Consider the following 54381-nt stretch of genomic DNA (forward strand, 5'->3'; position numbering starts at 1 on the left):
GTACATCGACGAGGCAGCGCTTGATGTGGAGCTGGACAAAGGGGAGTATGCGTGTACCGTGAATTTTGACACGTACCGTATCCGTGATAATTCTTACATAGGAAGGGCCGCGGCGCAGATTACGCTGTATGTGCTGGAGTAGAGGTGCGTGTTATGACAGGAGAAAAACGAAAGAGAGAGCCCTGGAGCGGACGCCGCCGCGTGGCAGGATTTCTGATACTGGCCCTGTGCTGCATGTCAGGGGCCGCGGGAGGCGTTTATATCAGCCACAGAAAGGCCCCGGACAAAACGGAGGGGCTGGCCTACGAGGCCAATATCGTCATGGGAGACATCCCTGGAAAGACGCCGGAAGAGCGGCAGAGGGAGCTGGACTCCGTGGTGGAGGAAGGCATGATAGCCATGTCCATCAACGGAACCCCCTCAGGAAAAGCGGCCGGTGCGGACCGCGGCATCAACTGGCTGATTGAAAATCCCTCGAACCAGGGAAAATTAATCCGCGTGGAGGTCACCCGGGACGACACCGGCAGGAAAATCTATGAGACAGGGGCCATCCCTCCGGGAAGCTACGTGGAGGAAGCGCCGCCGGATGTGGTGCTGGAAGCGGGAGTGTATGACTGCACGGCGGTATTTTACGCCTACCGCCAGGAAAATGAAGAGTACATCGGACAGGCGGCGGTGAAACTGAAGCTGACGCTGCTGGAATGAGAGGAGGGTGGAGCCATTGGGGAAAAGAGAAGTCCTGCTGTTTGGCGGACTGCTGGCGCTGTGCCTGCTCCGGACGGATGCAGACCCGGTGTACGCAGAGGAACAGGCGGAGACGAAGGAATTTGAATTTGTGATGGAGAGCTCCTCCACGGAGGTGGTGTCGGAGCTGAAAGGGACAATCAAGGTGGAGCTGATTTCCGTGGAGCTGCCGGCGGGAGGATTTGACTTTAACATCGACCCGGAAGCCGCCTTCAGCCCCCAAAGCCCTGGAGGGCAGATACAGAGCCCGCTGATTCGTGTGGCGAACCATTCCGTGGTGCCGGTGAAGCTGGAGATATCGCAGGTGCCGGAGATCAAAAAGGAGGATGTGGTGTACGCGCCAAAATTCGGAGCCGGCCCGGAGCAGAGTTTCCGCCTCTCCGGAAAAGTATCGGAAACGACGGCGCCTGGAACCGCCATCCTGGTGCTTGGCACCGCAGGAACGACATACCGCAGTGAGGCGGATTTTGAGCAGTACGCGATTCTGCCCGGCAGAACCAACATCCCGGTAACGGAACTGGAAGCCCACGGAAGCCGGGACTTAAAGCTGTACGGAAAAGCATCTGCGGACTTTTATGGGGCCTACCAGTTCACGGTAAGCCCGACACTGAAAATCAGTACAGTCAATGCGGCTGATTGATAGAGAGAAACAAAGAAAAAGAAGAGGATTCAGGAGGAAAAAACGATGAATAAGCGGTTGAAGAAAGTAACGGCAGTAGTAATGGCAATGGGCATGGCAGCCACCGGGAGCATGGCGTCCTACGCGTCAGCGCTGCCACCGGCGGCAGGTGTGACTGAAGAGTCAGAGATGAACATCAAGGGTACGGCAGGCACCCAGACATCCGAATTGACAGGTTACATTGCTATTACAAACATCAAGGTAAAGGTGCCGGTAAAAGCCGGTTTTGACATCAACCCCAACGGAACAGTGGCGGTAGCGGCGGATAAATTCGGACTGATAGAGACACAGGCCAGTACGTATCAGATAGAGAATCTCTCCACCACAGAGCTGACCGTCAAAATCTCAAACGTCGCAGTAAGCGGCGGCGTCAATCTGGTGACATCGGAGCCAACGGATGCGCCGGCTGACGCCAAAAAACTCATGTTTGCCATCAAAAAAGCAGGCGTTGTCCCAGCGCTCGCCACAGCCGGCGACTGGATGACAGCCGGTGCAAACGACTATTACCTGGATGCCAGCGGAGCCCCCCTGGCCCTGAAAGCCAAGGGCGACGCCGACGGTGGAGACAAAGTAAACATGAAACTATACGGAATCACCAAGAGCGGCTGGACAAACGGAGCCACCTTCTCCGTAACACCCACCTTCACCATCGCAGTAAAATAACGAAACATAAGTACAATAACGAAACATAAGTACAATAACGAAACATAAGTACAATAACCAGGAAAACGAAAGGAGAAAACCACCATGGCAACCAGAATCCCATGCACCCCATTCGGAAAGAAAATGAAAATCGCAATGGTAGAACAGGACATCCCCCAGCAGGAGCTGGCCAGACGCCTCGGCATCGCCAACTCCACGGTCAGCGACATCATCTACGGCCGCAACCAATGCGAGCGCACCAAAGAGCGCATCGCCGAGACCCTTGGCATCAAAGGATAATAAAACCAACTTTTACAAACGAGTTACCGCGGCATCCATTTCCCGGTAACTCGTTTGTCTTTTCCAGATATTCGATTGCAATCGGACCGGTAAGATTATATAATAAAGAAAATTATAATCTTACGGAGGAGGATTTTTTTTAATATGGAAGAACGCAAAAATATGGAAATAACAGATGAAATGCTGGCGGGCTACCGGGAGTATCTGCGGGATGAGGAACGGAGCCAGGCGACGGTGGAGAAATATCTGCGGGATGTGAAAGCATTTGTGAACTATCTTGGAACCGGGCGGGAGGTGGACCGGGAGAGGGTAAGGGATTACAAGGAGGCGCTTCGGGAACGGTACAAGATTACCAGCGCCAATTCCATGCTGGCGGCGTTGAACAGTTTCTTCGTGTTTGCAAAGTGGGAGGAACTGAAGGTTAAGCTGTACAGGGTTCAGCGGGCGATGTACAGCCGGAAAGAACTGGAAATGACGGAGAAAGACTATGAGAAGCTCATCCGGGCAGCCAGGAAAGACGGGGATGAGAAGATGAGTATGCTGATTCAAACCATCGGAAGCACCGGAATCCGGATCAGCGAGCTGAAATTCATAACCGTGGAAACGCTGGAGACAGGGCGGGCGGAGATATACAATAAGGGGAAGTCCAGGGTAGTGCTGCTGCCAGTGGAATTGACCAGGCTGTTAAAAAAGTATTGTAAATCAGCGGGAATCCGGACCGGAAGCATTTTCATCACCCGTCAGGGAAATCCGGTGGACAGAAGCAACGTGAGCAAGAAAATGAAGCAGCTGGGACGAGAGGCCGGCGTGGACACGGCGAAAATATTTCCCCATAACCTGCGCCATCTGTTTGCGAGAACCTTTTACAGCATAGAAAAAGATGTCATCCGGCTGATGGATCTGCTGGGACATTCCAACATCAGCACGACCAGGATTTATACGGCGGCGACGGAGGAGCAGCCAAGGCGGCAGCTGTCGCGGATGAATCTGGTGTTAGGTTAGCCGGATAACGATTCGAGAAAATAAAAAATACCCCATAATATGGATTATGCGGTATCATAAATCATTTCTGAAGGATATTTCCTTCGTGATATAGTCTATTATACCCACTTTCGTAAAAATTGCAAGATTGGAAAAGGAAAAAATTGCAAAAAACGGGAAGAGATTCGCAGAAATGTGGATAAATAGGCAGGAAAACCGGTGATTGGGCTTTTGGGAGCAAAATCGCCTGCTTGGTGTGCCGGAATTTTGGAATGCCAGGTTTCCATTTTTAGAAAAATCATTTCAGACGATCAAAAAATCATGTGAAACAGTCTCAGATTCATTTTTAATTCTCAAAAATCTTAGAAACAATCAAAACCGCATTCCGGCTGGCACCCTATAATCCATATTAAAGGGTAGAACCCGGAGAGAGGTGGACGCCTTGAATATGGCCGGAGGCAGGGGGAGTTCCCGGAAGAAAGAAAAAAAGGGCCAATTGAATAAGAATAAAAAGCTCCCGCATTTTCGGACGGTGTGCTTCGGGGGATTTGAGGAGACGCAGATTATCTGCTATTTGTGGAATATTATTAAATCCATGTCGGAGGAGCAGGAGGACCGGAGGACGGGAGGGACTGGCGCCGGGGACGGAGCATCGGAACTGGAGAGACAGCTGCGCAGGCAGGTGCGCGTGGAGATGAGGCGGTATTTTGTGAGACGGAGACGCAGAAATGTGAGACTGGCGATGACCGTAGGAGCGGCATTGCTGTGCGTTACCGGGGTGTTTGGATGTCTGATTGGAGTGGACCGGGTGTCGGGGAATTCCATGTATCCGTATTTAAATAACGGGGATTGGATTGTGTACAGCCGGATTGGAAGCAGATATGTGCGGGATGAGGTTGTGGTGTTTGAGAAGGATGGAGAGAACCTGGTGAAGCGGGTAGCGGGCCTGCCGGGGGACCGGGTGGAAATCAGCACATCGGGCAGCCGGGTGGTTATCAACGGTGTGCAGATAAGAGAGGATTATGTAACACTGGCGGATACTGATGGAGAGAAGGACGATATGGGGCCGCCGCTGACGGTGATGGATGGGCAGTACCTGGTGCTTGGAGATAACCGGAGCGTATCCATCGACAGCCGTGACAGTGGAATGGGGACTGTTCCGGCAGAGCATATCATGGGCCGGGTGGTGCTGGTAGTCCGGGCCAGAGGATAGATAAGCAGCCAGACGTTTAGAGCCAGAAGGCCGGAGCCTGTGGATAAAGGGCAGGGATAGAATTTGAGACAGGGAACAGTGGGAAGAGAAGGAATAAGTTGTTGGAGGTACGGAAATGAGCCATTTTGTACTATATAAAAGAACGAAACGGGAGATGCACCTGCGGTATCTGGCGTTGGGAGCGGTTTGTATCCTGGCGGCGGGACTTGTGGGAATGGGACTGCACAGTATCGGGATGGCCCGGGCAAAAAGCCGGGAAGCCATACCGATTTATACGGAGGAAGAGTTGTCCCGCTATCTGCTGGATAAGGAGAGCGAAGATTATAACCGAAATGGAAGGTACCGGCTGGAGGAGGATTTGGAACTGGGCTGGCTGGAGGAATCCATCGGAACGAATATAGAGCCATTTACCGGAAAATTTGATGGAAACGGTCATGTGATAAGTGGTTTGACGAGACCATTGTTTGGAGTGTTGGAACATGCGGAGGTGGAGCGGCTGTTTTTGAGCGATGCATCGATAGAGAATCCATTTACGTATTATGACGGAGAACGGTATGTGGACGGGTATGGAGCGCTGGCGGCTTATGCGGTTGACTCGTCGATTCGAAACTGTGGGATGGGCGGAGAAATTCACACGGCCAGTCCGGTGGAAGCGGAATACCAGATCGAGAAAGGCAGATTATCTGACGTAGATATGTGGAAGGGCCCTGGTGTACAGGAGACGGTAGAGTTGGAAGAGACAGATAGAAATATGGAAGAGGCCGGACCTGGAGTCAGCTATGAAGAGAACGATGAATCGGAATCATCCATCAGTGTTCCATCAAATGATAATGATCCGGAGGAAGGGCAGCCAGAGATTGCAGGACCGGAAATGGAACAGACAGAGAGCAGTGTGTCCGAGACGGAAGCCGGTCCGCCAGAAATCGAGTTGCCGGAAACATCAGCAGGAGATGGAGTGGAGACATCAAAATCAGAATCGGAGAATACTGAGACGGAAACGTCAGAGATAGAAAATGGAACTGTTGAAACAGATGAGCCGGAACATGAAAGTACAGAGGTTGGTGCATCGGAAGGGGATGCGGAAGAATCAAAAGCAGAGATAATAGAATCAGAAGCAGAATCAGAAACAAAACCAGAATCAGAAGTAAAACCAGAAGAGGGAAGTCTCGTCACAAATGGGCAGGATACCCTCAGTATGTCAGAGACGGTTGGCTATCAGAAGCATGACAGACAATATCTGACATTGAAAGTATCTGCCGTCGTGGATTTCGATGAGGAGACAAGTCCTCTGGCAAGTCCATCCGATGCGGATATACCGGATGCCACTCCATCCAATGCCGAGGATGTTTCAGACGCAACTTCAGATGCACAAAGTTACGATGAAAAAAGTGCAGGAAATGATGCTGGAGAAGGAGAGACGGAGTACATAGGAAATCCAAATGGAGATATTTATATTCTGGTGACGGCGGAGCGGGTCATGGCAGGTGGGCTGATAGCGCAGACGGCAGGGGATACCCTGATATCAGACAGCTTCGTTCTGGTGACCATAGAGTCCCAGTTGAACACCATAGATACCTACGTGGGAGGGCTGGCAGGAATTCTTGGGGATGAGACCAGAACGGAGAACAGTTATGCTGCCGGTCTGACGGATGGTGATGATGTGACCGGAGGACTGGCGGCAGTTAATGAAGGGCAAATTGAAAATTGTTATTCAACGGTGACAATCGGAGCGGCAGGGCGGAGCAGAGGACCATTTACCGCGGTCAACGAAGGCAGTCTGAGTGGCTGTGTTTATGACTGGCAGCTGGCGTGTATTGGAGCGGAGGAAGAAGCAGCTCCCGGTGTGATGGGACTGAATACCAGTCAGATGACTGGAATGGAACATATGTTAACAGGAAACTGGTATGTGGCAGAGCGTGCGTATCCCCAGCTGGAAGTATTTGCCCAAAGTGAGAATGAAACGGTCAGGTCTTATTCCAGGGCTTCCGTCATAGCACTGGATTTACCGGAAGGAACAATGCTGCTTGATGTTTTTGGGGAAGACGATATTGTGCTTCCGTCCGAAGTGGATGGGGAAGCGATTCAGTGGGATGCAGCTGGGGATGCGGATATTGATGAGAATAACCAGGTACGAATCAACACCGGAGCCAGAATATTCAGTCATGATGTCCCTCGGGTGGAGACTTCCCTGGAACATGCCGATACGGAGTCAGAGGTGTCTGAGGAGGCTGGGACGGAGGAAACGGCTTCGGTGAATGGGGAAGATGCAAGAGCCATCCAGTTGAAAGGAACTGTTGGAAGTGCAACTCGAAATTTTGCTATAACGGCTCAAGCGGCAGTTCCGGCAGCTGCTTCGTATCAAAGCTGGGATGGGGTGGGAGCCGAACTGTATCAAGCGGGTTCCACCTTGCCCGGCAGCGGAACATCTGCGGATCCCTATTTGATTGGAACGGCGGAAGAGTTAGCTTTATATGCATATTTGGTAAATTATGTCGATCGAGGAGTTTGTGGAAAACTGACGGGAAATATCGATTTATTTGGAGCCAGTTATGTCAATGTGAATCCCGAAGATGCCACAATTGATAATATTGACCGTGCCCTTTGCTGGAGGCCGATTGGCTGGTCATCGAAAATGTTTCAGGGAATATTTGATGGAGATGGGCATACAGTATCCAATTTAAAGGTAGTAATGTTAACTGGTCCTGGTTGGAACCTTCCAGAGGGCTTTGGATTATTTGGATGGTGCGACGGAGGAGCGATAAAAAATGTAGGTGTCTCTTCTGGACGAATAACGGTACCAATGCGTGCTGCTGGAGTCGTAGGAAGAATTGCTGGAAATGTGACAATCACAAATTGCTGGAATAACGCAACGATAGAAGGTTCCACAACAGTAGACGATTCGAGTGTTTTTGGTGGAATTGTTGGTTACATCCTAACTGGAAGCGTAAAAATAGAACATTGCTACAATACTGGAACAATTACAGCGGCGGCGAACTATGCCGGAGGAATTCTTGGTCACAAATATGGGGAGCAGAAAGCTTCTGTTACAATAATCGATTGTTATAATCTTGGGAGTGTTTCGGGAAAGCAAGGTGTTGGCGGAATCTTTGGGATGCAGGAAGGGACGGGAAGTGTTGTTCAGAATTGTTTTAATGTAGGCAATATTACAGGAGACGGGAATGTAGGAAGTATTATCGGATATAACAGCGTTGGCCCTGATAGCATACAAAATTGCTACTACGACAAAGAAACATCCCTTGTATCAGACGCCACTGCAAAAGCATTAAGTACCACTCAGATGCAATCCTGGGGTGCAGCCTATGCACTAAATGGAGGAAAAATGGACGGCTCGTGGGAATTTATAGCCGGGGATTATCCACGTTTCGGCACCCTCCAACCGGCAAACTGGGAGCTGGTTGGGGAGGCGCTGGAATATGACTTGCTGGGTTCCAGTTACGCCAAACCGTCAGGAATCGGTACGGCGGATGACCCGTTCCAGATAGGAAATGCGGTGCAGTTTGGGTGGTACGCCTATAAAATAAACAGTGATTCAGCCAATTGGGGCCTGTGTGCAGATCTGACGAATGATATCCGTGATTTCGTAGGAACGGAATGGGGAGGGACGCCGGATCAACCAATTGTGTGGACGCCGATTCGGATTTTTGAAGGTACCTTTGGAGCAGGACATACCCGGCCTTACGAACTGGAAGGGATGCGGATTGTTGGAGTAAGGAATATCGGAGTGTTTGGATACGTGTCTGGAAATGCAAGTGTGTCACGGTTAGGGGTGGTATCTTCTTATTTGGAAGGAGGTGCTAGGAATCCAGGGAATGAGGACTGTATGGGTGCGATATGCGGTGCTATGTACAATGATGCAATTGTGAACCAGTGTTTTGGCAAAGATAATAAATTTAATTTAGTAGGAGAGGCGTTGAAAACGGCAACTATTGGGGGAATCGTAGGTAAGTTAGACCTGGCGGCTATTATCCAAGATTGCTACAATCAATTTCATGCTGCCTCCGATATCACCATAAGTGGGACTTACACAAAGCTTAATGTGGCGGGGATTTGTGCAAATATGGAGGGGGCTTCAAATGGGGCGTTTCCAGTGAGAAACTGTTATAGTGTTTGTAAAAATGGTGGTTTATTCCAAGCACCAAATGGTATATACCTGACGATTGGTGATGTAGGTGCCAATACACCAAGAGGTGGTATGTTGAGAAACAGTTGCAGCGATGGTGTTTTCAGTGGAAAGAGACAAGTATCTGATGTGCGGTTTGTAGATATGAAGTCTCATAAACCACTTGCTTACCTCAACAACATGGAAGCAGGCAATTATTCTGAAATTATGCGGACAGGCGCAGACCGCGTGTGGTACTCCAGTCTGGATGCGGAGGGGACTGAAGGATATCCTACTTTAATTGCACCAGAGACGGTCAGCGTCACATTCAGCCCGGAGACGCCAGATGGAGGGACGACGGTAAATCTGCCAGGGAATCTCTCTGTGCCGAGTATGAAACTCCGTGCGTTTGAAGTCACGGATAGCCTGTTTACACCGGGGGCAACCGGAGAAAGTCTTACTTTGGTTTCCAGCACAGCTATCAGCGGCGCAGGCAGTGGATATTACCAGTACGGAACCACAAACGCCAATCAGAAACTGGGCTTTAAGGCAGGCAGTACGGATTTGTATGGCAAGGCGGCCTCTCTGAATAATCCGGCTGTAGATTTGGGGACCGTAAATAGTATTACCCTGTATGCGGCGGCGGCCTATATCAAACCGGAGAACCGGTATATTCTGCTGGAAGCATCATCCGGGACCACCCGTTATGAGGTGCAGATAACCGTGGAGGGAAGCAAGGGAAAGACACTGTCGGCGAAACTTCCGGTGAAAGTGGGAATTGTGCTGGAACCGGCGGTGGAACAGGAATCATACAGTGCGGATTTGGAACTGGAAAACAAGAATCATTATCCTATCAATGCATCTATCACCACCGTAGTGAAGCAGGCGGATAAAGGACTTCAGCTGTCGCTGGTTTCCTCCGATGTCGATGTGGGGATGGGGAGCGCCCGTCTAGGCATCACATCGCCGGCGTCCGGAAGCGATACGGGGAATCTCGGCGGGAAACACTACTACAAGCCGGCGGCCGGGAGCACTCCGGAGAGCTGGTTCTCCTGTAAAATCGGCGCCGGTACAGCCTTCCGTTACCGTTATTTCATGGAGCACGCCGTTCTGTACTATGACACGGCCCAGAACTTCGGATATGACGTCACCTACCAATTGAAGGTGTCGGATAAGGATGCAGGCAGTGAAGTGGTGGTCAGCTAATCGCTAATCAGGTGGATGAGAAAATGTATGAGAAAGGTAGAAGCAGAGATGGGAAAGGAAGCCGGGAACAGCCGGAGAGATAACAGGATGCGGAAACCAACGGCTTCTGCCCGCCACATTACTATGGCGGTGGGAATCACGACTGTGGCCGTATGCGCAGTGATAATCGCGGCCGCCGCTTTTGCCATCTATGGTGTGCCTGTCTCCACTTGGATACCGTCAGACCTGGAACCGGACAGGAATGCCATGGACGGAACTCTGCACATGGTGGACAGTGAGGATGTGGACGAAGGAGAGTTCTGGGTTCTTTTAAACCAGCTTCCCACCATAGAGGAAGGAAGCCGGGAGTGCAATCTGGAATTCGAGAATCCGGAGGAGAACCATTACGGAGCCAGAATCAGTCTGCATTTAAAATCCTCCGGAAAGAAAATTGGCGGAACGGACCGCGTGGACCCGGGAACATATGTGGAGACGGTCAAACTGAGCCGGAGCCTGATGGCGGGGGAATATCCGCTGGAGGCCAGAATTGAGTTGTTTTCCGGGGAGGAGCCGGCCGGCGGTATGTCGCTTGACGTGACGTTAAGGGTAATCAAGAAGCAGGGGGATGGGACATCGTGAGAAGAGCGGAGAGAGAAAAACGGGAGAGACGGATAAACAGCCAGTGCGGGAAAAACCGAGCCAATGCGGTCGTCATTGTACTGGCGGCGGTGTTCTGCCTGATTGTGGCTGGAGGGGCCGGGTATTTTGTCCATGCCGCCAACAGCCAGCCACAACTCCAGTTCCCCCAGCTGGAGCCGGAGGGAAATGTCCAGAGCGGCACCCTCAGCGACCCGGCCGGGCGGCAGGCGGAACTGGATGCTATTGTCCAGGAGGGAATGCTGACATTCTCCATCAATGCCACCCCGGCGATGAGGGACGGAAAGGGAAATGCCAACCTGATGATAGAGAATCCGCCGGGAAATGGGAATCGTTTCACCGTGACCATCAGACGGGAGGACACCGGGGAAGAGATATATAAATCCGGCTATCTGGACCCGGAGCAGTACATCGGGGATGCCCCGCTGGATGTGGAACTGCCGGCGGGAGAGTACCCGTGCCTGGCTTATTTTGACGCGTACCGCATCAGCGACAACGCCTATATCGGAAGGGCGGCGGCGAAAATCACGGTGTTTGTGCAGAACTGATGGACAAGGAATATATTTGGAATTTATGACGGTTCATGGTGAATGAACAGCAGTAACCTGATTTAAGTATCAAGACAGAAGATAGGAAGAGGAAAAAGCTCATGGAAGGACAGGAAAATCGGAAAGGGAGCAGGCGGGGTAGGGACAGACCGGAAGGTAACCGTCCGGGAGGAATCAGGCCGCTCCTGGCATTCCTCGCGGGAATTGCACTTCTGGCAGCGGCAGCCTTCTTTCTGGCCGGTAGACAAAAACCGGCAGAGGGGGAAGGTCTGGTATACGAGGCCAACATCGTTTCCGGCGACATTCCCGGCAAGACCAGGGAGGAGCGTCAGCGGGAGCTGGATGCCATCGTGGAGGAGGGCATGCTGGCCATGTCCATCAACGCCACGCCGGTGGGAAAGACCACCGGTACCGACAGAAACATCAACTGGCTGGTGGAAAATCCTTCCAACCAGGGGAAACTGATTCGTGTGGAGGTCTGGCTGGACAGCCAGGAGGAGCTTATCTACGAGACAGGGGCCATCCCGCCGGGCAACTATGTGGAATCCGCCCCGCTTCGTACGGAACTGCCGCCGGGCGAGTATAACTGCACGGCCAGGTTCTATGCCTACCAGGAGGACACGGAAACCTACATCGGCCAGGCGGCAGCACAAATCCGGCTGACGCTGTATGAATGAAAGGGGAGTCAATGGCAGTGAAGAAAAAAATTATAAGGGCACCAGCGCTCCTGACAGCCGCCATCCTGTCCATGACCATACCGTCTCCGGCTGTCTATGGGGCGGCGGAGCACGCAGGAGCGGCCGAGGAGACGGAGGTGGTCTTCAACCGGCTGATGGGGGACCAGAAAGTGGATACGGAGCTGGTGGGAAGAATCAAAGTAAATCTGATATCGGTGGCCATGCCGTCCGATGGGTTCGATTTTCAGGTATACCCGGAGCGGGAATTTGACGCGGTGAACTGCCCGGATGGTCAGATAGTGGGGCCGGACCGGCTGGAGGTGACCAATCATTCCGTGGTTCCGGTACGCCTGGAGATATCCAGGGTGGAGGATATCCGGGCTGACGATGTGGTCTTTGCGGAGAAATTTCCGGGAGGGCCGGAGCAGTCGTTCCGGCTGCTGGACAGTCTTTCCGGGGTGGGACCGCCGGGAACCGCCCTGCTGGTGCTTGGAATAAGCGATAAACATTACACCAGCCGGGAAGAGTTCGAGCAGTACGCCATCTGTCCGGGAAAGACCAACATCCCGGTGGCGGATTTGGAGGCGGAGGAGACCGTGAGCTTAAAGCTCTATGGAAAAGTGGCCCCAGACTTTTACGGAGCCTACCGTTTCACTGTCCGCCCGACGCTGAAAATCAGCGCGCTGAAAGCAGAATAAGTCAAAAATAAAAGGATATAAGGAGGAAACAAAGATGAGAAAGAGCAGAAAGAGAGCAGCAGCCATGGTACTGGCCGTGGGAATGGCGGCCACCGGGAGCATGACCGGATATGCGGCGCCGGAGGCGGCAGTGGGAGAAGTGGTAGAGAGCGTGGATTCGGACAACAACAAAGCGGATACCAAGACTGAATTGGTGGGCAGCATCAAGGCCACCCAGTTGAAGGTGACTCTGCCATTAAAGGCCGCCTTTGACATTGACCCCGGCAAGATAGGGGAGGTGTCCGCCATCGGAACCAAGGCCGTCAACGTAGCCATGGGGCTTCAGTCAGCCAATTATAAAATCACAAACGAGTCCGCCGTCCCTGTCTGGGTCTACATTTCCGGAATCAGCGCCGGTTCCAGCATCACCGGGGGACTTGGGGCATCGGCCAAAACACCGGGCCTTATCAATGACACCGGCGCACTGGAGAGTGCGGACCGCAACCTGATGATAGCCATCAAGGATAAGGCAAAATTCACCGACGCCAGCAAGGTGCCGACGACAAGCACCGTCAACACAAAAGACGGCTTCTGGCTGACCACGGCCTCTGTCACCGGCAAGAATTATTACCTGGATGATGACGGAACCGGTTCCACAGCCAAGAAAGGAAAACTGGATGCGGCAGGCACAACAGGAGGAACCTCCTCAATAGACCTGGAGGTTTTCGCCCTGACGAAAAAAGGCTGGACAGCCGAGGACAAGTTTGCCATCACCCCAACCTTTACCGTATCGGTAGTGGAGCCGTCGTAATCAAGGAGAATAAAACAAGAGAGGAGAATTCACCATGGCAACCAGAATCCCATGCACCCCATTCGGAAAGAAAATGAAAATCGCAATGGTAGAGCAGGACATCCCCCAGCAGGAGCTGGCCAGACGCCTAGGCATTGCCAACTCCACCGTCAGCGATATCATCTACGGCAGAAACCAGTGTGAGCGCACCAAAGAACGCATCGCCGAGACCCTTGGCATCAAAGGCTAAATAAAAAATCTAAAAAACACTTTGACTTTTAAACCCATAAAGTGCTAAAATAAATAAGACCGAGTGGCGAAGTGCGTAAATCCAGGGTTTTGGATTTACGCACTTTTTTTGTACGCTTACTCATCAAATTTTAACACAGAACATGGAGGGATTATTGTTGAACGATAACAAAGCAAACTCATTTTTAGAAACCGAGCGCCTCAGCGTGCTGATGCGGGGATATGCAGTTCCCTGTATCATCTCCCTGCTGGTAGCCGCGCTCTACAACATTGTCGACCAGATTTTCATCGCCAACGCCAGTTACCTGGGCAGTTACGGAAATGCGGCTAACACAGTCGTGTTTCCGCTCACCGTGGTAGCCCTGGCGCTGGCCGTCATGATCGGTGACGGCTGCTGTGCCTTTGTCAGCCTAAGTCTCGGCTCCGGACAGAAGGAGAACGCCCACCGCAGCGTGGGCAACTCCGTAGTGCTGTGCATCGTCATCAGCCTCATTCTGACCGCCATTTACTTCCTATTCCAGGAACCGATTATCACCATGTTTGGCGGCCGGGTCAATGAGGAGACCTTCGTCCAGTCGAAGGAATACTTCACATGGATATCCATCGGCATCCCGCTCTATATGTTTGGGCAGGCGTTAAACCCCATCATCCGCTCCGACGGAAATCCCAAGTTCGCCATGATTTCCACACTTGCCGGTGCGGTGGTCAATATCATCCTGGACCCCATCTTCATCTTTGGATTTCACTGGGGAATGATGGGCGCCGCGCTGGCTACCGTGCTGGGGCAGGCCCTCACCGCGGGATTGGCCGTCTGGTACCTCTGTCACATGAAAGCAATGCGCCTGGAGCGCCGCAGCTTTCATCTCAGCGCCTATTTGATAAAACGTTTCGTGCCGCTGGGACTTTGCAGCTTCCTGTCCCAGATTTCCCTGGTGGCCGCCATGGCAGCTATCAACAACATGATTCAAAAATACGGCGCCCTCGACATCATATTCGGCCAGCCGGAATACGGCCAGATTCCCATGGCCGTGGTGGGAATCGTGATGAAATTTTTCCAGATAGTCATCTCCATTGTGGTGGGCATGGCGGCCGGCTGCATTCCTATCGTGGGCTACAACATGGGCGCCAACCGAAAGGACAGGGCGGCAAGCCTTTTCAAAATGCTGCTGGCCGCGGAAGCCGTCGTGGGCGCCATCGCCTTCCTCATCGTGGAATGTTTCCCAAGACAGCTCATCGCCATCTTCGGGGCAGCCAACGAGAGCGTTTACTACACGGATTTTGCAGTCAAGGCATTCCGGATCTATCTCTGCATGATCATTCTGGCCTGCGTCAACAAAGCGACCTTTATCTACCTCCAGTCCCTGGGCAAAGCCCTGGCTTCCACATTGTTGTCCATGGTGCGTGAGGTGGTATTCGGAGTGGGCTTTGCCCTGCTCTTGCCGGTCTGGTTCGGTCTGGACGGTGTTCTCTATTCCATGCCAGTATCGGACGTGTTGACCTTTGCGATGTCCATCGCAGTCATCATTTACACGTTGAAAACTCTGAAAACAGCGCCGTCATCCGGCACAAGCGGCAGTTTCGCCCCAGCTTATGAACCGGTAGATTGATAATGCCTCATCCCCAGCCGCCACAGCATCAGGCTGGGAATCAGAAAGAGAAAAGCGGCAAATGGAAGATAGGCATACCACCAGTTGTGGGAGATACCCACCAGGTACAAAAACGGATAGTACTGAAACAGGGCAAAGGGAATCAGGTAGGTGCAGACAGTCAGAACCGTCTTTCCGTAAATGCCAATGGGATATTTCCCATATTCCCTGGCCCCGTCCGTAAACACATTCATAAACTCCAGACCCTCCAGCGTAAAAAAGCAGAGGGATGCATAGATGATGAAGATGCCCGCAAACACAGCCGTCCCCCCGGCAATCATCGTCACCAGTATCATGACCCGCCTCCCCGTCCAGTCCACCTGGCTCCGGGGAATGGCGTAAGCCAGCATGACGATGGCCTGCAGCAGCCGTCCGACGCGTGTCAGCTCAAACTTGCTGCAAAGCACCTGGTAAATCGGCCCCATAGGACGAAGAAGCACCCGGTCAAACTCCCCATTTCCAATCATGCCGGAAAACATATCAAACCCGCGGAAAAATGCCTCCGCCAGCGTAAACGAGCTAAGCGTAATGGCAAAACACAGCAGCACCTGCGGGTAGGTAAATCCGTTCACCTGGTGGAACCGCTCCATCATAAAGAAAACCCCTAAAAACACATTAAACGAAACAAGAAACTGTCCAATCGTCGTCAGGAGAAAGGACATCTTATGCTGCATCATACTTTCCACATGAATTTCCAGAAAATGCAGATACAATCGAATTTGTCTCATCAAATCTCCCCCTCTCTCAGCCACCCTGAATCACAACCCGTCTAAGCGCCCGCGCTTCCAGGAGCCGTCCCGCTAAGACCATCACAGCCAGCCAGAATATCTGAAGCCCCACACTCCTCATCATATCATTCCCTGCCAGCGTCCCCCCATAAATCAGAAACGGCACGTTCTGCATGGAGGCAAAGGGCAGCAATTCCACCACACTCCGGATTCCGTCCGGCAGAAACGGCAGCGGAATCACCGCCCCGCTTAAGAATTCCGACAGCGAGGTCACCATCATTTTGAGCCCCTGGGCGGAAATGGTGAAGAAGGCGCACAGATACACAAGCATCCCAAACGCCACCACATTGAGCCAGGCCAGAACCATGGACAGCAGAAACCACACCGCCGTGCCGCCATCCCCCGGCAGTGTCATCCGGAAAGGAGCCGGCATCAGGGAAGCCAGCAGCAGCACCGGCAGACACCGCAGCACCGCCTTGGATAGCCGCACTGCCAGCCCCCGGACGAACCACATCCCATAGAGACTGACCGGCCGGCACAGTTCGTAGGCCACATTCCCGCTGGTGATGGAGTCAAACAACTCCCCCTCCCAGAACCAGGTCATAAACAGGGCCAGAAACGCCTGCTGAAGCCAGGTATAATTCACCAGCGCCTGAAAGCTCATGGGAAATGCGCCCGCCCCGGCCGCGTAGAACGCCCGAAACAGAAGAATCTCCATAAATCCCCAGGCAAACTGGGTGATAATACCGGAAAATGCCGCCGCCCGGTACTGTAATCCATGAATAAAACGCATACGGAAAAATGACAGATATGTTCTCATGTCCGTCACCTCCCTATATCTGATAGTCCCGGTACAGGGCAGCCGCCATCTCATCCAGGGTGGAGTCCGGTGACGGCCGGTGGGATTTCAAATCCTCCAGCGTCCCGTCCAACAGCAGCTGTCCCCGTCCGATTAACAACACCCGCTTGGCCAGGGCCTCAATATCCTGCATATCGTGGGTGGTGATGAGGACGGTGGTCTTGTGCCTGGCATTTAAGGTGACAATGAAATCCCGAACCGCCAGCTTGGACACGGCGTCCAGACCGATGGTGGGCTCGTCCAGAAACAGAAGACTGGGGCTGTGAAGAAGGGAAGCCGCAATCTCACACCGCATCCGCTGGCCCAGGGACAGCATACGTGCCGGAGTGCGGATGATTTCCTCCAGGGAGAGGAGGGTGATAAGCTCCTCCAGCGTCTCCCGGTACTGTGCCTGCGGCACCTGGTAAATGTCCCGCAGCAGCCCAAAAGAGTCAATCACCGGCACGTCCCACCACAGCTGTGTCCGCTGTCCAAAGACAACCCCGATATCTTTGACATACTCCCGTCTGTCCGCCCACGGCACACAGCCATTGACCCGGCAGATGCCGGAATCCGGTGTCAGAATACCGCTTAAAATTTTAATCGTGGAGCTTTTCCCCGCACCGTTAGGCCCAATATAGCCCACCATTTCCCCATCCTGGATGGTAAATGATAAATCCGTCAATGCGTGAACCGTCTCCGTCTGTCTGTGAAAAAGAGAGTGCAATGCCTCCGAAAACCCAGCATTCCTCCGTGCGACCTGAAAGGTCTTGTTGATGTGTTCCACTGTAATCATGATTCATTCCTCCTGGTAGTCATATCCACGCAAGCCATGAGCCATGCCAAAAAAGGCGACGAAAGATTCGCGTTGTGCTCGCACATAAGCAAATCTTTCGTTGTCTTTTTTGATAGGGCGAAGCCCGTGACCGAGACGCAGCAAAGCGGAGTCGAGGTCGCATGGCGGACTCACCCATCAAACTCAAAAAAACTCACGTACACAATAATATCTTGCCAAGCGGTCAGGCGCTTCTAACATCCCAAGCGCCAACTCTCCCGGATTCATTCCGGGGGAATCCCGTGGTATAGAATTGTAAAGGATTTCCAGTATATCACCGCGCCCCGCCCCTGTCAACCAGCTTTTTCTTATAATTATAAATATAATTTCCCCACAACATTTTAACACCCCACACCCTTGCGCCCCCGCCCATTTTATGGCATAATTCATATCGAATGCATCACACCCAGCAACTTACAGACCAGGAGTCCCAACCATGAAAAAAACAGTAAGATACCTCACGTTCCTGACCGCAGCCGCCACAACGCTGCTGCTTCCCATCATATTCGGCAAACTGGACGCCCATTTCTCCACCAGTGGCGTAGAAGATGCCAAAGCCTTCCCCGATATAACCGTGAATCACATATTATCCGGCCAGGCCCAGACCGACTTTGAGCAGTACATCCAGCAGAACCTCCCAGGCAAGCCCCTGATGGTCCGCCTGCGAAACCAGCTCACCTTCTCCCTGCTGGCCACCACCCCCAACAACAATTACAGCATGAACATGGACCGCAATCTGTTCACCTGGGGAAATGTCAGCGCCTACATGCAGTACAACGAGCCGGTCACCGAGGACTTCGCCAGAGACCTTGTGTCCAAAATCGAAAAAGTAGAAGCCCTGGCCGCCGAAAACGACATCCAGACTTTCGTGTACATCACCCCCTGCAAAGTCCGCTACTATGAGGAAGAACTCCCCTGGGTAGACAAAGTCATGGCCCCGGAGCGGACCGACGGCAATTACGAGCGCCTGATGGAGGCACTGCGGGCCACCGACTTAAACTATTTCGACAGCATCGACTACATCGACACCCACCGCCAGGAATTCGACGCCAGAGTCCCCCTGTATTACAGGACAAGCGTCCACTGGTCCACCTACGTGGGCAATTTAGCAGGCGCCGCCTTAGGCGACTATATTGAAGAGAAGAGCGGCTACAACCTCCCGGAGCTGTCCATCACGGCCCGCCCCTGCGAGGAGCCGGTATACCCGGATTCCGACGCCTTCAACACCTTCAACCTGCTTCAGAAATCCTATGACCAGTACTATGAGCCGGTCATCGAGGTGACAGACAGCGCCACCGACGCCCCCGGCATGCTCTGCCGTGGCGGCAGTTTCATGGGTCAGAGCCTGTCCGCCATCATCCGTAACAACTATTTTGGCAAAAACGTCTATATGGAAAATGACCAGATATTCACCGACGCTTTCGGCAATCTGGAGATTTTCCACGACTACAACGATGTGGACATGAAAGCCTATTTCCAGGATATCGACATCCTGATACTGGAGGTCAACGAGCCCTCCATCCCGAGCATGAGCTTCGGATTTATTGACTACGTGCTGGAGCACCCGGAAGTGCTCCGCCAGGAAGAGTAAGGAGAACATAACACACATGGTATTTTCATCTCCGGTATTTTTATTCATATTTCTGCCCATCACGCTGACACTTTACGCCCTGGCCGCCCTCACCCACAAGATCCGGGTGAAAAACGCGGTTCTGCTGTTTTGCTCCATCTGTTTTTATGCCTACGGCGGCGTGTCCTATCTGGGCCTGTTATTCCTGTCCGTCCTGGTCAACTGGGTCTGCGGCCTCAAGCTGTCCTCCATGGAGCGCGGACGACGCCGGACCATCGTGTTCATCCTGGGACTGGCCTACAACATCGGAATCTTAATCATTTTCAAATATTTAAACCTGTTTGGCGATACCGCGGCCTGGATTGCCGGGAAGATAACGGGCCAGCCGGTGGCTTCCATCATTCCGGCCATCGCCCTCCCCATCGGCATCTCCTTCTTCACGTTCCAGATTATGTCCTATCTGATTGACGTGTACAAGGAGACCGTCCCCTGCCAGCGCAGTCTGCCGGATTTGGCCCTCTATGTCATGCTGTTTCCCCAGCTGATTGCCGGCCCCATCGTCCGCTACTCTGACGTGGAGCAGGAGATTGGAAGCAGAAGCGCCAGATTGTCCGACGTCTACGAGGGCGTTTTCCGCTTTATGGTGGGTTTCATCAAGAAAATCCTTCTGGCAAATGCTGTCGGCAAGGCTGCTGATTTGGCCTTCGTGCTGGAGCCCGGAATCGGCGTCATCTATGCCTGGGTCGGCGTCATCTGCTACGGCCTTCAGGTATACTTAGATTTCTGGGCCTACTCCGACATGGCGATTGGTCTTGGAAGAATCTTCGGATTCCATTTCCTGGAGAACTTCAACGACCCCTATATCTCCAAAAGCATCAGCGAATTCTGGAGACGGTGGCACATTTCCCTGTCCACCTGGTTCCGGGACTACGTGTACATTCCCTTAGGCGGCAGCCGGGAGGGCCTGTTCAAAAACTGCCGCAACTTCCTCATCGTCTTTGCCCTGACCGGCATCTGGCATGGGGCCAGTTGGAATTTCCTGCTGTGGGGACTTTATTTCGCCCTGTTCCTGATACTGGAGAAGCTGTGGCTTCGAAAAATCCTGGAAAAACTGCCATCCTTCCTTCGCCACATCTACGTTCTGCTGGTGGTGGGTATCGGCTGGGTCTTCTTCCGGGCCGACACCATGGGAGCCGCCCTGGGCTTTATCGGAGATATGTTCTCCCTCACCCTGATGGGCACCCACGAGCGGGAACTGGCCGAGCTGCTGTGCGGCGGCAAATTCCTGCTCCAGTTCGCCGTTTCCATCCTGTTCTGCACGCCGCTGTTTACAAGGCTACACCGGAAGCTGGAGGAGAAGAATCTGGGCGTTATAAGCGATGTGACCGTTGTGGCAGTTTTCGTCCTGGCCGTGTGCGAGATGATGGCCAGCGGCTACAATCCATTTATTTATTTCAGGTTCTAATGGGAGACTTGTCTTTTTTAAAAGTACGTTATATAATAAAGACTGCCGGCGAAGCCGTGTAGATAACGATTATGAACTTGTTCATAATATAATGGACAAGATAATTAAATTACTATAAATATAAAGAAGATACAGGAGTATATATCATGAGCAGAGTGAGAACAAGATACGCACCGAGCCCTACCGGAAGAATGCATGTAGGGAATTTGAGAACGGCACTGTACGCCTACCTGATTGCCAAACACGAGGGGGGAGATTTCCTTCTCCGGATTGAGGATACGGACCAGGAGCGTTATGTGGAGGGAGCGGTGGAGATTATTTACCGGACGCTGGAAAAAACCGGTCTGATTCATGATGAGGGACCGGACAAGGACGGCGGCGTGGGCCCTTACGTGCAGAGTGAGAGACAGGCGGCCGGAATCTATCTGGACTATGCAAAGAAGCTGGTGGAAAAGGGCGAGGCCTATTACTGCTTCTGCGACCAGGAGAGACTGGACTCCTTAAAGACCGTGGTGGACGGACAGGAGATTATGACCTACGACAAGCACTGCCTGCATTTGACGAAGGAAGAGGTGGAAGCCAATCTGGCGGCCGGAAAGCCTTACGTCATCCGCCAGAACAACCCGACGGAGGGAACCACCACCTTCCACGATGAGATTTACGGAGATATCACGGTGGACAACTCGGAATTGGACGACATGGTGTTAATCAAATCCGACGGATACCCCACCTACAATTTTGCCAACGTGGTGGACGACCATCTCATGGGCATCACCCACGTGGTCCGGGGAAATGAGTACCTTTCCTCCTCCCCGAAATACAACCGCCTCTACGCGGCTTTCGGCTGGGAGGTTCCGGTCTATGTGCATTGCCCGCTGATTACCAACGAGGAGCACAAGAAGCTGAGCAAGAGAAGCGGCCATTCCTCCTACGAGGATTTGATTGAGCAGGGCTTCCTGTCCGAGGCTGTGGTGAACTACGTAGCCCTTCTTGGCTGGTCCCCGGAGGAGAACCGGGAGATTTTCTCCCTGCAGGAGCTGGTGGAGCAGTTTGACTACCGCCACATGAGCAAGTCCCCGGCGGTCTTTGACGTGACCAAATTAAAATGGATGAACGGCGAGTATATGAAATCCATGGACTTTGACGCCTTCTACGAGATGGCGGAGCCTTACTTAAAGGAGACCATCAAGAAGGACCTGGATTTGAAGAAGATTGCCAATATGGTAAAGACGAGAATCGAGGTATTCCCGGATATTGCGGAGCATATCGATTTCTTCCAGGAACTGCCGGAATACGACAAGGCCATGTACACCCACAAGAAGATGAAGACTAACGAGGAGACTTCCCTTGCGGTCTTAAAGGATGTGCTGCCTCTCTTAGAGGCCCAGGAGGATTTCAGCAACGACGCTCTATATGCGCTGCTGGCAAAATACGTGGAGGAGAAGGGCTGCAAGACCGGTTATGTGATGTGGCCAATCCGCACGGCGGTGTCCGGCAAGCAGATGACCCCGGCGGGAGCCACGGAGATTATGGAAGTGCTGGGAAAAGAAGAGTCCCTGGACAGAATCCGAAAAGGGATTGCACTGCTGGAAGCGTAAACACAGAATAAAACAGAACAATGCGGGGAGACGGCGAGCAATCCGTCTTCCCGCATTTTCACTTGAAAAGAGGTACACATACAGATGGCATTTCACAAATCACAGATGGAGGCAATCAGGCACAACCGCGGCCCCATGATGGTGCTGGCAGGTCCCGGCTCCGGCAAAACCACCGTCATCACCCACCGGACGAAGCATCTGATTGAGGAGTGCGGCGTGGATTCGTCCAAAATCCTGGTCATCACCTTCACCAGGGCCGCCGCCAGGGAGATGCGGGAGCGGTTTGAGCGTCTCATGGATGGCAAACCGTCCAGAGTCAGCTTCGGCACCTTCCACTCCGTCTTTTTTACCATATTAAAATACGCCTACCGCTACGACGCCTCCAACATCGCCAGGGACGAGCAGCGCACCCAGTTCGTGAAGGAGCTGATGGACCGTCTGGAGCTGGATGTGGAGGATGAAAATGAATTCGTCAGTTCCATCTTGACGGAAATCAGCTCCGTCAAAGGCGAGATGGTAAACCTGGAACACTATTACGCCAAAAACTGCTCCGAGGAAATCTTCAAGCGCCTGTACAACGGTTACGAGAAGAAAATGCAGCAGGCCAATCTGATTGACTTTGACGACATGCTGGTGATGTGCTACGAGTTGTTCGCCCAGAGAAAAGACATTCTGGAGGCATGGCAGGGGAGATATCAGTACATATTAATTGATGAGTTCCAGGATATCAACCGTATCCAGTACGAAATCGTGCGGATGCTGGCCAGGCCGGAGGACAATCTCTTTATCGTGGGGGATGACGACCAGTCGGTGTACCGGTTCCGCGGCGCGAAGCCGGAGATTATGCTGGGCTTTGGAAACGATTATCCGGAGGCGAAGACCGTTCTTCTGGGCAGAAATTACCGCTCCACCGAGGACATCGTAAAGCCGGCCGTCCGCCTGATTGAGCACAACAAAAAGCGGTACGAAAAGGAAATCACCGCCGAGCGGGGCTCCGGCCGTCCCATCATCACCGTGGCCTGCAAGGACGCCATGGAGGAGACCCAGAAAATCGTATCGGAGCTACAGGGATATGTCCAGGCCGGATACCAGCTGACCGACATCGCGGTCTTGTACCGCACCAACATGAATCCCCGGCTTTTAGTGGAGCGGCTGATGGAATACAACATTCCCTTCCACATGAAGGACACTCTGCCCAATCTCTACGAGCACTGGATCACGAAGAACATTCTCTCCTACATCCGGGCCGCCCACGGGGATTTGAGCCGGGCCAACATTCTCCAGATTATCAACCGCCCCAACCGCTACGTCAGCCGTGACTCCTTAGGGGAGCAGACGGTGTCCTTTGAGGCCGTCAAATCCTTCTACCAGGACAAGAACTGGATGGTGGAGCGGATCGAGCAGCTGGAATATGATTTGAAAATGATAAAGACCATGGCGCCGGCCGCCGCCGTCACCTACATCCGGAAGGCGGTGGGCTATGACGACTATCTGAAGGAGTACGCCGGATTCCGCCGCTTAAAACCGGAGGAGCTTCTGGAAATCCCGGACCAGCTGTTGGAGAGCGCCGCCGCCTACAAGACTATGGACGCCTGGTACGCCCACATGAAGGAGTACGGAGAACGTTTGAAGCAGAAGGCCCAGGACCAGACATCCAAACCGGAGGGCGTGGCGCTGATGACCATGCACAGTTCCAAGGGACTGGAATTCCAGGTGGTCTACATCATGGATGCCAACGAGGGAATCACTCCCCACCGGAAAGCCATGCTGGACGCCGACATGGAGGAGGAGCGCCGCATGTTCTACGTGGCCATGACCAGGGCGAAAGACCGCCTTCATGTCTATTACGTGAAGGAGCGCTACGGCCGCCGCCAGGAGGCCTCCCGGTTTATCGGGGAATATCTGGAGCCCTCGAAGAATGTAACGGTGAAACAGTAAGCGTATGCCATAGATGTTAAATGGAATGGAGACGACGTACGGGAAAGAAGGAGAAATCATGAAAGGATATGTGCACATTTACTGTGGGGACGGAAAGGGAAAAACCACCGCCGCCATAGGTCTGGCCGTCCGGGCCGCAGGCCGTGGAAAAAAAGTGGTGATAGCCAGATTTTTAAAGACCGAGGACTCCGGCGAGGTGGAGGTGCTGCGCTCCATCCCCGGCATCACCGTTCTGCCCTGCGAGAAGACCTTCGGGTTTTATTTCCAGATGACGGAGGAACAGAAGCGGGAGGCCGCCCTCCTATTACGAAAGCCTCCTGGAGCGGGCCTGGTCCATGGCGGTGGAAACCCGCGCGGACATGATGATACTGGATGAAATCATGGCATCCTGCAGCTGCCATCTGGTGGAGGAAAAACGGCTGTCAGACTTGTTAGATTCACGACCGGAGCAGTTGGAACTTATCATGACAGGCCGGAATCCGTCGGAAGCATTGCAGGCCCGCGCCGACTACATTTCCGAGATAAAAAAGGTGAAACATCCCTTTGATAACGGGGTGGCGGCAAGAGAGGGAATTGAGTATTGAGAAAACCCTTGATTTTCCCACCGGTTTTTGTTAAAGTGGAACCAGGCAGGTACGAGCTGCCGGAGTAAACGATGAATGAAGAAAAGAGAGGTACCGACATGGGACATAGCGAAGATTGTAATTGCGGATGCAATGAAGATGGACAGGAAGAGATGACAGTAACCCTGACACTGGAGGATGACACCGAGGTAGAGTGCGTCGTGCTGACCATCTTTACGGCAGGCGAGAGGGATTACATCGCATTACTTCCGATAGAGGGAGAAGAGGCGGATGAGGGAGAAGTGTATCTGTACCGTTATTCCGAATCTGAGGATGGACAGCCGAACCTTGAGAATATTGAAGATGACGACGAGTACGAAATCGTAGCCGACGCCTTCGATGAACTGCTGGACAGCCAGGAGTATGACGAGCTGGTAGGCGAGGACGAGGTAGAGTAAGAGCACACGGGAGCGGATATCAGTCAGCATAACAAAACAGGGCCGCCGGGCGGAAGAACCACCCGGCGGCCAGATTTTTTAGCAGCAAATCCAATTATACATTAAACCGGAACAGAATCACGTCGCCGTCTTTTACCACATAATCCTTGCCTTCCAGACGAACCAGCCCCTTTTCCTTGGCGGCCGGGTAAGTCTTGCAGTCCAGCAGGTCCTGGTAATTCACAACCTCGGCCCGGATAAACCCGCGCTCGAAGTCGGTATGAATCTTTCCGGCGGCCTGAGGCGCTTTGGTGCCCACCTTGATGGTCCAGGCTCTGGTCTCGTCCTCCCCGGAGGTCAGATAGCTGATAAGGCCCAGCAGCTCATAGCTGGCGGCAATCAGTTTTTCCAGGCCGGATTCCTTGAGACCCAGCTCTTCCAGGAACATCTTTTTCTCATCTTCCTCCAGCTCGGCAATCTCCTGCTCAATCTGGGCGCAGATGACAAACACCTGGGAGGCGTTCTCCTCAGCGAATTTGCGGACTTCTTGCACGTATGGATTATTCTCTCCATCGTCGGCCAGATCGTCCTCGCTGACATTAGCGGCAAAGATAACCGGCTTCCAGGTCAGCAGATTCAGGCTGTTGATAAATGCAATTGCATCCTCGTCGTCGCTTTCAAAACTGCGGGCCAGTTTCCCGTCCTCCAAATGAGCCTTCATGTCCTTTAAGACAACCAGCTCTTTGGCGAGAGACTTGTCATTGTTGGCGGCCTTGGCCGTCTTGGCAATTCTTCTATCCAGAATCTCGATGTCGGAGAATATCAGCTCCAGATCGATGGTCTCGATGTCGCGCAGCGGGTCCACACTGCCATCCACGTGAATCACATTGGCATCCTCGAAACAGCGGACCACATGGACGATGGCGTCCACCTCGCGGATATTGGATAAAAACTGGTTGCCCAGGCCCTCGCCCTTGGAGGCACCCTTGACCAGACCGGCGATGTCCACGAACTCAATCACAGCCGGGGTTACTTTCTTTGAGTGATACAAATCTCCCAGAAGTTTCAGACGCTCGTCCGGTACCGGAACCACGCCCACGTTGGGGTCGATGGTGCAGAACGGATAGTTGGCGGATTCCGCGCCAGCCTTTGTCAGGGAGTTGAATAACGTACTTTTGCCTACATTTGGCAGACCAACAATACCTAATTTCATAACAGATTACCTTCCTATATTATCTGAATCTATCGGAATAACTAAATAAGCATATCATAAAACCCATGTAAAGAAAAGACTAAATATGGATGATGGGGCGAAAATTCGACAAAATTGTCAATCTTTGTAAAAATTTGTCGTGCGAAATTCGTTGCATTTTCGACCTTTTGGCGTTAAAATGGAGAAAACCTTGAAAGGAGCATACATAATGATTACAGCAGCAGATATTAGTTTCGTGCATTTGGGTATCAGGATTGAACATCTACGGAACAGTATCTCAGTCTTCGGATTCCCAATCACCTTTTACGGGATGATTATTGGTTTGGGTATGTTAGCTGGTATCTGGGTTGCGCAGTCAGATGCCAAAAGAAGGGGGCAGAATCCCGAAGATTACTTAGATTTCGCATTATATGCAATTATATTCTCAATTATAGGAGCAAGACTTTATTACGTCGCTTTTGCATGGGACAACTATAAAGGCGACCTCCTCCAAATCCTGAATCTGCGAGCCGGCGGGCTGGCCATCTACGGCGGTGTGATAGCAGCGGTCATCACTCTGATAGTGTACACCAGAGTGAAAAAACTGTCATTTTTTACCATGGCAGACAGTGGCTGTCTGGGCCTTGTCACAGGACAGATTATCGGGCGTTGGGGGAACTTCTTTAATTGCGAAGCTTTCGGAGGTTATACTGATAGCCTTCTGGCTATGAGGCTCAAGCGGTCCCTGGTAAATGAAAGTATGATTTCCAGTGACCTGATCAATCATCTGATTGTGGAAAACGGCATCGAGTATATACAGGTTCATCCCACATTTCTATATGAATCCGTTTGGAATCTGGGAGTCCTTGCCTTTATGCTCTGGTACCGCCACCGCAAGAAATTTGAGGGAGAAATGATGTTGATTTATCTGTTTGGCTACGGCCTTGGCAGAGTATGGATTGAGGGCCTTCGCACAGACCAGCTGATTTTCTTCAACACAGGTGTACCGGTATCTCAGGCGTTATCGTTAATTTTAGTCCTGGTATCGGGGGCGATACTGTTATGGAACCACAGAAAAATTAAACGGAGTACTAAAGGAGATTAGCACATATGAGTGCGAGAGAAGAAATGAAAAAAGACCTGATCGATAAGATTGAGAAGGCGAGACAGGCGCTGAACCGGAGTATCGATGAGGGAGAGGAGTACGAATTAATTTATGAGAACAGCGTAAAGCTGGACAGTTTGATTGAACGATATATAGTGGCAGATTTTTAAAAGAATCCATATCTAGCGGCAGCTGCAGAAACCTTTGCAGCTGCCCTATTTTTTTGCAATTTTTTCTTGCTTTTTTCTTACATTTATACTAGAATTAGGATACAAGTGGTACAAAGTGGTGCAAAGTGGTAGAAAATGGTGATAGAGGGATGAATTGGTGGTGGTTGTGGTGAAGAGCCAAAACAGCCGCCTAAAGTGAAGCAGGTGATTTCGATGTTCATGGGAGAGTACAACCATACAGTGGATGCAAAAGGACGTCTCATCGTTCCTTCCAAATTCCGGGAGCAGCTGGGCGATGAATTCGTTGTGACGAAGGGCCTGGATGGCTGCCTTTTCGTGTATGAGAACACCGAATGGAAATCCCTGGAAGAAAAGCTTCACGCATTACCACTCACCAACACCAACGCCAGAAAGTTCTCCAGGTTTTTCCTGGCAGGAGCGACCACCTGTGAAGTGGACAAGCAGGGAAGGATTTTACTTCCTGCCATCCTGCGCGAGTTTGCCAACATTGAGAAAGACGCGGTGCTGGTGGGTGTGGGAAGCAGGATAGAAATCTGGAGTAAAGAATCCTGGATGACCGCCAACGTTTACGATGACATGGAAGAGATTGCAGAGAACATGGAAGGTCTGGGTATATGATGTTTGAACACAAATCCGTACTTTTAGAGGAAACCATAGAGAGCCTGAATATTAAGCCGGACGGCATTTATGTGGACGGCACCCTCGGCGGGGGCGGACATGCCCTGGAGGTGTGTAAAAGGCTGGGAGAGCACGGAAAGATGATTGGGATTGACCAGGATGCGGATGCCATCGCGGCAGCCACAGAGCGGTTGATAGGATATAAGGATAAGGTAATCATAGTGAGGAGCAACTATGAGAACATCAGGACGGTATTACAGGATTTAGGGATAAGGAAAGTAGACGGTATCTACCTGGATCTGGGTGTGTCCTCCTATCAGCTTGATACGGCTGACAGGGGATTCACCTACCGGGAAGATGCACCGCTGGACATGAGGATGGACCAGCGGAAGGAGGAGACGGCTGCGGATATTGTGAACACGTACAGTGAGTTTGACCTGTACCGGATTATCCGCGACTATGGAGAAGACAAATTTGCGAAGAATATCGCCAAACATATCGTAAAAGCGAGAGAGGAACATCCCATCGAGACCACCGGGCAGCTGATTGAGATTATCAAGGCAGCGATTCCCATGAAGGTGCGGGCCGTGGGAGGCCATCCCGCCAAGAAGACATTTCAGGCTATCAGGATTGAGCTGAATCATGAGCTGGAGGTGTTAAACAACTCCATCGACACCATGATTGAACTGTTAAACCCCGGTGGAAGGCTCAGCATTATCACCTTTCATTCCTTAGAAGACAGGATAGTCAAGACAAGATTTCGAAACAACGAAAACCCATGTACCTGCCCGCCGGATTTTCCGGTATGCGTATGCGGCAAGGAGAGCAGGGGCAGGGTGGTCACGAGAAAACCCATTGTTCCCAGCGGGGAAGAGATGGAGGAGAACAAGCGCTCGAAGAGTTCCAAGCTTCGGGTGTTTGAGCGTATATAACTGTGAGGGGGACCAAACAGTTATAGAAGGAAGCGAGAGGGGAGGAAGAGTATGGCTGCAAATCGACCTGTGACGAGACCGTCCAACGTTCGGAGACCGAGCGCCCACGGACAGGCCTATGTAGAGGGAAATACCGCACGTAAGCTGGCACCAGCTGAAATGCCGGTAAGACACACACAAAAGAGACAACAGCAAAAAGTCGGTTACACAGTCAGAAGAAACAAAGAGAAGGCATTACAGATGGACCTTCCCTACCTGATTGGTCTTGTTATCGCTGCATGCTGTGCTCTGTATCTGTGTGTGAATTACCTGCATCTCCAGTCTTCCATTACTGCGAAAATCAACAATATTGAGAAGCTGGAACAGCAGGTGGAGTCTGTCAAGTCTGAAAATGACGCGCTGGCGATCAGAATTAATACTTACGTGGACCTGGATTATGTATACAAGGTAGCTACGGAGGAGCTGGGGATGGTTTATGCCAACAAGAACCAGGTGCTTCTGTACGATAAGACGGAAAGTGAGTATATAAGACAGTATGAAGACATCCCACAACACTAATCATACAAAAAAAACAACAAACAAAAAAAATAAGCAGAACGATATAGAGAACTTGAGAAAACCTTTTCAAAAATACATGCAGGAAAAGCTGGCAGTTACGGTAATCGTAATCATGCTGGCTTTGTTTGCTTTGGTTATCGTGCTGTACAATCTGGTGAATGACAAGAATGAGGAGTACACCAAGGTGGTGTTATCCCAGCATTCCTCCTACGACAGCCGGACCCTGCCTTACCGCCGGGGAGACATCACCGACAGGAACGGCACCTATCTGGCCACCAGCGAGAAGGTCTACAATTTGATTATCGACCCGGGGCAGATCTATGAAAATGGCGGTGAAGTCCACTACTTAGCGCCCACGGTGGACGCCCTGGTCCAGTGCTTCGGCTATGACAGGGCGGAGCTTTTGGCGGCCATCGAGGAGAAGAAGGACACCCGGTATCTGCGCTACGAGCGGAGACTGAGTTACGAGAAGAAAGAAGAATTTGAGACGCTGAAAAAAACGACCAATGACGCCTACAAAGAAGCCGGTATGGAGGAGCGGGTGTACGGAGTCTGGTTTGAGGACGAGTACAAGCGGCTCTACCCCTATTCCGCCCTGGCCTGCAGCCTGATCGGATTTTCAGGAAGCGACAGCGGGGAGGGAACCGGCGGGATTGAGCAGTTTTACAACAGCACCCTGATTGGAACCAACGGCAGGGAGTACGGTTATCTGAACGACGATTCCAATATGGAGACAGTCATCAAATCGGCCTCCAACGGCAACACCGTGGTGTCCACCATCGACGTGAACATCCAGAACATGGTGGAGAAGCAGATTGACGCCTTCCAGCAGGAGACCGGCAGCAAGCAGATGGGCGTGATAGTCATGGACCCGCGAAACGGCGAGATTCTGGCTATGGCCACCGACAAGCGGTATGATTTGAACAATCCGCGAGATTTATCCGGCTACTACACCCAGGAGGAGATCGAGGCCATGGACACCAACGCCCAGATGGAGGCGTGGAATCAGATGTGGCGGAACTTCTGTGTCAGCGATACCTACGAGCCGGGTTCCCCGTCCAAGGTGTTTACCGTGGCGGCAGGTCTTGAGGACGCGGTGATCAGCACGGGCAGCCACTTTTTCTGTGACGGCTTTGAGCACGTGGGGATTTATGATATCAAATGTACGGCTTACGCCAAAGGCGGCCACGGGGATTTGTCCCTGGATGAGTCCCTGATTGTGTCCTGCAACGATGCCATGATGCAGATTGCGGCGCTGGAGGGGAAGACGCGGTTCTTGAAATACATGGATATGTTCGGCTTTGGACAGAAGACGGGCATTGATCTGCCGGGTGAGGCGGATGCGGCCACCCTGGTGTACACGGACAAGACCATGGGACCGGCGGAGCTGGCCACCAACTCCTTCGGGCAGGGCGCCAACTGTACCATGGTTCAGCTGGCGGCGGCATTTTCCTCGGTTATCAACGGCGGTTCCTACTACGAACCTCACGTGGCGAAGCAGATTCTCAACGAGCAGGGAGCCGTGGTGCGGAAACTGGACCCGGTGCTTGTGAGGGAGACCGTGTCGGAAAATACCAGCAAATTTATCCGGGATGCCCTGTGGCGGACCGTGGAGGAGGGAACCGGAAAAGCGGCCCAGGTGCCAGGTTACAAGGTGGGCGGAAAGACCGGTACCGCGGAGAAGATTCCCCGTGAATTAAAAAAATATGTGGTATCCTTCTGCGGGTTTGCCCCGGCGGACGACCCGAAGGTGCTGGTTTATGTGGTAATTGATGACCCGCAGGTGGAAGCTGTGAAGGTGAGCAGTGCGTTTGCCGGAAGAGTATTTTCCAAAATTATGCAGGATATCCTTCCTTATATGAATATCTTTCCGGATGTTGAGCTGCCGGAGGATTCTGAGGAGCTTCAGGGAGAGACCCAGCCGGAGGGAATCACTGAGAATACCAATCAGCCGGAGGACGGCGAAACGGACGATGCAGGAGAGACAGAGCCGGAGACAAAGCGCTATGACACCGAGGAACTTGCGCCGGAGGGCGGCCTGGGACTTGACGGCACGCCGGTGCCAAGCACGGAGAGCGGCGGGGACGATGGCGGGGAGACGGTAAACGGACCGGCAGGACAGGATGTGCCGGAAAGTACGTCCGCGGCCCCGCAGGAGACCGGCGGCCCCGGCTCCGAGACGACGCCTGCCCAAACTCAGGCTGGCAATTAGACATAAATTTGCCAAACCTTCATATATTATAACAATGACTGATTGATGGGATAACGATATGAAAGGTTCCAATAAAACATATCACCGTGGAAGAATAGCCATCCTGTATTTCCTGTTATGCGGTTTGATGATAGGGCTTGTAGGCAGGCTATTTTTTCTGATGATTTTCCGCTCGGAGCATTACAGCCAGATGGCGGAGGATTTACACGAGAGGGAGCGTACCATCAAGGCAGCCAGAGGAAATATTATGGATGTGAACGGTACGGTCATTGCAACCAACCGGACCGTCTGTACCATATCGGTGATTCACAACCAGGTGAAGGACCCGGAGACAGTCATCAGGGTGCTGGTCGACGAGCTGGGAGTCCCGGAGGAGGAAGTCCGTAAAAAGGTGGAGAAGCGAAGCTCCAGGGAAATCATCAAGACCAACGTGGATAAGGAGGAGGGGGACAAAATCCGCTCCTACGCCATGGAGGGGGTCAAGGTGGATGAGGACTACAAGCGGTACTACCCTTACGACAGCCTGGCTTCCAAGGTGCTTGGCTTCACCGGAGGCGACAACCAGGGCATCATCGGCCTGGAGGTCATGTATGAGAAGTATTTGAAGGGAACCAACGGCACCATTCTCACCATGACGGACGCCGCCGGTATCGAGATAGAAAATGCCTTCGAAGACCGGATAGAGCCTGTCGCGGGCAACAATCTCTACATCAGCCTGGATGTGAATATCCAGAAATACGCCGAGCAGGCGGCCTACCAGGTCATGGAAAAGAAGGGCGCTAAGCGGGTGTCCGTCATCGTCATGAACCCCCAGAACGGGGAAGTGATGGCCATGGTCAACGTGCCGGAATTTAACTTAAATGATCCGTTTACGCTGAACGTGGAGCCGGAGGGAAGTCTGACCGCCAAGGAGAAGCAGGATTTGCTGAACCAGATGTGGCGGAACCCCTGTATCAACGACACCTATGAGCCGGGTTCCACCTTCAAGATCATCACGGCGGCCGCCGGACTGGAGGACGGCGTGGTGGGGCTGGAGGACCATTTCTCCTGTCCGGGTTTTCGGATTGTGGAGGACAGGAAAATCCGCTGCCACAAGGTGGGCGGCCACGGCTCGGAGACATTTCTCCAGGGGGCCATGAATTCCTGCAACCCGGTATTTATAGACGTGGGCCAGAGACTGGGAGTGGAGCATTTCTACCACTATTTCGAACAGTTCGGCCTGCTGGGAAAGACCGGGATTGATTTGCCGGGCGAGGCGGCTACCATCATGCACAAGAAGGAGAATATGGGGCTTGTGGAGCTGGCCACGGTGTCTTTCGGCCAGTCCTTCCAGATTACGCCCCTCCAGTTAATCACCACCGCTTCTTCTATTATAAATGGAGGAAACCGGGTGACGCCCCATTTCGGGGTGAAGGCGGTCAGCGCGGACGGGGAAGCGGTCCGGGAGTTTGAGTACCCGGTGCGCACCGGCGTGGTGTCAGCGGAGACCAGCGAGACCATGCGCTATATTCTGGAGCATGTGGTGGCGGAGGGCAGCGGCAAGAAGGCGGCTTTAGATGGCTACCGCATCGGCGGCAAGACCGCCACCAGCGAGAAACTGCCAAGAAGTTTAAAAAAATATATTTCCTCGTTTATCGGCTTCGCGCCGGCCAACGACCCACAGGTCATCGCGCTGATTACCATCGATGAGCCGGTGGGAATCTACTACGGAGGCACCATCGCGGCGCCGGTTGTTTCCGACATTTTTAAGAATATTCTGCCTTATCTGGGAATAGAGGCAACAGAGGAAGAAACTGCTTCGGCCATTCGAATCTATGGTTGATTATTCTTGAAAAAAGACGTATACTACTTTTTATACAAGAAAAAAGTGCAGCTGCACGGACTTACTGTATCAATATAAAAAGCTACATAAGAACTCGAGGTGCAAAATGATTAATGAGACGATACTTGCGATTATCATCGCATTTGCCATAAGTGCAATATTATGCCCTATTGTGATTCCCTTCCTGCATAAGCTGAAGTTTGGGCAGCAGGTGAGGGACGACGGACCACAGGCACATCTGAAAAAACAGGGAACTCCCACCATGGGCGGCCTGATTATTCTTGGGAGCATTATCATCACTTCCATCTTCTATATCAGGGATTATCCGAAGATGATACCTGTATTATTCGTTACGGTAGGATTTGGCATTATTGGTTTCCTGGATGATTACATCAAAATCGTCATGAAACGCTCGGAGGGCTTAAATCCAAAACAAAAGATGCTGGGGCAGATTATCATAACCGGAATCTTCACCTATTACCTGATGAATTCACCGGAGGTGGGGACGCAGATTTTGATTCCGTTCACCGGAGGTTTCCGGGACGGATATTATCTCAACCTTGGTATCTTTTTTATTCCGTTCGTGTTCGTGGTGATGCTGGGAACCGACAACGGGGTGAACTTTACGGACGGTCTGGATGGACTATGCACCAGCGTCACCATTCTGGTGGCCACCTTCCTGACCATTATCGCCGTGGGAGAGAACAGCGGCATCAGCCCCATCACCGGGGCGGTTGTGGGAAGCCTTTTGGGATTCCTGCTGTTCAATGTGTACCCGGCCAAAGTATTTATGGGAGATACGGGCTCACTGGCGCTGGGCGGTTTTGTGTCCGCCAGTGTGTTTATGATGAACATTCCACTGTTTATGCCTCTGATTGGATTGATTTATCTGGTGGAGGTGCTGTCAGTGATGATTCAGGTGACGTATTTTAAGAAGACCGGCGGAAAGCGAATCTTCAAGATGGCGCCTATCCACCATCACTTTGAGCTTTGCGGCTGGTCGGAGACGAGAGTCGTGGCAGTGTTCTCTATCATCACGGCCATCCTCTGCCTGATTGCTTACTTGGGATTATAGTACGATAAGGAGGAACGTAACATGGGTCAGAGTCAGAAAGTATTAGTAGCAGGAACTGGAATCAGCGGAATTGCTGCGGCCCGTCTTCTTCTTGATATGGGAGGAGAGGTGGTGCTGTACGACGGCAATACCGAACTGGACCCGGATACGCTGAAAGGCAATTTTGAGGAAGGAGCATCCGTCAGTGTGCTTCTGGGAGATTTAAAACGAACCGATTTGCTGGGAGTGGAGATGTGCGTCATCAGTCCCGGCATCTCTCTGGAGACCCCGTTTGTCAATGTGTTAGACGAGGCGGGGATTCCCATCTGGAGTGAGATACAGCTGGCTTACCAGTGCGCCAAAGGGAAACTGGCGGCCATCACCGGAACCAACGGAAAGACGACTACCACGGCTCTTGTGGGGGAGATTATGAAGGCTCACTACGAAAATGTATTCGTGGTGGGCAATATTGGCGTGCCCTACACCCAGATGGCCCTGGAGACGGAGGATGATTCCATCACCGTGGCCGAGGTGTCCAGCTTCCAGCTGGAGACTATCATGGACTTTCGGCCGGATGTCAGCGCCATCTTAAACATTACCCCGGACCATCTAAACCGGCACCACACCATGGAGTGCTATATCGAGGTGAAGGAGTCTATCGCCAGAAACCAGACGGAGGCGGATACCTGCGTGCTCAACTACGACGACGAGGTGCTGCGGGAGTTTGGGGAGAGCGAGAGACTGAAAGCGAAGCCGGTGTTCTTCAGCAGCCGGCAGAAGCTGGAGGAAGGGTATTACCTGGACGGGGATTTGATTGTGTACCGTCATGAGGGGAAGGCGCTTCCCGTGATAGATGTCCATGAACTGCATCTACTGGGCCGCCACAACTTTGAGAATGTGATGGCGGCGGTGGCAGTCAGCATGGCCATGGGCGTGCCGCTGGAAAAGATTCAGGGAGTGCTCAGAACTTTCACGGCGGTGGAGCACCGGATTGAATTCGTGCTGGAGCGCGCCGGCGTGAAATATTACAACGATTCCAAGGGAACCAACCCGGACGCGGCCATTCAGGCCATCAACGCCATGCCGGGGCCCATCCTGCTCATCGCAGGGGGATATGATAAACAGTCGGAGTACGACGAGTGGGTGGAAGCCTTTGAGGGCAAGGTGAAATACCTGGTGCTCATCGGCCAGACCAGGGATAAGATTGCGGAGTGCGCCAAGGCCCACGGCTTTACGGAGATTATGTATGCCGAGGATATGCCGGAGGCCGTGCATGTCTGCGCTTCCTACGCCAACATGGGGGACTGTGTTCTGCTGTCGCCGGCGTGCGCCAGCTGGGGCATGTTCAAAAACTATGAGGAGCGGGGAGACATCTTTAAAGAGTGTGTCAGAAATCTGTAACTGAAGTCTGAAATGATTGAAGTCATAACTGTCAGTAAAGGAGGCTGCTGGATTGGCAAAAAAGAAAAGAGCGCAACGGTTTTATGATTACAGCCTTCTGTTTACCATTGTCTTTCTCACCGTGTTCGGTCTGATTATGATATACAGCGCCAGTTCCTACAAGGCTCAGATTAGCAATCAGTATGGCGGAAACGCCGCCTATTTCATGAACCGTCAGGCCATGATTGCACTGGCTGGCTTTCTGATCATGCTGTTTATCTCCAAACTGGATTACCACTGGTATTCCAGATTTGCGGTGCTGGCCTATATCATGTCCTTTGTATTGATGATTACCGTGTCTCTTGTGGGAAAAAAGGTGAACGGCAAGAGGCGGTGGCTGGTGATTGGCGGTATCCAGTTCCAGCCCACGGAGCTTGTGAAGATTACCTTGATTGTGGTGCTGGCTACGGTGATTACCATGCTGGGCAGCCGGATCAACGAGTGGCGGGCCATGCTTCTGGTCATCGGTCTCACCATACCCGTAGCCGGGCTGGTGGCGGCCAACAACTTAAGCTCCGGTATCATTATCTGCGGCATCGCCTTTGTCATGCTGTTCATCTCCACCAAGCGGAAGCTGCCCTTTGCCATCTGTATGGGGGTGGGCGTGGCGGGAATCGCGTTTGCCGGGCCCATCGGACACGCGCTGGAGGCCGTGGGCATTTTGCAGAGCTACCAGCTGAGCCGTATCAACGTGTGGCTGAACCCGGAGGCCTACCCAAAGACCGGTGGTTTCCAGGTGCTTCAGGGGCTTTACGCCATCGGCTCCGGCGGGCTGTTTGGCAAGGGACTGGGAGAGAGTATCCAGAAGCTGGGCTTTGTGCCGGAGGCGCAGAATGATATGATTTTCTCTATCATCTGTGAGGAACTGGGCCTGTTTGGGGCCATCTCCGTGATCCTGATCTTCGTGTTTATGATATACCGGTTTATGCTGATTGCCAGCAATGCCCCGGATTTGTTTGGCGCCCTTTTGGTGGTGGGAGTGATGTCCCACATCGCCATCCAGGTCATTTTGAACATCGCCGTTGTGACCAACACGATTCCCAACACCGGAATCACACTTCCCTTCATCAGCTACGGAGGCACCTCCATCCTGTTCCTGATGATAGAGATGGGAATGGTGTTAAGTGTCTCCAACCAGATAAAGCTGGAAAAATAAAATTAATTTGGCAAAAATGCAAACATTATCGCACTTTTTACATAGGATACTATATAGAAAACCGCAGGAGGTAACAGGTTGTCTACGATACAGGTCCAGGGCTTACGTTTGCTAAAAGGTGAGATAGAGATTCAGGGTTCGAAAAATGCAGTGCTGCCCATGATGGCAGCTTCCATCCTTCATAAAGGAACAACCGTGCTGACACATGTCCCCAGAATACAGGATGTCTTCTGTATGATGGGGATATTGGAGTATATGGGATGCAGATGCAGCCTGCTTGACCATGAGTTGACGATTGACGCCTCGTGCCTTACCGGAACTTCCATTCCGGAGACATACGTGAAAACCATGCGCTCCTCCATCATGATCCTGGGGGCGCTGCTTGGGCGTGCGGGGGAGGCGGTGACCCACTATCCGGGTGGCTGCTCCATCGGAAAACGTCCCATCGATTTACACCTGTCCGCGCTCCGGAAACTGGGAGCCGAGATTGAGGAGGACCACGAGATGATTACGGCCAGAGCGGCGTGTCTGCGTGGGACGGACATTCACCTGTCCTACCCCAGTGTGGGGGCCACGGAAAATGCTGTTCTGGCCGCCGTGCTGGCGGAGGGGGAGACTCGGGTATTCGGCGCCGCCAGGGAGCCGGAGATTGAGGAGATGTGTCTCTTCTTAAATCAGATGGGCGCCAGAATCAGCGGCATCGGCTCCGGCGTGCTGGTGGTGTGCGGGGTGGAGGAGCTTCACGACACGGTCTACCGGGTGGAGGGAGACAGGATTGTGGCAGGCACCTATCTGGCGTCAGTCGCCGCCGTTGGGGGCCATGCCAGGTTCTACGGGCTGAATGCCAGCCATCTGTTATCCGTCCTTCCCGTATTCCAGATGATGGGCATGGCCATCCAGGTGGAGGACCGGGCCGTCACCATCAAGGGGGAGTTAAGGCCCCAGCCGGTGACCGTCGAGACGGGCCCCTATCCGGGATTTCCCACGGACCTTCAGTCGCCTCTGATGGCCGTGATGGCTGTGGGGGCCGGGGAGAGCCTGATTCTGGAAAATGTATTCGAAGGCCGGTATGAGACCGCCGGAGAATTGCGGAAACTGGGGGCACAGATTATAATAGAAGAAAAGGCCGCGCATGTCAGGGGGATCAGCCCGCTGTATGGAAGCCGGGTGGAGGCGAAGGACCTTCGCGGAGGCGCCGCTCTTGTGGTAGCGGGGCTGGCGGCGGAGGGGGAGACCGTCATCACCGGCTGCCACCACATTTTCCGGGGGTACGAGGACATCTGCAGAGACCTTTCATCACTGGGGGCACAGATAAGCAAGCAGCAATGAGGATTTAGGAGAGCCTATGATAAAGACATCCGGGAAACGCCCGCATACGAAACTATGGATTGCCGCCGCCGTCCTGTTGGTGGCCGGCATCCTGTTTTTTTCCATTAATGTAAAAACCGTCCGCGTCACGGGAACCACCCGCTACACGGAGGAGGAGATGACGGCGATGCTGTTTGGCAGCCGTTTTGACTACAACAGCATTTACTGCTACGTGAAGGACCGGTTCATGAAGCATCAGCAGATTCCCTTTGTGGAGGACTACAAGCTGGTGTTCCAGGGTCCCACGAAGGTGGAAGTGATTGTCTACGAGAAGAGCGTGGTGGGCTATGTGTCCTACATGGGAAGCTACATGTATTTTGACAAGGACGGCATCATCGTGGAGAGCGCAAACGAGAAACTGGACGATATTCCCATGATAGAGGGACTTCATTTCGGGCATATCGTCCTTCATAAGCCGCTTCCGGTGGACAGCTCTTCCATTTTTGAGGAAATCCTGAATCTGACCCAGATATTGTCAGTCTACCAGCTTCAGGTGGACAAGATTCAATATAATTCCATGGGAGAAGTTACCTTATATATGGGGGAGATCGAGGTGGTTCTGGGCGACAGCAGTGGAATCAACGGAAAAGTGTCGGAGCTTTCGGACATGCTTCCCAAGCTTGAGGGACTGGCCGGCACCCTGTATCTGGATACCTATGTGGAGTCAAATGGCAATATGGCTTACACATTCAAAAAGAAGTTACAAAATTATTAAAAAAGTGGTTGATATTTTGAGTGAAATAAAATATAGTATTAGGTAGACTAGTTTTTCTGGTGGTACATACAGATATAGTTGACATAACTTGTCGATTGGGTATAGAAGAGGGATTCAAAGATTAAAGGAGGATATCATCTTGCTGGAGATTAAGATAAATGAGGCTGAGAATGCGGCCAGAATCATAGTAATAGGGGTAGGCGGTGCAGGCAACAATGCGGTGAACCGCATGATTGACGAGAACATCGCAGGCGTCGAGTTCATCGGCATCAACACGGACAAGCAGGCGCTGCAGTTCTGTAAAGCGCCTACGGCCATGCAGATTGGGGAGAAGCTGACCAAGGGACTGGGAGCCGGAGCGAAGCCTGAGATTGGCGAGAAAGCGGCGGAAGAGAGCTCAGAGGAGCTGGCACAGGCTATCAAGGGTGCCGATATGGTGTTTGTAACCTGTGGTATGGGCGGCGGTACAGGTACCGGCGCTGCGCCTGTCGTGGCTAAAATCGCGAGAGACATGGGCATTCTGACGGTCGGCGTTGTGACAAAGCCTTTCCGTTTCGAGGCCAAGACCCGTATGACCAACGCGGTGGCTGGTATCGAGCGCCTGAAAGAGAGCGTGGATACCCTGATTGTCATTCCAAACGACAAGCTGCTTGAGATTGTGGACCGCAGGACCACTATGCCTGACGCGCTGAAGAAGGCTGACGAGGTGCTTCAGCAGGCCGTACAGGGTATTACGGATTTGATTAACGTTCCAGGGCTTATCAACCTGGATTTTGCAGATATTCAGACGGTTATGGTGGACAAGGGTATCGCTCATATCGGTATCGGTCATGCCAAGGGTGACGAGAAGGCGGTTGAGGCTGTGAAGCAGGCCGTATCCAGTCCGCTTCTGGAGACCACCATCGAGGGCGCGTCCCATGTTATTATCAATATTTCCGGCGATATCAGCCTGATTGAGGCCAATGAGGCAGCCAGCTATGTACAGGAACTGGCTGGCGACGATGCCAACATTATCTTCGGCGCGATGTACGACGAGACCGCTCAGGACGAGGCCAGCATTACGGTTATCGCTACCGGTCTGGACAGCCATCACGGTGCAACTCCGGTCAGCAAGGCTATGACAGGCTTCAACAGCTTTGGACAGCCTGCAGCTCCGGTTAAGGAGACCGCGGCCACAGTTCCGCACGCTCCACAGCATACACAGCCACAGGGCGGCTACACGCAGCCACAGGGCGGTTATGCACAGCCACACGCACCGGCTTACACGGCACCGACGCCGACACCAACCCCCAATCCAAACCAGGGTGTGTACCGGCCGGCACAGAGGGACGTACAGATTAATATTCCGGATTTCCTGAAGAATAAGAGATAAGACTTTTTGATATTTGAATTCCTGAAGTCTGCCATGACGAAATATCGTTATGGCAGGCTTTTTTTGCGTGATGGTTATGAATCTTCTTTGTCATCTTCTGACACATTTTCCCGATAAAAAAACAGGTTTCCGGTAGCTGGTTTGACAAATTTCGGAGCGTGAACTGGCTATAATATTCTTCATGAGACAGGGGGTGGGGCAGGGCAGTTTGTATTACTTATACATAGATATCGTGTTTTTTATAAATATGGCCATGGATGTTGTGGTTTTATGGCTCTTAACGTTGATTCTCAAGGTGCGGACGTCTGCCTTCAGAATCATTCTGGCAGGGGCGCTTGGGGCGCTGTGGAGCTGTATCCTGGCGGTGTATCCCGTTTTTTCGCCGGGATTGCAGCTGGCGCTCACGCTTTTCCTGGCGGGAGGGCTGATGGTGAAGGTGGCGCTTCACACGAAGGGAGTCCGGGAGCTGATAAAGGGGATGTTCGGGCTATACCTGGTGTCCGTGGCGCTGGGGGGAGCGATGACGGCCCTATACCAGCATACGAGAGCCGGGTACTATGTAGAACAACTTATTCGGGGTGAACCCATGGAGGGGATGCCTCTTGTCATATTGGTGCTGTTGACCGCCTCGGCGGTATTTGCCCTGAAATATCTCTGGATCACCGTCTCGGAGGTGCGAAGGCAGAAGAGTAACTTGTATGAAGTGACCTGTATCCAGGGGGAGAAACGTCTGACGGCGGTGGGGCTTCTGGATACCGGGAACCGGCTTTATGAGCCGGTGAGCAGAAAATGCGTGCATGTGGTGTCGGAGAGAATCTGGCAGGAGCTGCATGGCGGGGAAGACCCCTTACTATTTATCCCGTTTCACACCGTTGGAACGGAGGAGGGATTGATGCCTGGAATGATTCTGGATTCCATGGTCATCAGGAAGGAACAGGAAGAGAGAGTCATTGTAAGGCCGGTTATCGCGGCTTCGCCCCACCCGGTGTGCCAGGATGGGAGCTATGAGATTCTGCTTCATGAAGAACAGGACTAGAAGGAGGAATTACAAGTGGTGATTAAAGTATCCATACCAAACCGTTTTCAATTTAAATCCGTACCCAGCTTCAAGACGATGCTGTTTCAGAAGCAGGGGGAGGTTCACTATATCGGCGGAGCGGATATTCTGCCGGCCCCTCTTTGCAGTGAGGACGAGGCGAAGATGATTGAACTTCTCGGAACCGAGGAGGAGGGGGAGGCAAAATCCACCCTGATCGAGCACAATCTGAGGCTGGTGGTGTACATAGCAAAGAAGTTTGACAATACCAGCGTGGGTGTGGAGGATTTGATTTCCATCGGTACCATCGGTCTTATCAAGGCGATAAACACCTTCAATCCTGAGAAAAATATCAAGCTGGCCACCTACGCGTCCAGGTGCATCGAAAACGAGATTCTGATGTACCTGCGCCGGAATAACAAGACGAAGATGGAGGTGTCCATCGACGAGCCGTTAAACGTGGACTGGGACGGCAATGAACTGCTGCTGTCGGATATTCTCGGAACGGACGAGGACATCATCTACCGGAATCTGGAGCATGAGACGGAGAGGAGTCTGCTAAATTCTGCTATCGACCGGTTAAACCCAAGGGAGAAGCGAATTGTGGAGCTGCGGTTCGGGCTGACCAATGCCGACGGGGATGAGATGACCCAGAAGGAGGTGGCGGATTTGCTGGGGATATCCCAGTCCTATATCTCCAGGCTGGAGAAGAAAATCATGAAGCGGTTGAAAAAGGAGATTGTGAGATTTGAGTAACAAAAAAGAGGGCCTGCCGGGGAAGCGGGTCCTCTTTTTGGTGGTTAACTTAAATAGTTTCTCATGGATTTTAAAGCATTTTTTTCCAGACGGCTGACCTGGGCCTGGCTGATGCCGACCTCCTCGGCCACCTCGGTCTGGGTTTTGCCCTCAAAAAAGCGCATGTCAATAATGTGGCGTTCCCGCTCGGGGAGACGTTTCATGGCCTCGCTCAAGGATAGGTCCTCCACCCAGTTCTCCTCCAGGTTTTTCTTGTCGCTGATCTGGTCCATCACGTAGAGCGGGTCGCCGCCGTCGGTGAAGACCGGCTCGAAGAGACTGACCGGCGTCTGGATGGCGTCCAGCGCGTAGGTGATTTCCTCTTTGCTCATGCCAATCTCGTCGGCGATTTCCATGATGGAGGGGTCCCGCAGGTTTTTGCGGGTCAGGGCCTCCCTGGCGTAGATAGCTTTGTAGGCGGTGTCCCGCAGGGAGCGGCTGACGCGGATGGAATTGTTATCCCGTAAGTAACGGCGCACCTCACCCAGTATCATGGGAACCGCGTAGGTGGAGAAACGTACATTCTGGGTGATATCAAAATTGTCGATGGCTTTGATTAAGCCGATGCAGCCAATCTGGAACAGGTCATCCACATTTTCGTTGCTGTTGGAGAATCTCTGGATGACGCTGAGAACCAGTCTTAAGTTGCCTTTGATGTATTGTTCCCGGGCTTCCTGGTCCCCGTTCTGAATGCGTTTGAAGAGGATTTCCTTCTCCTCGTTGCTCAGAAGTGGGAGCTTAGAAGTGTTGACCCCGCAGATTTCTACTTTGTATATTGACATGTCCATTACCTCCACATCATTCTTTTTGGATATAAAGGAATGATGCACGTAATGGATGGCTTTTATACGATTGGCTGATTAATTTTCGTTGCCAGTTTTTGGCGTCTATTTATTTTTATTATAAAGAATTAATAACCCCTTTAACATCAAATCTTCTTCGTATATAATGGTATGTCTGCACAGGGGAGCGATGAAGCGGGAGAGGCCGCCGGTGGCCAGTATGGTGGCCTTTGCGCCCAGTTCCTGTTCCATCCGGTCGATGATGCCGTCCAGCATGCCGGCGTTGCCGTACATAATGCCGCTGCGCATACAGTCAATGGTATTTTTACCGATGACACGTGGAGGAATGTCAAGGCTGATGTTGGGCAGCTGGGCGGTGCGGCTGGACAGTGTCTCCAGTGAGATTTTCAGTCCCGGGTAAATGATGCCGCCGATGTAGCTGCCGCCTGCGTCCACGGCGCAGATGGTGGTGGCGGTGCCCATGTCGATGATGATGAGCGGACACGGATATTCCTTGATGGCGGCCACGGCGCCCACGATTAAATCGCTGCCCACGGTCTTGGGATTATCCATGTGAATGTTCAGTCCGGTCTTCATGCCGGAGCCCACCAGCTTGGGCCGGAAGCCCAGGATTTTCTTGATGGCGGAAGAGAGTGTCGCGTTGAGCGGCGGAACCACGGAAGAGATGATGGCGCCCTCTATCTCAGATGCATCGATATGGTGGATTTCCAGTATATTTTTAATGCTGACGGCGTACTCCAGTGAAGTCTTGATGAGGTCCGTCGTGATGCGTTCTACAAAATAAGTCTGCTCGTCGTCGATACCGCCGACCACGATGTTGGTGTTGCCCATATCCAAAGCTAAAATCATAAGTGACTCCTTTCCATTGGCTGTAAATTGTGTTATAATCCTATCATATTTTGGGCGTAAATACAACGTCAGGAGGAGACTGTATGTTTGGAACAGCTTTGGAGGGAAAAACGGTGGTGCTGGGTGTCACGGGAAGCATTGCCGCTTATAAGATAGCAAGTCTTGCCAGTATGCTGAAAAAAATGCATGCGGATGTGGAAGTGATCATGACAAAGAACGCCACGGAGTTTATCTCTCCGGTGACCTTTGAGAGTCTGACGGGGAAGAAATGCCTGGTGGAGACCTTTGACCGGGATTTTGAGTTCAGCGTGGAGCATGTGGCCCTGGCTAAGCGGGCGGACGTGTTTCTCATCGCGCCGGCGTCGGCCAACGTGATTGGGAAGGTGAGCCACGGGATAGCGGACGATATGCTGACCACCACGTTTCTGGCCTGTGGCTGCCACAAAATCATTGCGCCGGCCATGAACACCCACATGTATGAGAATCCCATTCTCCAGGACAACTTAAAGCGTTGTGAATCCTACGGGATGGAGGTGTTAAAACCGGCGGTTGGATATCTGGCCTGCGGCGACACGGGGGCCGGGAAGATGCCGGAACCGGAGGTGCTGTTTGACTATATCGTGAAGGCGGTTGGTTATGAGAAGGATATGGTGGGGAAGAAGGTGCTGGTGACGGCCGGGCCTACCAGGGAAGCCATTGACCCGGTGCGGTTTATCACCAACCATTCCACCGGAAAGATGGGATACGCGGTGGCGAAAATTGCATCTTTGCGGGGCGCCGATGTGACCCTTGTCAGCGGGCCGGTGTCCATCGAGGCGCCCCGGTTTGTGAAGGTGGTTCCGGTGGAGAGCGCCAGACAGATGTACGAGGCGGTGACGGCGGTCAGCGGGGAGCAGGACATCATTGTCAAGGCGGCCGCGGTGGCGGATTACAGGCCGGCCCAGGCGGCGGATGAGAAGATGAAGAAGAAGGACGGGGAGCTGTCCATAGACCTTTGCCGCACTGACGACATTTTGGGATATCTGGGAAGCCATAAGAGGGACGGACAGTTTCTCTGCGGATTTTCCATGGAGACCCAGAATATGCTGGAGAATTCCAGGGCGAAGCTGTCAAAGAAACATCTGGACATGATTGTGGCCAACAACCTGAAGGTGGACGGAGCCGGGTTCGGGACGGACACCAACGTGGTGACGATTATCACCGGGGACGGGGAACTGGAACTGGAGAAGATGAGCAAGGAAGAGGTGGCCGGAAGGCTGCTGGATGAGATTATGAAAAGAACCGCCGGGCCGACGTGATAAATTTATGCAAAGAGGTAAGAGAAGCAGGCGTTAAGAGAATACGGGAAGATACTGAAAGAAAACGGAGGGATAGGTTATGAGATACGAGACAATCGAAATCAAAGTGCCGGGCCAGGTGTCCGGGCCGGCGGCGCTGACCAGCTATATTCTGGATGAAGTGAGCGTGGCTCCGGGAAAGAAGCGCCCGGCGGTGATTGTGTGCCCGGGCGGCGCTTATATGAGATGCTCGGACCGGGAGAGTGAGCCGGTGATTATGCAGTTTCTGGGGATGGGATGCCATGCCTTTCTGCTGAATTACAGCGTGGCCCCCAACCGTTTCCCGACAGCGTTACAGGAGCTGGCGGAGGCGGTGGCCCTTCTTCGGGAGCACAGCGATGACTGGCTGGTGGATACGGAGCGGATTGTGGTCTGCGGCTTTTCTGCGGCCGGCCATCTGGCATGCAGCCTGGGCGTGTTCTGGAATCAGGAGTTTGTGTACGGGCCTATCGGCAGGACAGCAAAGGAGATTTGTCCGTCCGCCATGCTGCTGGGATATCCGGTTATCACATCCGGAGAGTTTGCCCACCAGGGCTCCATCACCAACCTGCTTGGAGAAGAGGCCACGGAGGCGGAGCGCCGGAAGGTATCGCTGGAGCTTCAGGTGACAGCGGACACACCGAAGACCTTTTTATGGCATACTTACGAGGACGAGGCCGTTCCCGTGGAGAACAGCCTGCTGTTAGCATCCGCCCTCAGGAAAAACGGGGTGAATCTGGAACTTCACATCTTCCCCAAGGGCGGCCACGGCGCGTCTCTGGCCAACGAGGAGACATCAGGAGTGGGAGACCATGCCCACATGAATATCCCCTGCTGCCAGAGCTGGATCAAGCTGGCGGAAACCTGGTTAAAAGGGATTTAAAACTGACGGAGAGACTGGCCCCGGCTTGACTTTCCGCAGGTTTAATAATACAATAATTACTTATGATATAAGCACTTACTAGTAAATCGGAGGAAGTTTATTTTGTCAAATATAACAGAAGAAATCAAGAAACGAAGAACCTTTGCCATCATCTCTCACCCGGATGCCGGTAAAACTACCCTGACGGAGAAGTTTCTTCTCTACGGAGGCGCCATCAATCTGGCCGGTTCCGTGAAGGGGAAGAAGACGGCGAAGCACGCCGTGTCGGACTGGATGGAGATTGAGAAGGAGCGTGGTATCTCGGTCACCTCGTCGGTGTTACAGTTCAACTACGAGGGCTACTGCATCAACATTCTGGACACCCCGGGCCACCAGGATTTCTCGGAGGATACCTACCGTACCCTGATGGCTGCGGATTCCGCCGTGATGGTGATTGACGCGTCAAAAGGTGTGGAGGCGCAGACGATTAAGCTGTTTAAGGTATGTCTGCTGCGCAATATTCCCATTTTTACTTTTATCAACAAGATGGACCGGGAGGCCAGGGACCCGTTTGAGCTGATGGACGAGATTGAGACGGTGCTGGGTATCCGCACCTGTCCGGTGAACTGGCCCATTGGCTGCGGCAAGAATTTTAAGGGTGTCTACGACAGACAGACCAGAAAGATCACCACGTTTACGGCGGCCATGAACGGGCAGAAGGAAGTGGAGTCCACGGAGGTGGAGCTTGGAGACCCGCAGTTAAACTGGCTGATTGGCAATGACTATCACGGCCAGCTGATGGAGGACATCGAGCTGTTAGACGGCGCCAGCGATGAGTTTGACATGGATTTGGTGAGCCAGGGGAAACTCTCCCCGGCCTTCTTCGGATCGGCGCTGACCAACTTTGGTGTGGAGACCTTCCTGGAGCATTTCCTGAACATGACCACGTCACCGCTGCCGAGAAGGACGGTGGACGGGGTAATTGACCCGTTTAAGGAGGATTTCTCCGCCTTCGTGTTCAAGATTCAGGCTAACATGAACAAGGCCCACCGGGACAGGATTGCGTTTATGAGAATCGTGTCCGGCAAGTTTGAGGCGGGCATGGAGGTCAACCATGTGCAAGGGGGCAGAAAGATTCGGCTGAACCAGCCCCAGCAGATGATGGCCCAGGACAGGAAAATTGTGGAGGAGGCTTATGCCGGCGATATTATCGGCGTGTTTGACCCGGGGATTTTCTCCATCGGGGATACCATCTGCGCTTCCAACGAGAAGTTTGAGTTTGAGGGAATTCCCACCTTCGCGCCGGAGCATTTTGCAAGGGTGCGCCAGATTGACACCATGAAGCGGAAGCAGTTTATCAAGGGCGTCAGCCAGATTGCCCAGGAGGGCGCCATCCAGATATTCCAGGAGTTCAACACCGGAATGGAGGAGATTATCGTGGGCGTGGTGGGCGTGCTTCAGTTTGAGGTGCTGACTTACCGCCTGGAAAATGAGTACAACGTGGAGGTGAAGCTGGAGAAGCTGCCTTACGAATATATCCGCTGGGTGGAGAATAAAGAAGAAGTGGATGTGGCGAAGATTCAGGGCACGTCCGATATGAAACGGATTAAGGATTTGAAGGATAACCCGCTGCTGCTGTTTGTCAACAGCTGGAGCGTGGGAATGGTGGAGGAGCGGAACCCTGGGTTAAAGCTCAGTGAGTTCGGCCGAAACTAATTCGAAAAGATGGCCGGATCGCCGGGGAACCGGATATCTGGCGGTAACGATGTGAATAGAAAGTGAGAAGGAGGCAGTAGTTATGAGCAAAATTGATGTCATCAGAGGGGCCATGGTGGAGGCCATGAAGGCCAAGGACAAGGCGAGGAAGGATTCCCTTTCCATGCTGCTCAGCGCCCTGAAAAACGCGGAGATTGACAAGCGCTCCCCGCTGACGGAGGAAGAAGAAAATGCCATCGTCAAGAAGGAAATCAAGCAGTGCCAGGAGACCTTTGACACCGCTCCGGCCGACCGGGAGGATATCAAAGAGGAGGCCGCGTCACGGATCGCCGTGTACAAGGAATTTGCTCCGGAGGATATGAGCGTGGAGCAGATCAAAGAGGTGATTGCCGGCGTGCTGGCGGAGCTTGGCATTGAGACGCCGACACCGGCTGACAAGGGCAGAATCATGAAAGTGCTGATGCCGAAGGTGAAGGGAAAAGCGGACGGCAAGGTGGTCAACGAGACGCTGGCGGCCATGTCCAAATAAGGGAATCTATCAATAGGCGGAAAAGAGGATATTTATCATGTATAGAGAAGAAATTGAACAGTATATCGAAGCTCACAAACAGGAGATGGTGGAGGATATCTTCACCCTGTGCAGAATCAACAGTGAGAAGATGCCATACGAGGAGGGAATGCCTTACGGACGCGGGGCGGCGACAGCTCTGGCGGAGGCCCTTGCCCTGGCGGAGAAATATGGGTTTTCCATCACCAACTATGACAACTATGTGGGAACGGCCGACATGAATGACAAGGAGAAGCAGCTGGATATTCTGGCCCATCTGGACGTGGTTCCGGCTGGCGAGGGATGGAAGGAGACGGAGCCGTTTGAGCCAATTTTGAAGGACGGTCTGTTACTTGGCAGAGGCACCGCGGATGACAAGGGACCGGCTGTGGCGGCTCTCTATGCCATGAGAGCGGTGAAGGAGCTGGGAATTCCGCTGAGCAAAAATGTCCGCCTGATTCTGGGCACGGACGAGGAGTGCGGAAGCTCCGATATTGAGCATTACTACGATGTGGAAGAGGAAGCGCCGATGACATTTTCACCGGATGCGGATTTCCCGGTGACCAATGTGGAGAAGGGGCGTCTGGAGGCCCATTTCAACGCGTCCTTTGAGCCGTCTGCGGCGCTGCCGAGACTGGTGGCTGTCAATACGGGAATCAAGGCCAACGTGGTGCCGGGGAAGGCACAGGCCAGCGTGGAAGGCTTTGAGATGTCCGTGCTGGAGGCTGCGGCGGAGAAGACGGAAAAGGAGACTGGGGTCAAGTTTTCGTTTGAGATGGCGGACGGTGTGGCAGATAGCAGCATTGTGAACATTACCGCTGTGGGAGAGGGCGCTCATGCGGCGTTTTTGGAGAGCGGCAACAATGCGCTGACAGGACTTTTGACGCTGTTTCAGAACCTGCCGTTTGCGGACTGCGCCCAGATTCAGACGGTGCGGGGGCTGCTGGCTTTGATGCCTCACGGGGATATCACGGGGGAAGCCATGGGAATTGCCATGAAGGATGAGATTTCCGACAGACTGACCCTGGCATTCAGCATGCTGAAGGTGACGGACAGCAGTCTGGACGGTGTGTTTGACAGCCGGTGCCCGGTCTGTGCTACGGAGGAAAATGTGCTTTATGTGGTGAGAGACCGGCTGGCGGCCATCGGGGTGACCCTGGAAAATAAAGAGATGACAAAGCCCCACTATGTGGATGGGGATTCCCATTTTGTGAGGACGCTTCTGCGTGTCTATGAGGAGTACACCGGGCTGGAGGGCAAGTGCCAGTACACCGGAGGCGGAACCTATGTCCACAACCTGAAAAACGGCGTGGCCTTCGGCGCGACTCTGCCAGGAACCGAGAACCGGATGCACGGCGCGGATGAGTTTGCGGTGCTGGAGGAGCTGGTGATCAGCGCCAAAATCTTCGCCCAGGTGATTGTGGAATTGTGCAGTTAATGGCTGGGGTTTCCCAGGATTTTGGGAGAATTATCCGGTTGTGGCGGCGGAATTTTCAAAAAATTGCTTGACAAGACGGAAAAGCTGTCGTAGAATACGTGTCATAGCAACAATTCCTAGTTGGAACATAGACAATCAACCGGGGATGGCTGAGAGATGATTCGAAATTAGAATGAGACGGAGGAATTTTCTTATGTACAATTCAAGAGCCATGATGATGAATATGTATATGATGAACGGCATGAATGTCATGTGCCGTATGTTCATGTGCGTAAAATCGAATGGCGATATGTCTGTGTAGACTGTGATTGTAGATAGGAGAATGATGGGAACGATGGGGGAATCGTAAGAGGATTACCGTCGTTTGTATAAAATTCAAAGTCGCAAGTCTGTATGGGCTTGCGGCTTTTTTGCGTGGGTATGGAGACATGGCCTGGTGAAGCGGTGAGTATGTGAAGTGGGAAATGCGGGAGCAGGAGAGAGGAACAGAGGATGGAACAGTCAATCATTCAGTTAAAGCATCTTGGAAAGGAATTTAGGACGGCGAACGGAACCGTCAAGGCGCTGGAGGACATCAACCTGGATATCAACCAGGGAGAGATATTCGGCATTATCGGACTCAGCGGCGCAGGAAAAAGCACGCTGGTGCGGTGTATCAACTACCTGGAGGTGCCTACGGCCGGCGAGGTGGTGTTTGAGGGCGTCAGCCTGACATCGTCATCGAAGAAGAACAGCAGCGGGAAACCGGCCACAGGGCGGAAGGCAAGAAAGGAACTGGAGCTGACCAGAAGGAAGGCGAGACAGTCCATGGGAATGATATTCCAGCAGTTCAACCTGCTGGCCCAGCGAAACGTCATCGACAATGTCTGTTTTCCGCTGGAGATAGCCAAGGTTCCCAGGAAAGAGGCGAGAGCCAGGGCGGAGGAACTGTTAAAGCTGGTGGGACTGGAGGAGAAGGGAAAATCCTATCCGGCCCAGTTATCCGGCGGACAGAAGCAGCGTGTGGCCATAGCCAGGGCGCTGGCCATCAACCCGAAGGTGATACTTTGTGACGAGGCCACCAGCGCGCTGGACCCCAATACCACCAAATCCATTTTGGGACTGTTAAAAGAGATTAACCGGACCATGGGGATCACGGTGATTGTGATTACCCACGAGATGGCGGTGATCGAGGCCATCTGCGACCGGGTCGCCATCATTGACAAGAGCCATATCGCCGAGGTGGGAAATGTCTCCGACATTTTCTCGGAGCCCAAATCCGCAATCGGCCGCCAGTTGATTCTGGGGGACGCGGCGGAGCAGGTGAAGTTTGGGGAGTCCAGACAGGTGCGGATTATCTTCGACGGGCGGGAGTCCACGGAGCCGGTGATATCCAATCTGGTGCTGGCCTGCAAGGTGCCGGTGAACATCATGTACGCGGCCACCAAGGATGTGAATGGGACGGCCATGGGGCAGATGATTATCCAGCTGCCGGAAGATGAGGCGGATGCAAACCGGGTCATGAATTATTTGAAAACGATGAAGGTCATGTATGAGGAGATACCGCGTCTGCCGGAGCAGACATGGAACCGTGAGGAGGTGGCGGAAGATGACATTTGATGCGATAACAATGAAAATGCTGGGAACGGGAATTCTGGAGACGCTTTACATGACATTTTTGTCCTCCGCGATTGCGTATCTGATAGGAATTCCGCTGGGGATTGTGCTGGTGGTGGCCGATGAGGATGGGATTGCACCGTTACCGGCGCTGCAGAAGGCACTGGGACTGGTGATAAATCTGCTGCGCTCGGTTCCATTTATTATTCTGTTGATTATGGTTCTTCCATTTACCAGACTGGTGGTGGGAACGACTCTTGGCTCCAAGGCGGTTGTAGTTCCGTTAGTGATAGCGGCGGCGCCCTATGTGGCCCGGGTGGTGGAATCTTCTTTTAAAGAGGTGGATGCAGGCGTCATCGAGGCGGCAAAATCCATGGGGGCCAATACCTTTCAGATTATATGGAAGGTGCTGCTGCCGGAGGCGAAGCCATCGCTGCTGGTGGGCGCGGCCATTTCCGTGACAACGATTTTAGGATATTCCGCCATGGCAGGATTTGTGGGGGGCGGCGGCCTGGGAGCCATCGCCATCAACTACGGTTACTACCGGTATGATGTGGAAATGATGCTGGTAACCGTTGCCATTCTCGTCATCATTGTCCAGATCATTCAGGAATCCGGCATGAAGCTGGCGAAGGTGGGAGATAAGAGAATCCGGTAAAGCGGCCGGGAGTGAACTTGGTTATGGGGGCATTTTAGACGCCCTGTAATAATAAACTTAAAAGGTCCACATCTGCGAAGGCGGATATGGAAAAGAAGGAGGAGAACTATTATGAAGAAGACATGGAGCATTATCGCGGCGGCAGTATTGACAGCAGGAACACTGGCAGGCTGTGGAGGCAAGGCGGCAGAGACTACCACGGCGGCGCCGGAGGCGGCCACCACCACAGCGGCAGGCGCAGAGGCCACAACGGCGGCGGAGAGCAAGGCGGATCTGGTACCCATCGTGGTAGGAGCGAGTCCGGCGCCTCATGCGGAGATTCTGGAGGCGGCCAGAGAGATTCTGGCGGAGCAGGGATATGATTTACAGATTAAGGAATATACGGATTATGTGCAGCCGAACCTGGCACTGGATACCGGGGATTTGGACGCCAACTATTTTCAGCATTATCCATATTTAGAGCAGTTTAACCAGGAGAGAGGCACCAAGATTTCTTCCGCGGCGGCCATTCACTATGAGCCATTCGGCATTTACGCCGGAAAGACCGCATCTCTGGACGCGCTGGCGGACGGCGCGAAGGTAGCGGTGCCAAATGATGCCACCAACGAGGCGAGAGCGCTGCTGTTACTGGAGGCACAGGGGTTGATTAAGTTAAAAGAGGGCGCTGGTCTGAATGCCACCAAGAATGACGTGGTGGAGAACGTGAAAAAGCTGGATATCTTCGAGATTGAGGCGGCACAGATTCCCCGCTCCTTACAGGATGTGGATATTGCCGTTATCAATGGTAACTATGCCATTGAGGCTGGCCTGAAGGTTTCCGACGCGCTGGCAATTGAGGATGCGGCTTCCATCGCGGCTACCACCTACGGCAACATTGTGGCGGTTCAGGAAGGTCATGAGAAGGACGACGCGATTCTGGCTCTGGTGGACGCGCTGACCAGCGATACGGTGAAGAAATTTATCGAAGACAAGTATGCGGGAGCGGTTGTTCCGTTATTCTAACATTTCAGGATGAGAACTATCGACAGGAATCTCCGATTTACAGGGGGTTCCTGTTGTTGTATAATATTGGAAGAGATTGCTTCGGACGGGGCGGCTCAAGTGGGAAGATAAAGGAGAATATTATGGAACAGAAGAAGAATAGCAGTATGGCAGTCGCGTCCATGGTACTGGGAATTTTGTCTATCGTGCTGTCCTGCTGCTGCTTTATGGGCGTGGGACTGGGCGCGCTGGCAGTGATATTTGCCCGGCTGGCCAAGGTGGAAGAGAAGATGGAAGGAAAGGCCGTGGCGGGCATGGTGACCGGGATTATCGGGATTGTGCTTGGAGTGGTGTCCATTTTCGTATGGGCGCTTCTGCTGGCGAATGAGAGTGGCAGCAGTCTCTTCGGGTATCTGCCGGAGATTGGAACAATGGTGAAGGGAGGACTGTTATGAAGACTTCCTATTCGCAGTTGAAAATGCAGGCCAGAAGGGCGCTTCTGGGGAATTACAGCCTGGCTATCGGGGCGGAGCTGGCCATGTACGGCATCACCATGGGCGTGATGATGGGGCTTGAGATGCTTCTGATGATTGGCGCCGTGGTTGCGGCTCTGGCGAATGAAAATGCCATGACGGCGTACACGGTGGTGATGTTTGTTCTGATCTATGGGACGATATTCGGAGTGGAGATGATGCTGACGCCGGGGGTGCTCCGGATGTATATGAATCTCTGTACCGGGCAGAAGGCGAAGGTGGGAGATATCTTTTTCGCCTTTAAGAACCATAGGGGGAAGTTTGTGCTGATTACGCTGGCTGTCGGTGTGATTATGATTGTTATCATGGCGCCGATGATCGTGCTGCTGATTGCCGTGGGAATGACCGGGGATGCCGGAGGATTTTTGGTGGCGTTTTCCGCGATTTACTGGATTTTACTTGGGGTGGCGACGGTGTATGTGCAGTTGACCTCGGT

Annotated in this window: 50 protein-coding genes and 1 pseudogene; 45 read left to right on the forward strand and 6 right to left on the reverse strand. The window is 52.8% G+C overall.

From position 1 onward, the window contains the following. Positions 1-153: 153 nt before the first annotated feature. The 14 genes from HMPREF9473_RS08905 to HMPREF9473_RS08970 all read left to right on the forward strand — a co-directional run bounded on the left by HMPREF9473_RS08905 (position 154) and on the right by HMPREF9473_RS08970 (position 15069). Positions 154-705: a hypothetical protein gene (locus tag HMPREF9473_RS08905; protein WP_006779757.1), complete on the forward strand. Its 552-nt coding sequence runs from the start codon at positions 154-156 to the stop codon at positions 703-705. A 16-nt stretch (positions 706-721) separates the two neighbouring features. Further along, positions 722-1384, forward strand: a complete 663-nt coding sequence (locus HMPREF9473_RS08910) for a hypothetical protein (RefSeq protein WP_006779758.1) — start codon at positions 722-724, stop codon at positions 1382-1384. Between the two features lie 45 nt (positions 1385-1429). Next, positions 1430-2086, forward strand: a complete 657-nt coding sequence (locus tag HMPREF9473_RS08915) for a hypothetical protein (protein ID WP_006779759.1) — start codon at positions 1430-1432, stop codon at positions 2084-2086. Positions 2087-2170: 84 nt separating this feature from the next. After that, on the forward strand, positions 2171-2365 hold the full coding sequence (locus HMPREF9473_RS08920) for a helix-turn-helix domain-containing protein (protein ID WP_006779534.1): 195 nt from the start codon (positions 2171-2173) through the stop codon (positions 2363-2365). A gap of 144 nt (positions 2366-2509) precedes the next feature. Next, positions 2510-3367, forward strand: coding sequence for a tyrosine-type recombinase/integrase (locus tag HMPREF9473_RS08925; protein WP_006779760.1), 858 nt, complete (start codon positions 2510-2512; stop codon positions 3365-3367). 421 nt (positions 3368-3788) lie between these two features. Next, on the forward strand, positions 3789-4559 hold the full coding sequence (gene lepB / locus HMPREF9473_RS08930) for a signal peptidase I (protein ID WP_138670035.1): 771 nt from the start codon (positions 3789-3791) through the stop codon (positions 4557-4559). A 115-nt stretch (positions 4560-4674) separates the two neighbouring features. Continuing rightward, entirely contained in the window at positions 4675-9885 is a 5211-nt protein-coding gene (locus HMPREF9473_RS27655) for a hypothetical protein (RefSeq protein ID WP_006779762.1), read from the forward strand. A 27-nt stretch (positions 9886-9912) separates the two neighbouring features. After that, positions 9913-10503 (forward strand): hypothetical protein, encoded by a 591-nt coding sequence (locus HMPREF9473_RS08940; RefSeq protein ID WP_006779763.1) that lies wholly within the window; start codon positions 9913-9915, stop codon positions 10501-10503. 32 nt (positions 10504-10535) lie between these two features. After that, positions 10536-11069: a hypothetical protein gene (locus HMPREF9473_RS08945; protein WP_085952387.1), complete on the forward strand. Its 534-nt coding sequence runs from the start codon at positions 10536-10538 to the stop codon at positions 11067-11069. 101 nt (positions 11070-11170) lie between these two features. After that, positions 11171-11746 carry a hypothetical protein gene (locus HMPREF9473_RS08950; protein WP_006779765.1) on the forward strand — a complete coding sequence of 192 codons (576 nt, stop codon included), beginning with the start codon at positions 11171-11173 and terminating at the stop codon, positions 11744-11746. Between the two features lie 11 nt (positions 11747-11757). Then, a complete protein-coding gene (locus HMPREF9473_RS08955) occupies positions 11758-12444 on the forward strand; it encodes a hypothetical protein (RefSeq protein ID WP_138670037.1) in 687 nt (228 codons plus the stop codon). A gap of 34 nt (positions 12445-12478) precedes the next feature. Then, positions 12479-13234: a hypothetical protein gene (locus HMPREF9473_RS08960; protein WP_006779767.1), complete on the forward strand. Its 756-nt coding sequence runs from the start codon at positions 12479-12481 to the stop codon at positions 13232-13234. A 34-nt stretch (positions 13235-13268) separates the two neighbouring features. Continuing rightward, the gene (locus tag HMPREF9473_RS08965) at positions 13269-13463 is read left to right on the forward strand and encodes a helix-turn-helix domain-containing protein (protein ID WP_006779534.1); all 195 of its coding nucleotides are present in this window, start codon (positions 13269-13271) and stop codon (positions 13461-13463) included. Between the two features lie 157 nt (positions 13464-13620). Next, positions 13621-15069, forward strand: a complete 1449-nt coding sequence (locus HMPREF9473_RS08970) for an MATE family efflux transporter (RefSeq protein WP_434059274.1) — start codon at positions 13621-13623, stop codon at positions 15067-15069. Here HMPREF9473_RS08970 and HMPREF9473_RS08975 read toward each other — a convergent pair. The 3 genes from HMPREF9473_RS08975 to HMPREF9473_RS08985 are packed head-to-tail and all read right to left on the reverse strand — an operon-like array spanning position 15051 to position 17470. Continuing rightward, complete coding sequence (locus tag HMPREF9473_RS08975; RefSeq protein ID WP_006779769.1) at positions 15051-15836, reverse strand: ABC transporter permease; 786 nt, start codon at positions 15834-15836, stop codon at positions 15051-15053. The two genes, HMPREF9473_RS08970 and HMPREF9473_RS08975, sit on opposite strands and share 19 nt — an antisense overlap. Positions 15837-15852: 16 nt before the next feature. Next, positions 15853-16656 (reverse strand): ABC transporter permease, encoded by an 804-nt coding sequence (locus HMPREF9473_RS08980; RefSeq protein WP_006779770.1) that lies wholly within the window; start codon positions 16654-16656, stop codon positions 15853-15855. A 13-nt stretch (positions 16657-16669) separates the two neighbouring features. After that, a complete protein-coding gene (locus HMPREF9473_RS08985; RefSeq protein WP_006779771.1) occupies positions 16670-17470 on the reverse strand; it encodes an ABC transporter ATP-binding protein in 801 nt (266 codons plus the stop codon). Positions 17471-17945: 475 nt separating this feature from the next. Here HMPREF9473_RS08985 and HMPREF9473_RS08990 point away from each other — a divergent pair, with 475 nt between their 5' ends. The 6 genes and pseudogenes from HMPREF9473_RS08990 to HMPREF9473_RS09015 all read left to right on the forward strand — a co-directional run bounded on the left by HMPREF9473_RS08990 (position 17946) and on the right by HMPREF9473_RS09015 (position 25101). Then, positions 17946-19100 (forward strand): alginate O-acetyltransferase AlgX-related protein, encoded by a 1155-nt coding sequence (locus HMPREF9473_RS08990; protein WP_006779772.1) that lies wholly within the window; start codon positions 17946-17948, stop codon positions 19098-19100. A gap of 16 nt (positions 19101-19116) precedes the next feature. Beyond that, entirely contained in the window at positions 19117-20544 is a 1428-nt protein-coding gene (locus tag HMPREF9473_RS08995) for an MBOAT family O-acyltransferase (protein WP_006779773.1), read from the forward strand. A 146-nt stretch (positions 20545-20690) separates the two neighbouring features. After that, the gene (gene gltX / locus HMPREF9473_RS09000; RefSeq protein WP_006779774.1) at positions 20691-22142 is read left to right on the forward strand and encodes a glutamate--tRNA ligase; all 1452 of its coding nucleotides are present in this window, start codon (positions 20691-20693) and stop codon (positions 22140-22142) included. A gap of 84 nt (positions 22143-22226) precedes the next feature. Beyond that, positions 22227-24080: an ATP-dependent helicase gene (locus HMPREF9473_RS09005; protein WP_006779775.1), complete on the forward strand. Its 1854-nt coding sequence runs from the start codon at positions 22227-22229 to the stop codon at positions 24078-24080. 58 nt (positions 24081-24138) lie between these two features. After that, positions 24139-24664, forward strand: a pseudogene (locus HMPREF9473_RS28710) (cob(I)yrinic acid a,c-diamide adenosyltransferase). Positions 24665-24735: 71 nt separating this feature from the next. Continuing rightward, positions 24736-25101, forward strand: coding sequence for a DUF1292 domain-containing protein (locus tag HMPREF9473_RS09015; RefSeq protein ID WP_006779778.1), 366 nt, complete (start codon positions 24736-24738; stop codon positions 25099-25101). Positions 25102-25195: 94 nt separating this feature from the next. On the opposite strand, the gene ychF is transcribed toward HMPREF9473_RS09015, so the two are convergent. Further along, complete coding sequence (gene ychF, locus HMPREF9473_RS09020; protein ID WP_006779779.1) at positions 25196-26293, reverse strand: redox-regulated ATPase YchF; 1098 nt, start codon at positions 26291-26293, stop codon at positions 25196-25198. Between the two features lie 208 nt (positions 26294-26501). Here ychF and lgt point away from each other — a divergent pair, with 208 nt between their 5' ends. From lgt to sigE, 15 genes are all read left to right on the forward strand, one after another. Further along, positions 26502-27377, forward strand: a complete 876-nt coding sequence (lgt, locus tag HMPREF9473_RS09025; RefSeq protein WP_006779780.1) for a prolipoprotein diacylglyceryl transferase — start codon at positions 26502-26504, stop codon at positions 27375-27377. A 5-nt stretch (positions 27378-27382) separates the two neighbouring features. After that, positions 27383-27547 carry a Spo0E family sporulation regulatory protein-aspartic acid phosphatase gene (locus HMPREF9473_RS26780; protein WP_006779781.1) on the forward strand — a complete coding sequence of 55 codons (165 nt, stop codon included), beginning with the start codon at positions 27383-27385 and terminating at the stop codon, positions 27545-27547. A 213-nt stretch (positions 27548-27760) separates the two neighbouring features. Continuing rightward, the gene (gene mraZ / locus HMPREF9473_RS09030) at positions 27761-28186 is read left to right on the forward strand and encodes a division/cell wall cluster transcriptional repressor MraZ (RefSeq protein ID WP_006779782.1); all 426 of its coding nucleotides are present in this window, start codon (positions 27761-27763) and stop codon (positions 28184-28186) included. Beyond that, on the forward strand, positions 28183-29118 hold the full coding sequence (gene rsmH / locus HMPREF9473_RS09035) for a 16S rRNA (cytosine(1402)-N(4))-methyltransferase RsmH (RefSeq protein ID WP_006779783.1): 936 nt from the start codon (positions 28183-28185) through the stop codon (positions 29116-29118). The genes mraZ and rsmH overlap by 4 nt, the downstream gene beginning before the upstream one ends. 51 nt (positions 29119-29169) lie before the next feature. Next, complete coding sequence (locus HMPREF9473_RS09040; protein ID WP_006779784.1) at positions 29170-29676, forward strand: septum formation initiator family protein; 507 nt, start codon at positions 29170-29172, stop codon at positions 29674-29676. Beyond that, positions 29654-31888, forward strand: a complete 2235-nt coding sequence (locus HMPREF9473_RS09045; RefSeq protein WP_006779785.1) for a penicillin-binding transpeptidase domain-containing protein — start codon at positions 29654-29656, stop codon at positions 31886-31888. The genes HMPREF9473_RS09040 and HMPREF9473_RS09045 overlap by 23 nt, the downstream gene beginning before the upstream one ends. Positions 31889-31946: 58 nt before the next feature. Then, on the forward strand, positions 31947-33710 hold the full coding sequence (locus HMPREF9473_RS09050) for a peptidoglycan D,D-transpeptidase FtsI family protein (protein ID WP_006779787.1): 1764 nt from the start codon (positions 31947-31949) through the stop codon (positions 33708-33710). Between the two features lie 106 nt (positions 33711-33816). Beyond that, positions 33817-34785: a phospho-N-acetylmuramoyl-pentapeptide-transferase gene (gene mraY / locus HMPREF9473_RS09055; RefSeq protein WP_006779788.1), complete on the forward strand. Its 969-nt coding sequence runs from the start codon at positions 33817-33819 to the stop codon at positions 34783-34785. 21 nt (positions 34786-34806) lie between these two features. Next, a complete protein-coding gene (murD, locus tag HMPREF9473_RS09060) occupies positions 34807-36165 on the forward strand; it encodes a UDP-N-acetylmuramoyl-L-alanine--D-glutamate ligase (protein ID WP_006779789.1) in 1359 nt (452 codons plus the stop codon). Positions 36166-36217: 52 nt separating this feature from the next. Next, positions 36218-37360, forward strand: coding sequence for an FtsW/RodA/SpoVE family cell cycle protein (locus HMPREF9473_RS09065; RefSeq protein WP_006779790.1), 1143 nt, complete (start codon positions 36218-36220; stop codon positions 37358-37360). Between the two features lie 78 nt (positions 37361-37438). Continuing rightward, complete coding sequence (gene murA, locus HMPREF9473_RS09070) at positions 37439-38689, forward strand: UDP-N-acetylglucosamine 1-carboxyvinyltransferase (RefSeq protein WP_006779791.1); 1251 nt, start codon at positions 37439-37441, stop codon at positions 38687-38689. 16 nt (positions 38690-38705) lie between these two features. Then, positions 38706-39443 (forward strand): cell division protein FtsQ/DivIB, encoded by a 738-nt coding sequence (locus HMPREF9473_RS09075; protein WP_006779792.1) that lies wholly within the window; start codon positions 38706-38708, stop codon positions 39441-39443. Positions 39444-39582: 139 nt separating this feature from the next. Continuing rightward, positions 39583-40815 (forward strand): cell division protein FtsZ, encoded by a 1233-nt coding sequence (gene ftsZ, locus HMPREF9473_RS09080; protein ID WP_006779793.1) that lies wholly within the window; start codon positions 39583-39585, stop codon positions 40813-40815. Positions 40816-40996: 181 nt separating this feature from the next. Then, positions 40997-41851 carry a sigma-E processing peptidase SpoIIGA gene (locus tag HMPREF9473_RS09085; RefSeq protein WP_080568806.1) on the forward strand — a complete coding sequence of 285 codons (855 nt, stop codon included), beginning with the start codon at positions 40997-40999 and terminating at the stop codon, positions 41849-41851. A 15-nt stretch (positions 41852-41866) separates the two neighbouring features. Continuing rightward, a complete protein-coding gene (sigE, locus tag HMPREF9473_RS09090; protein WP_006779795.1) occupies positions 41867-42607 on the forward strand; it encodes an RNA polymerase sporulation sigma factor SigE in 741 nt (246 codons plus the stop codon). Positions 42608-42651: 44 nt separating this feature from the next. On the opposite strand, the gene sigG is transcribed toward sigE, so the two are convergent. Both sigG and HMPREF9473_RS09100 read right to left on the reverse strand, forming a co-directional pair. Continuing rightward, a complete protein-coding gene (gene sigG, locus HMPREF9473_RS09095) occupies positions 42652-43428 on the reverse strand; it encodes an RNA polymerase sporulation sigma factor SigG (protein WP_006779796.1) in 777 nt (258 codons plus the stop codon). Positions 43429-43533: 105 nt separating this feature from the next. Continuing rightward, on the reverse strand, positions 43534-44298 hold the full coding sequence (locus HMPREF9473_RS09100; protein ID WP_006779797.1) for a type III pantothenate kinase: 765 nt from the start codon (positions 44296-44298) through the stop codon (positions 43534-43536). A gap of 83 nt (positions 44299-44381) precedes the next feature. Between HMPREF9473_RS09100 and coaBC the strand changes: the two genes are divergently transcribed. From coaBC to HMPREF9473_RS27660, 10 genes are all read left to right on the forward strand, one after another. Next, complete coding sequence (gene coaBC, locus HMPREF9473_RS09105) at positions 44382-45596, forward strand: bifunctional phosphopantothenoylcysteine decarboxylase/phosphopantothenate--cysteine ligase CoaBC (protein WP_006779798.1); 1215 nt, start codon at positions 44382-44384, stop codon at positions 45594-45596. A gap of 79 nt (positions 45597-45675) precedes the next feature. Beyond that, entirely contained in the window at positions 45676-46497 is an 822-nt protein-coding gene (locus HMPREF9473_RS09110; RefSeq protein WP_006779799.1) for an alpha/beta hydrolase, read from the forward strand. 102 nt (positions 46498-46599) lie between these two features. Continuing rightward, positions 46600-48192: a peptide chain release factor 3 gene (locus HMPREF9473_RS09115; protein ID WP_006779800.1), complete on the forward strand. Its 1593-nt coding sequence runs from the start codon at positions 46600-46602 to the stop codon at positions 48190-48192. Positions 48193-48274: 82 nt separating this feature from the next. Beyond that, positions 48275-48721: a GatB/YqeY domain-containing protein gene (locus HMPREF9473_RS09120; RefSeq protein ID WP_006779801.1), complete on the forward strand. Its 447-nt coding sequence runs from the start codon at positions 48275-48277 to the stop codon at positions 48719-48721. A gap of 37 nt (positions 48722-48758) precedes the next feature. Beyond that, on the forward strand, positions 48759-50177 hold the full coding sequence (locus HMPREF9473_RS09125) for a Sapep family Mn(2+)-dependent dipeptidase (RefSeq protein WP_006779802.1): 1419 nt from the start codon (positions 48759-48761) through the stop codon (positions 50175-50177). Positions 50178-50669: 492 nt separating this feature from the next. Continuing rightward, positions 50670-51776 carry a methionine ABC transporter ATP-binding protein gene (locus HMPREF9473_RS09130; protein WP_006779804.1) on the forward strand — a complete coding sequence of 369 codons (1107 nt, stop codon included), beginning with the start codon at positions 50670-50672 and terminating at the stop codon, positions 51774-51776. Continuing rightward, positions 51766-52431 carry a methionine ABC transporter permease gene (locus HMPREF9473_RS09135; protein ID WP_006779805.1) on the forward strand — a complete coding sequence of 222 codons (666 nt, stop codon included), beginning with the start codon at positions 51766-51768 and terminating at the stop codon, positions 52429-52431. Before HMPREF9473_RS09130 ends, HMPREF9473_RS09135 begins: the two co-directional genes overlap by 11 nt. A 111-nt stretch (positions 52432-52542) precedes the next feature. Then, complete coding sequence (locus HMPREF9473_RS09140; RefSeq protein ID WP_006779806.1) at positions 52543-53433, forward strand: MetQ/NlpA family ABC transporter substrate-binding protein; 891 nt, start codon at positions 52543-52545, stop codon at positions 53431-53433. A 122-nt stretch (positions 53434-53555) separates the two neighbouring features. Continuing rightward, positions 53556-53867: a DUF4190 domain-containing protein gene (locus tag HMPREF9473_RS09145; protein WP_006779807.1), complete on the forward strand. Its 312-nt coding sequence runs from the start codon at positions 53556-53558 to the stop codon at positions 53865-53867. Then, the coding region (locus tag HMPREF9473_RS27660) for a hypothetical protein (protein ID WP_006779808.1) at positions 53864-54381 on the forward strand (518 nt) is incomplete at its 3' end. The genes HMPREF9473_RS09145 and HMPREF9473_RS27660, both read left to right, overlap by 4 nt.

The organism is Hungatella hathewayi WAL-18680, assembly GCF_000235505.1.
In the GTDB taxonomy this organism is placed as follows: domain Bacteria; phylum Bacillota; class Clostridia; order Lachnospirales; family Lachnospiraceae; genus Hungatella_A; species Hungatella_A hathewayi_A.

Coding starts and splice junctions, on each gene's coding strand:
- HMPREF9473_RS26780 (WP_006779781.1), top strand. CDS start 27,383: ATGAGTGCGAGAGAAGAAATGAAAAAAGACCTGATCGATAAGATTGAG.
- HMPREF9473_RS09100 (WP_006779797.1), bottom strand. CDS start 44,298: ATGATTTTAGCTTTGGATATGGGCAACACCAACATCGTGGTCGGCGGT.
- HMPREF9473_RS08985 (WP_006779771.1), bottom strand. CDS start 17,470: ATGATTACAGTGGAACACATCAACAAGACCTTTCAGGTCGCACGGAGG.
- HMPREF9473_RS09110 (WP_006779799.1), top strand. CDS start 45,676: ATGAGATACGAGACAATCGAAATCAAAGTGCCGGGCCAGGTGTCCGGG.
- HMPREF9473_RS09140 (WP_006779806.1), top strand. CDS start 52,543: ATGAAGAAGACATGGAGCATTATCGCGGCGGCAGTATTGACAGCAGGA.
- ychF (WP_006779779.1), bottom strand. CDS start 26,293: ATGAAATTAGGTATTGTTGGTCTGCCAAATGTAGGCAAAAGTACGTTA.
- HMPREF9473_RS09130 (WP_006779804.1), top strand. CDS start 50,670: ATGGAACAGTCAATCATTCAGTTAAAGCATCTTGGAAAGGAATTTAGG.
- HMPREF9473_RS09015 (WP_006779778.1), top strand. CDS start 24,736: ATGAATGAAGAAAAGAGAGGTACCGACATGGGACATAGCGAAGATTGT.
- coaBC (WP_006779798.1), top strand. CDS start 44,382: ATGTTTGGAACAGCTTTGGAGGGAAAAACGGTGGTGCTGGGTGTCACG.
- HMPREF9473_RS09005 (WP_006779775.1), top strand. CDS start 22,227: ATGGCATTTCACAAATCACAGATGGAGGCAATCAGGCACAACCGCGGC.
- HMPREF9473_RS08980 (WP_006779770.1), bottom strand. CDS start 16,656: ATGAGAACATATCTGTCATTTTTCCGTATGCGTTTTATTCATGGATTA.
- rsmH (WP_006779783.1), top strand. CDS start 28,183: ATGATGTTTGAACACAAATCCGTACTTTTAGAGGAAACCATAGAGAGC.
- HMPREF9473_RS09085 (WP_080568806.1), top strand. CDS start 40,997: ATGAGACAGGGGGTGGGGCAGGGCAGTTTGTATTACTTATACATAGAT.
- HMPREF9473_RS09050 (WP_006779787.1), top strand. CDS start 31,947: ATGAAAGGTTCCAATAAAACATATCACCGTGGAAGAATAGCCATCCTG.
- lgt (WP_006779780.1), top strand. CDS start 26,502: ATGATTACAGCAGCAGATATTAGTTTCGTGCATTTGGGTATCAGGATT.
- HMPREF9473_RS09145 (WP_006779807.1), top strand. CDS start 53,556: ATGGAACAGAAGAAGAATAGCAGTATGGCAGTCGCGTCCATGGTACTG.
- HMPREF9473_RS08905 (WP_006779757.1), top strand. CDS start 154: ATGACAGGAGAAAAACGAAAGAGAGAGCCCTGGAGCGGACGCCGCCGC.
- HMPREF9473_RS09120 (WP_006779801.1), top strand. CDS start 48,275: ATGAGCAAAATTGATGTCATCAGAGGGGCCATGGTGGAGGCCATGAAG.
- HMPREF9473_RS08960 (WP_006779767.1), top strand. CDS start 12,479: ATGAGAAAGAGCAGAAAGAGAGCAGCAGCCATGGTACTGGCCGTGGGA.
- HMPREF9473_RS09075 (WP_006779792.1), top strand. CDS start 38,706: ATGATAAAGACATCCGGGAAACGCCCGCATACGAAACTATGGATTGCC.
- murD (WP_006779789.1), top strand. CDS start 34,807: ATGGGTCAGAGTCAGAAAGTATTAGTAGCAGGAACTGGAATCAGCGGA.
- mraZ (WP_006779782.1), top strand. CDS start 27,761: ATGTTCATGGGAGAGTACAACCATACAGTGGATGCAAAAGGACGTCTC.
- HMPREF9473_RS09125 (WP_006779802.1), top strand. CDS start 48,759: ATGTATAGAGAAGAAATTGAACAGTATATCGAAGCTCACAAACAGGAG.
- HMPREF9473_RS09045 (WP_006779785.1), top strand. CDS start 29,654: ATGAAGACATCCCACAACACTAATCATACAAAAAAAACAACAAACAAA.
- HMPREF9473_RS09040 (WP_006779784.1), top strand. CDS start 29,170: ATGGCTGCAAATCGACCTGTGACGAGACCGTCCAACGTTCGGAGACCG.
- HMPREF9473_RS27655 (WP_006779762.1), top strand. CDS start 4,675: ATGAGCCATTTTGTACTATATAAAAGAACGAAACGGGAGATGCACCTG.
- mraY (WP_006779788.1), top strand. CDS start 33,817: ATGATTAATGAGACGATACTTGCGATTATCATCGCATTTGCCATAAGT.
- HMPREF9473_RS08940 (WP_006779763.1), top strand. CDS start 9,913: ATGAGAAAGGTAGAAGCAGAGATGGGAAAGGAAGCCGGGAACAGCCGG.
- HMPREF9473_RS08925 (WP_006779760.1), top strand. CDS start 2,510: ATGGAAGAACGCAAAAATATGGAAATAACAGATGAAATGCTGGCGGGC.
- HMPREF9473_RS08965 (WP_006779534.1), top strand. CDS start 13,269: ATGGCAACCAGAATCCCATGCACCCCATTCGGAAAGAAAATGAAAATC.
- HMPREF9473_RS08915 (WP_006779759.1), top strand. CDS start 1,430: ATGAATAAGCGGTTGAAGAAAGTAACGGCAGTAGTAATGGCAATGGGC.
- gltX (WP_006779774.1), top strand. CDS start 20,691: ATGAGCAGAGTGAGAACAAGATACGCACCGAGCCCTACCGGAAGAATG.
- HMPREF9473_RS08920 (WP_006779534.1), top strand. CDS start 2,171: ATGGCAACCAGAATCCCATGCACCCCATTCGGAAAGAAAATGAAAATC.
- HMPREF9473_RS08955 (WP_138670037.1), top strand. CDS start 11,758: ATGGCAGTGAAGAAAAAAATTATAAGGGCACCAGCGCTCCTGACAGCC.
- HMPREF9473_RS08975 (WP_006779769.1), bottom strand. CDS start 15,836: ATGAGACAAATTCGATTGTATCTGCATTTTCTGGAAATTCATGTGGAA.
- HMPREF9473_RS08995 (WP_006779773.1), top strand. CDS start 19,117: ATGGTATTTTCATCTCCGGTATTTTTATTCATATTTCTGCCCATCACG.
- HMPREF9473_RS09135 (WP_006779805.1), top strand. CDS start 51,766: ATGACATTTGATGCGATAACAATGAAAATGCTGGGAACGGGAATTCTG.
- HMPREF9473_RS08990 (WP_006779772.1), top strand. CDS start 17,946: ATGAAAAAAACAGTAAGATACCTCACGTTCCTGACCGCAGCCGCCACA.
- sigG (WP_006779796.1), bottom strand. CDS start 43,428: ATGTCAATATACAAAGTAGAAATCTGCGGGGTCAACACTTCTAAGCTC.
- HMPREF9473_RS08950 (WP_006779765.1), top strand. CDS start 11,171: ATGGAAGGACAGGAAAATCGGAAAGGGAGCAGGCGGGGTAGGGACAGA.